Annotated in this window: 42 protein-coding genes and 7 pseudogenes; 22 read left to right on the top strand and 27 right to left on the bottom strand. The window is 50.5% G+C overall.

What is annotated here, in order from left to right; genetic code table 11:
• Positions 1 to 267 precede the first annotated feature (267 nt).
• The 5 genes from ACWKX3_RS23235 (at position 268) to ACWKX3_RS23215 (ending at position 4,843) form a co-directional block, all read left to right on the top strand.
• The gene (locus ACWKX3_RS23235) at positions 268 to 537 is read left to right on the top strand and encodes a hypothetical protein (protein ID WP_454542565.1); all 270 of its coding nucleotides are present in this window, start codon (positions 268 to 270) and stop codon (positions 535 to 537) included.
• Positions 538 to 641: 104 nt separating this feature from the next.
• Positions 642 to 863 carry a hypothetical protein gene (locus ACWKX3_RS23230; RefSeq protein WP_454542564.1) on the top strand — a complete coding sequence of 74 codons (222 nt, stop codon included), beginning with the start codon at positions 642 to 644 and terminating at the stop codon, positions 861 to 863.
• A gap of 242 nt (positions 864 to 1,105) precedes the next feature.
• Positions 1,106 to 1,879, top strand: a complete 774-nt coding sequence (locus ACWKX3_RS23225; RefSeq protein ID WP_454542563.1) for a type IV toxin-antitoxin system AbiEi family antitoxin domain-containing protein — start codon at positions 1,106 to 1,108, stop codon at positions 1,877 to 1,879.
• Positions 1,872 to 2,783 carry a nucleotidyl transferase AbiEii/AbiGii toxin family protein gene (locus ACWKX3_RS23220; protein ID WP_454542562.1) on the top strand — a complete coding sequence of 304 codons (912 nt, stop codon included), beginning with the start codon at positions 1,872 to 1,874 and terminating at the stop codon, positions 2,781 to 2,783. Before ACWKX3_RS23225 ends, ACWKX3_RS23220 begins: the two co-directional genes overlap by 8 nt.
• Positions 2,784 to 3,334: 551 nt before the next feature.
• Positions 3,335 to 4,843 (top strand): DUF4041 domain-containing protein, encoded by a 1,509-nt coding sequence (locus ACWKX3_RS23215; protein WP_454542561.1) that lies wholly within the window; start codon positions 3,335 to 3,337, stop codon positions 4,841 to 4,843.
• An 861-nt stretch (positions 4,844 to 5,704) separates the two neighbouring features.
• Here the strand turns inward: ACWKX3_RS23215 and ACWKX3_RS23210 are convergent.
• Together ACWKX3_RS23210 and ACWKX3_RS23205 are read right to left on the bottom strand one after the other, a co-directional pair.
• Positions 5,705 to 7,042: an ApeA N-terminal domain 1-containing protein gene (locus ACWKX3_RS23210; RefSeq protein ID WP_454542560.1), complete on the bottom strand. Its 1,338-nt coding sequence runs from the start codon at positions 7,040 to 7,042 to the stop codon at positions 5,705 to 5,707.
• A gap of 288 nt (positions 7,043 to 7,330) precedes the next feature.
• Positions 7,331 to 7,735 (bottom strand): cell envelope integrity TolA C-terminal domain-containing protein, encoded by a 405-nt coding sequence (locus ACWKX3_RS23205; RefSeq protein WP_454542559.1) that lies wholly within the window; start codon positions 7,733 to 7,735, stop codon positions 7,331 to 7,333.
• A 465-nt stretch (positions 7,736 to 8,200) separates the two neighbouring features.
• Here ACWKX3_RS23205 and ACWKX3_RS23200 point away from each other — a divergent pair, with 465 nt between their 5' ends.
• Entirely contained in the window at positions 8,201 to 8,377 is a 177-nt protein-coding gene (locus ACWKX3_RS23200) for a hypothetical protein (protein WP_454542558.1), read from the top strand.
• A gap of 74 nt (positions 8,378 to 8,451) precedes the next feature.
• Here the strand turns inward: ACWKX3_RS23200 and ACWKX3_RS23195 are convergent, their stop codons facing one another.
• Positions 8,452 to 9,354 (bottom strand): HNH endonuclease, encoded by a 903-nt coding sequence (locus tag ACWKX3_RS23195; RefSeq protein WP_454542557.1) that lies wholly within the window; start codon positions 9,352 to 9,354, stop codon positions 8,452 to 8,454.
• Between the two features lie 315 nt (positions 9,355 to 9,669).
• On the opposite strand from ACWKX3_RS23195, the gene ACWKX3_RS23190 reads away from it, so the two are divergent.
• Positions 9,670 to 10,569, top strand: coding sequence for a TIR domain-containing protein (locus ACWKX3_RS23190; protein ID WP_454542556.1), 900 nt, complete (start codon positions 9,670 to 9,672; stop codon positions 10,567 to 10,569).
• 46 nt (positions 10,570 to 10,615) lie between these two features.
• On the opposite strand, the gene ACWKX3_RS23185 is transcribed toward ACWKX3_RS23190, so the two are convergent.
• The 5 genes and pseudogenes from ACWKX3_RS23185 to ACWKX3_RS23165 form a co-directional block, all read right to left on the bottom strand.
• On the bottom strand, positions 10,616 to 12,841 hold the full coding sequence (locus tag ACWKX3_RS23185; RefSeq protein ID WP_454542555.1) for a KAP family P-loop NTPase fold protein: 2,226 nt from the start codon (positions 12,839 to 12,841) through the stop codon (positions 10,616 to 10,618).
• A gap of 1 nt (position 12,842) precedes the next feature.
• Positions 12,843 to 13,158 (bottom strand): annotated as a pseudogene (locus tag ACWKX3_RS23180) (transcriptional regulator); the annotation flags it as partial.
• 394 nt (positions 13,159 to 13,552) lie between these two features.
• Complete coding sequence (locus ACWKX3_RS23175; RefSeq protein ID WP_454542554.1) at positions 13,553 to 14,506, bottom strand: HEPN domain-containing protein; 954 nt, start codon at positions 14,504 to 14,506, stop codon at positions 13,553 to 13,555.
• 13 nt (positions 14,507 to 14,519) lie between these two features.
• Entirely contained in the window at positions 14,520 to 15,722 is a 1,203-nt protein-coding gene (locus ACWKX3_RS23170) for a DUF262 domain-containing protein (RefSeq protein WP_454542553.1), read from the bottom strand.
• Positions 15,723 to 16,357: 635 nt separating this feature from the next.
• Positions 16,358 to 16,873, bottom strand: a complete 516-nt coding sequence (locus tag ACWKX3_RS23165; RefSeq protein ID WP_046889183.1) for a helix-turn-helix domain-containing protein — start codon at positions 16,871 to 16,873, stop codon at positions 16,358 to 16,360.
• Between the two features lie 329 nt (positions 16,874 to 17,202).
• Between ACWKX3_RS23165 and ACWKX3_RS23160 the strand changes: the two genes are divergently transcribed.
• From ACWKX3_RS23160 to ACWKX3_RS23140, 5 genes are all read left to right on the top strand, one after another.
• Positions 17,203 to 17,721 carry a PTS glucitol/sorbitol transporter subunit IIC gene (locus tag ACWKX3_RS23160; RefSeq protein WP_454542552.1) on the top strand — a complete coding sequence of 173 codons (519 nt, stop codon included), beginning with the start codon at positions 17,203 to 17,205 and terminating at the stop codon, positions 17,719 to 17,721.
• Positions 17,721 to 18,101, top strand: a complete 381-nt coding sequence (locus ACWKX3_RS23155; protein ID WP_454542551.1) for a PTS glucitol/sorbitol transporter subunit IIA — start codon at positions 17,721 to 17,723, stop codon at positions 18,099 to 18,101. The genes ACWKX3_RS23160 and ACWKX3_RS23155 overlap by 1 nt, the downstream gene beginning before the upstream one ends.
• Positions 18,092 to 19,075, top strand: coding sequence for a PTS glucitol/sorbitol transporter subunit IIB (locus ACWKX3_RS23150; RefSeq protein WP_454542550.1), 984 nt, complete (start codon positions 18,092 to 18,094; stop codon positions 19,073 to 19,075). Before ACWKX3_RS23155 ends, ACWKX3_RS23150 begins: the two co-directional genes overlap by 10 nt.
• Positions 19,076 to 19,358: 283 nt before the next feature.
• Complete coding sequence (locus tag ACWKX3_RS23145; RefSeq protein WP_454542549.1) at positions 19,359 to 20,630, top strand: MFS transporter; 1,272 nt, start codon at positions 19,359 to 19,361, stop codon at positions 20,628 to 20,630.
• Positions 20,631 to 20,650: 20 nt separating this feature from the next.
• Positions 20,651 to 22,648 (top strand): heparinase II/III domain-containing protein, encoded by a 1,998-nt coding sequence (locus ACWKX3_RS23140; protein ID WP_454542548.1) that lies wholly within the window; start codon positions 20,651 to 20,653, stop codon positions 22,646 to 22,648.
• Between the two features lie 639 nt (positions 22,649 to 23,287).
• Here ACWKX3_RS23140 and ACWKX3_RS23135 read toward each other — a convergent pair.
• Together ACWKX3_RS23135 and ACWKX3_RS23130 are read right to left on the bottom strand one after the other, a co-directional pair.
• The gene (locus tag ACWKX3_RS23135; RefSeq protein ID WP_454542547.1) at positions 23,288 to 24,106 is read right to left on the bottom strand and encodes a CPBP family intramembrane glutamic endopeptidase; all 819 of its coding nucleotides are present in this window, start codon (positions 24,104 to 24,106) and stop codon (positions 23,288 to 23,290) included.
• A 626-nt stretch (positions 24,107 to 24,732) separates the two neighbouring features.
• On the bottom strand, positions 24,733 to 25,464 hold the full coding sequence (locus ACWKX3_RS23130; protein WP_454542546.1) for a hypothetical protein: 732 nt from the start codon (positions 25,462 to 25,464) through the stop codon (positions 24,733 to 24,735).
• A gap of 332 nt (positions 25,465 to 25,796) precedes the next feature.
• Between ACWKX3_RS23130 and ACWKX3_RS23125 the strand changes: the two genes are divergently transcribed.
• Positions 25,797 to 26,297 carry an SHOCT domain-containing protein gene (locus tag ACWKX3_RS23125; protein ID WP_454542545.1) on the top strand — a complete coding sequence of 167 codons (501 nt, stop codon included), beginning with the start codon at positions 25,797 to 25,799 and terminating at the stop codon, positions 26,295 to 26,297.
• Between the two features lie 163 nt (positions 26,298 to 26,460).
• On the opposite strand, the gene ACWKX3_RS23120 is transcribed toward ACWKX3_RS23125, so the two are convergent.
• From ACWKX3_RS23120 to sopA, 4 genes are all read right to left on the bottom strand, one after another.
• Positions 26,461 to 26,619 (bottom strand): hypothetical protein, encoded by a 159-nt coding sequence (locus ACWKX3_RS23120; protein ID WP_454542544.1) that lies wholly within the window; start codon positions 26,617 to 26,619, stop codon positions 26,461 to 26,463.
• A gap of 323 nt (positions 26,620 to 26,942) precedes the next feature.
• Positions 26,943 to 27,746 carry a helix-turn-helix domain-containing protein gene (locus tag ACWKX3_RS23115; RefSeq protein ID WP_454542568.1) on the bottom strand — a complete coding sequence of 268 codons (804 nt, stop codon included), beginning with the start codon at positions 27,744 to 27,746 and terminating at the stop codon, positions 26,943 to 26,945.
• A 2,665-nt stretch (positions 27,747 to 30,411) separates the two neighbouring features.
• Entirely contained in the window at positions 30,412 to 31,365 is a 954-nt protein-coding gene (locus ACWKX3_RS23110; RefSeq protein ID WP_454542543.1) for a ParB/RepB/Spo0J family plasmid partition protein, read from the bottom strand.
• Positions 31,365 to 32,531 carry a plasmid-partitioning protein SopA gene (sopA, locus tag ACWKX3_RS23105; RefSeq protein ID WP_046889172.1) on the bottom strand — a complete coding sequence of 389 codons (1,167 nt, stop codon included), beginning with the start codon at positions 32,529 to 32,531 and terminating at the stop codon, positions 31,365 to 31,367. The genes ACWKX3_RS23110 and sopA overlap by 1 nt, the downstream gene beginning before the upstream one ends.
• Before the next feature lie 870 nt (positions 32,532 to 33,401).
• Here sopA and ACWKX3_RS23100 point away from each other — a divergent pair.
• The 3 genes and pseudogenes from ACWKX3_RS23100 to ACWKX3_RS23090 all read left to right on the top strand — a co-directional run bounded on the left by ACWKX3_RS23100 (position 33,402) and on the right by ACWKX3_RS23090 (position 36,805).
• On the top strand, positions 33,402 to 34,418 hold the full coding sequence (locus ACWKX3_RS23100) for a RepB family plasmid replication initiator protein (protein ID WP_454542542.1): 1,017 nt from the start codon (positions 33,402 to 33,404) through the stop codon (positions 34,416 to 34,418).
• Positions 34,419 to 35,202: 784 nt separating this feature from the next.
• Complete coding sequence (locus ACWKX3_RS23095; RefSeq protein WP_454542541.1) at positions 35,203 to 35,946, top strand: DUF1835 domain-containing protein; 744 nt, start codon at positions 35,203 to 35,205, stop codon at positions 35,944 to 35,946.
• 243 nt (positions 35,947 to 36,189) lie between these two features.
• Positions 36,190 to 36,805 (top strand): annotated as a pseudogene (locus tag ACWKX3_RS23090) (histidine phosphatase family protein).
• A gap of 93 nt (positions 36,806 to 36,898) precedes the next feature.
• Here the strand turns inward: ACWKX3_RS23090 and ACWKX3_RS23085 are convergent.
• From ACWKX3_RS23085 to ACWKX3_RS23070, 4 genes are all read right to left on the bottom strand, one after another.
• A complete protein-coding gene (locus ACWKX3_RS23085) occupies positions 36,899 to 37,099 on the bottom strand; it encodes a hypothetical protein (RefSeq protein WP_454542540.1) in 201 nt (66 codons plus the stop codon).
• Positions 37,100 to 37,317: 218 nt separating this feature from the next.
• The gene (locus ACWKX3_RS23080; RefSeq protein ID WP_454542567.1) at positions 37,318 to 38,037 is read right to left on the bottom strand and encodes a DUF554 domain-containing protein; all 720 of its coding nucleotides are present in this window, start codon (positions 38,035 to 38,037) and stop codon (positions 37,318 to 37,320) included.
• Positions 38,015 to 38,647: a UbiX family flavin prenyltransferase gene (locus ACWKX3_RS23075; protein ID WP_153682303.1), complete on the bottom strand. Its 633-nt coding sequence runs from the start codon at positions 38,645 to 38,647 to the stop codon at positions 38,015 to 38,017. The genes ACWKX3_RS23080 and ACWKX3_RS23075 overlap by 23 nt, the downstream gene beginning before the upstream one ends.
• Positions 38,648 to 38,656: 9 nt before the next feature.
• The gene (locus tag ACWKX3_RS23070) at positions 38,657 to 40,141 is read right to left on the bottom strand and encodes a UbiD family decarboxylase (RefSeq protein ID WP_454542539.1); all 1,485 of its coding nucleotides are present in this window, start codon (positions 40,139 to 40,141) and stop codon (positions 38,657 to 38,659) included.
• A gap of 159 nt (positions 40,142 to 40,300) precedes the next feature.
• Here ACWKX3_RS23070 and ACWKX3_RS23065 point away from each other — a divergent pair, with 159 nt between their 5' ends.
• Positions 40,301 to 41,281, top strand: a complete 981-nt coding sequence (locus ACWKX3_RS23065; protein ID WP_454542538.1) for a LysR substrate-binding domain-containing protein — start codon at positions 40,301 to 40,303, stop codon at positions 41,279 to 41,281.
• Here ACWKX3_RS23065 and ACWKX3_RS23060 read toward each other — a convergent pair.
• Entirely contained in the window at positions 41,266 to 41,466 is a 201-nt protein-coding gene (locus ACWKX3_RS23060; RefSeq protein WP_454542537.1) for a hypothetical protein, read from the bottom strand. The two genes, ACWKX3_RS23065 and ACWKX3_RS23060, sit on opposite strands and share 16 nt — an antisense overlap.
• Before the next feature lie 1,372 nt (positions 41,467 to 42,838).
• Between ACWKX3_RS23060 and ACWKX3_RS23055 the strand changes: the two genes are divergently transcribed.
• Both ACWKX3_RS23055 and arfA read left to right on the top strand, forming a co-directional pair.
• Positions 42,839 to 44,239 (top strand): glycoside-pentoside-hexuronide (GPH):cation symporter, encoded by a 1,401-nt coding sequence (locus ACWKX3_RS23055; protein ID WP_454542536.1) that lies wholly within the window; start codon positions 42,839 to 42,841, stop codon positions 44,237 to 44,239.
• Entirely contained in the window at positions 44,236 to 45,759 is a 1,524-nt protein-coding gene (gene arfA / locus ACWKX3_RS23050) for an arabinosylfuranosidase ArfA (RefSeq protein ID WP_454542535.1), read from the top strand. Before ACWKX3_RS23055 ends, arfA begins: the two co-directional genes overlap by 4 nt.
• A 935-nt stretch (positions 45,760 to 46,694) precedes the next feature.
• Here arfA and ACWKX3_RS23045 read toward each other — a convergent pair.
• Positions 46,695 to 46,903, bottom strand: a pseudogene (locus ACWKX3_RS23045) (IS630 family transposase); the annotation flags it as partial.
• Between the two features lie 578 nt (positions 46,904 to 47,481).
• Between ACWKX3_RS23045 and ACWKX3_RS23040 the strand changes: the two are divergent.
• The 3 genes from ACWKX3_RS23040 to ACWKX3_RS23030 all read left to right on the top strand — a co-directional run bounded on the left by ACWKX3_RS23040 (position 47,482) and on the right by ACWKX3_RS23030 (position 51,005).
• Positions 47,482 to 49,383 (top strand): sulfatase-like hydrolase/transferase, encoded by a 1,902-nt coding sequence (locus tag ACWKX3_RS23040; protein ID WP_454542566.1) that lies wholly within the window; start codon positions 47,482 to 47,484, stop codon positions 49,381 to 49,383.
• 22 nt (positions 49,384 to 49,405) lie between these two features.
• The gene (locus ACWKX3_RS23035; RefSeq protein WP_454542534.1) at positions 49,406 to 50,650 is read left to right on the top strand and encodes an anaerobic sulfatase maturase; all 1,245 of its coding nucleotides are present in this window, start codon (positions 49,406 to 49,408) and stop codon (positions 50,648 to 50,650) included.
• Between the two features lie 106 nt (positions 50,651 to 50,756).
• Entirely contained in the window at positions 50,757 to 51,005 is a 249-nt protein-coding gene (locus tag ACWKX3_RS23030; RefSeq protein ID WP_454542533.1) for a hypothetical protein, read from the top strand.
• Between the two features lie 269 nt (positions 51,006 to 51,274).
• Here ACWKX3_RS23030 and ACWKX3_RS23025 read toward each other — a convergent pair.
• The 7 genes and pseudogenes from ACWKX3_RS23025 to ACWKX3_RS22995 all read right to left on the bottom strand — a co-directional run.
• Positions 51,275 to 51,959, bottom strand: a pseudogene (locus ACWKX3_RS23025) (IS66 family transposase); the annotation flags it as partial.
• A gap of 1,905 nt (positions 51,960 to 53,864) precedes the next feature.
• Positions 53,865 to 54,887, bottom strand: a pseudogene (locus tag ACWKX3_RS23020) (ExeA family protein).
• Positions 54,820 to 56,067: pseudogene (locus ACWKX3_RS23015) on the bottom strand (IS481 family transposase); the annotation flags it as partial. The pseudogenes ACWKX3_RS23015 and ACWKX3_RS23020, both read right to left, overlap by 68 nt.
• A gap of 151 nt (positions 56,068 to 56,218) precedes the next feature.
• A complete protein-coding gene (locus ACWKX3_RS23010) occupies positions 56,219 to 56,482 on the bottom strand; it encodes a bacteriocin immunity protein (RefSeq protein ID WP_454542532.1) in 264 nt (87 codons plus the stop codon).
• On the bottom strand, positions 56,482 to 56,889 hold the full coding sequence (locus tag ACWKX3_RS23005) for an HNH endonuclease signature motif containing protein (protein ID WP_454542531.1): 408 nt from the start codon (positions 56,887 to 56,889) through the stop codon (positions 56,482 to 56,484). Before ACWKX3_RS23005 ends, ACWKX3_RS23010 begins: the two co-directional genes overlap by 1 nt.
• Positions 56,890 to 56,958: 69 nt before the next feature.
• Entirely contained in the window at positions 56,959 to 57,222 is a 264-nt protein-coding gene (locus ACWKX3_RS23000) for an immunity protein (protein WP_454542530.1), read from the bottom strand.
• Positions 57,219 to 57,671: pseudogene (locus ACWKX3_RS22995) on the bottom strand (S-type pyocin domain-containing protein); the annotation flags it as partial. The gene ACWKX3_RS23000 and the pseudogene ACWKX3_RS22995, both read right to left, overlap by 4 nt.

The following is a 57,671-nucleotide window of genomic DNA, read 5'->3' as shown; positions in this document are numbered from 1 at the left end:
GAGCAGATCAATCCAGCTGGTTGATCTCAACCAAACGCCGGAGAACATTGTTAGTAACGATACCCACATCTTCATTGCATTTTGTTTTGAGTTCGATGATTCTTTTCGGGATGACAGGTTTACGGTTACGGTACGGTTAGCAGTCTTGCCGCTGTATCCCGCTCGAACATCCAGTCACTTGTGTAGGTTTTAAATCGATGAGGTACTCGCGACTGGAAATTCATTGTTTGTCAGTGATGCCAGTGTTCTTTATACGGAAGGTGATGAGTGGAAGATATAATTTTTGTGATGAACTGGATTAAAGATCATCATGTGGTGTCATTAACTTTTGGAGTTTTATCCGCAATTTTATGGATTAAATCTGCTACAGCAAAAGTTGAGTTAGGCAACAAAATTATTATGGTCACATATGAAAATCCCGAACTTAATGTAAATCTCCATGATTTTTTCGCCACCGCACGACTTCAATCTAAGTATAATTCATTAGCGGCTTTGTCTGCGGCTGCAACAGCGCTATTCCAGATCTTTGGTTTCTAATTCTGACCTGCCCCTATTGATTAATATCCGGTGGGGCTGGCCATGTCCGCTCCAGGCACAAAGCGGACGCACCTTCTCACCTGTGAATATCAATGGCATATCTCATGCGACACGACAACATTGCCCTTCCCTCGCCAGCAACCAAATCGTTTGCCCTGGAGGCAGCGCTGGTGGAAACACGACGCGCTCTGAACCGCTATGATTCTGAAGAGCGCTACAACCTCATCGTCTCCCTCCATGTACCTGAGACCGATGTCGATCTGCTGACACCGGTAAAGAGTAAAGTGGCTGCGCTCATCACCGGTCAGATCGAAATTACGCCCTGAAAAAGTGATGTGTATTAGTCTGGCTCTATCTTACTCAGCCCCTTAAGCCGTGACTTAGCCTTGTCACGAGATTTCTTGCATCTGATCCTGTCAGAGGATTCGGTCATAGATTCCATGCATTGAAACGGGCACACACTTGATCCTGAGTAGTATCATTAGCCTCTCCTTGATTTCTGTAACATTGACATTTCGAACAAGCATGGGTTTACTATTCTTGAGATTGTTAAACCAAAAGTGTATATATGTCATCAAAAATAAACTGGCTTTTGCAAAATACAGCTCCCGGCGATCTCATCCTCCAGTCCTGGCTGAGCGAAAATAACATTTCACCGCCTCTGGCGGCTAAATATGTTAAAAGCCGCTGGCTAACGAAACTGCGGAGTGGTGTATATTTCCGCACAGGGCGGGAACCCGACTGGAGTGACGCGTTATGGTGTCTGCAAAACCAGCTTAAAGCCAAGGTTTTTCTGGCAAGTATCACCAGTTTATTATGGCAAGGGCGCTCACACTATCTGCAGCTGACAGAAAAGGAATGCTGGCTCAGCGCTGAAAGCAAAACCGTGTTACCGAAGTGGTTTAAAGAATTCGTGGGGATTCAATGGCGGATTGTGCCGGGTCAGAAATTATCTGCTATTGAGAACAATTTTCGTACCGAGCTTATTATTAAACAGAAGAAAATTCATGCCAGCGGACCAGAGCTGGCAGCCTATGAACTTTTATGTTCTGTTCCCTTGTCGATCTCTTTCGAGCACGCCGCAGAACTTTTTCAGGGATTAGTGAATCTCAATCCCCGAAAGGTGGAAGCATTGCTTATGCAAAGCCAGTCAGTTCAAGTGAAGCGCCTCTATCTTTTTTTGTCTGATTTCTATGAACATTCATGGCTGAAAAGGGTCGATATAAGCAAAATCGATCTCGGATCTGGTAAGCGACAAATCATCGCTGGCGGAAAACTGGACAGTCGGTACCAGATCACCGTGCCCGAACCATTCAGTGTGAAGAGAATGAGTCATGGATAGAACCCTGCCCTACTATCATCAGGTAGCTCTGCTGGTACGCGTAATACCTTATATCGCGAGTGAAGCCTGTTTCGCCCTGAAGGGAGGCACAGCAATAAACTTGTTTGTTCGAGATTTCCCTCGGTTGTCTGTTGATATCGATCTGGCGTACCTACCCCTTGAACCCCGTGCGGAGGCGCTTCCTAATGTGCGGCATGCACTCACGCGTATCGGTACTACCCTGCAACAGAGAGGAATGAATGCGGTTCTACAGACTAATCAGGCTGACGAGATGCGCCTCATTGTTTCCACTCCAGAAGCGCAGATTAAAATTGAAGTCTCGCCTGTAGCACGCGGAACACTCTATTCTCCGGTGGAGCGTGACGTGGTGGACGCGGTCGCAGATGAATTCGGCTTCGCTACGATGCAGGTGGTATCGCTTCCGGATTTATACGGAGGTAAACTTTGTGCTGCTCTGGATCGGCAGCATCCGAGAGATTTTTATGATGTAAAGATGCTTCTGGAAACACAGGGCATTGACCGGTCCATTTTCAACGGCTTTATGACGTATTTACTTAGCCATAACCGCCCGATATCAGAAGTGCTCAGTCCACGATGGAAGAATATTACCGCGCCCTTCCAGAATGAGTTCAGAGGAATGACTTTCGATGACGTTACTCAGGACGAATTGTCTGAAGTTCCTCAACAAATGCTCGCTGCTCTCAAAGCAAATTTTACGCAACAGGATTATGATTTTTTAATGTCTTTCAAGCGAGGAGAACCTGAATGGGGCCTTGCTCCTGAGGTGCAGATCCAGCATCTGCCTGCGGTCAGGTGGAAACTGCAAAACATTGCGAGTATGACAGAAGCCAAAAGGAATCAGTCACTGGAGAAATTACAAAACGTTTTGCGGGAGTGGTTATAAAGGTTTAAAGAACTACGGATTGTTTAACCAAAAGTTACTAAATAGCTCTCAAGATAAACCTCGCTCTACGCGACAATAAGCTTCATGTACGGGATATCACGCCGAAACGCACACACGGCTGGTTCCACTCAGGATTGGGCTGTTTTCAGATTAGCATGTTGTTCATGGATACCCTGGGCAGAGAAATTCAGTGCCATTCTTCGCATCAGCCACCCTCAGCGTTACTTTGAACGAGTTATTCCTTCCATGAAACACCCTGTACACATTACCGTAAGGGGCGAAGTACAATGTCCGGTGAGAGAGCCAGGGGTTGCCCAACACCGACACCGTCGGTGCTAACTAAATTTAGCCCCCCATCTATCTGATATCTGATAAATCAGCCCTTCCTTATCAGTCAGGCAGACAGGGGCGAGAGCACCTGCACGTACCCTCAGATTTTCTCCTGTTGCGAATCGCTTTTTTGGTAACATTACCCGTAGCTATGTCAGGGCTTTTTATTTTCGGCTACGGGATCTATGCCCTTGCCCCCACCTTTTCAGGGACGATAATTCATGAACATGCTCCATCTGTCCGTCGCGGCGGCTATTGTGGCCGTTATGGCTGTCTTTACCGTTTTCGTTTTACTCTCCAGATTGCGCGCACTGAAACACGCAGACGCCGACAAAGCGGCCCGACTCCAGCGTTACGCGGTAATTATGGATGCTGAAGCCGAAGCCACGCGGCTCATGCAGGAGGCGGAGGAGCAGGCCCGGGCCACCGCCGAAAGTGCCCGGGCGGTAGTCAGCGTCCTGGAAGAGGAAGCCACCGCCTTACTGAGTGAGGCGCAGTCAACCTCTCTCTCGCTGCAGGAACAGATAGCCACATTGCGCACATCGTATTCAGAAAAAAAAGAAATCTATGATGCGCTGGAAAAAGCGATTGCCGTGTACCGCGAGGAAGAAGCGTTTGCAGAAATGGGCATGTTTGAACCCCATTTTGATTTCGATACCTCAGAAGAATTTAAAGACGCCGTAAAAGCTAACCGGGCGGAACAGAAGGCGCTGCTGCGGATCAAAACCCGGGGCGGCGCGATCTGGTGCGGCACGGACTGGACGGTTCACAACTCGCGTGCTGAAGGAAAAAAAATGACGACCCGCGCCATTAATCTGACTGCACGGGCCTTCAACGGCGAGTGTGACGCAGCCATCGCTAACTGTACGTTCCGAAACTGGTCCGTCATGCACGATCGCATTCAGGCCGCGTTTGATAAGATCAACGCCCTGAATGAGGTGAATGATGTTCATATCAGTCAGGATTATCTTGCCCTGAAGCTGAAAGAGCTCGACCTCGTACATGCATACCGGATGAAAAAACAGGCTGAGAAAGATGAGCAGCGAGAAATCCGGGCCCAGATGGCTGAGGAGCGTAAAGCGTCACTGGAGATAGAGCGCGCCATCAGAGAGGCAGAAGCAGAAGAGTTGCGAGCGCAAAAAGCCCTGGATAAAGCCCGTAAGGAAATGGACGCCAAACTCGCGCAGATGACAGCCGAACAGGCGGCACTCTATCAGTCGAAAATTGATACCTTACAGGAAGCATTAACGGAAGCGGAACTTAAGGGCCAGAAAGCACTGAGCATGGCGCAGCAGACCAAGCGTGGCCATGTCTACATCATCTCGAATGTGGGCTCATTCGGTGAAAATGTTTACAAAATTGGCATGACACGCCGCCTGGATCCCCAGGACCGCGTGGATGAACTCGGCAGCGCCTCTGTTCCGTTCCTGTTTGATGTGCATGCCATGATCCACAGCGAGGATGCACCGGCGCTGGAGACGGCACTCCATCAGACTTTTGATGCCAGACGCACGAATCTCGTGAACCGCCGTAAAGAGTTTTTCAGCGTCAGCCTTCAGGACATAAAAAAAGCCGTATTTGAGCTGGCGGGCAACGATGTCTATTTTGTTGAAACGGTCACCGCGCAGCATTACTACGAGACGCTGGCGGTGCGTAAAAAACAAAGTGGTAATACGAGCGCCGAAAAGCCTGTGATTCTCAGCCAGCCACGGTTTGCCGAATCACTTTAAGGCACTGACAGCACTAAGGAACGTGGTTACTTAGCGGCTCAGTAGTAAGCGTATAGCTTCCCTAATACGCTTACTACTGAGCCTTCTTTGTGAATCCACCGCGATGTGTGTTTCTTGTTCTGCAGGTGCGCCGGGAGCGAAACGCTGAAGCGCGTTCTCCCAAACTATTATAAATTCCTGCCTGCTCTCTTCCACCAGGTCAAGCCAGCTAACTTTTTTTAGGCTCCAGGTATTCAATGCAAGGCCATGCTGTGGTTCACACCATATTTGAAAAGTGCCATCCATATAAGAAAATGCTCCGTATAAGGACTCGCCGTTCACGTGGCCACCATCTTGTTACCCTAAATTTGGCTAAGCCATCTTGTCATGCATCGATTTAATATGGCCGTGTTGAGCGAACAGCTGACATTGATTTAACCCGATGGTAGCAGATGCGTTAATGGGCAAACTCCTGTACAACGGGCATCGGGTTGAGCTCAGGGGCGAACCGATGCGAAAACTGGCGCAAACCGTTCAAACTAGTTATAAACTTTAATAAGGAACAATTTTCTCGAGAAGCGTGTTCAAAATTGCCGGAATCAATTGCCTAAATCATCGGAATACACAAGCACAGCCTATAATTTGAATTCTTTAGCATACCAGGATGAAAATGAAGTGACTGGCATAGCTAAATGCATTGCTAAGTGGACTAATAAAAAATTTAGTGAATTCTATTTTCTGATTAAGTTACCAGAACCCTCACATAATAAGCACAGGCTATAAGAGCAAGTCAAAGAAAATGAGGAGGAAGGCCTAGCCTTGGTTATATATTGGGATAAGCCGGAGGACTTGCTTAAGATAAAAGTCCTCCACAGGAATTCGTTAAAAATCTCTATATCTAAATTTATTTATCCTTTGCATTATTGATAAGGTCCATTCTTTATCGTTCGAAGATATGATAAATAAAATATTGGATACTATTATGTTTTCTAGCAACTTAGTGTAATCGTGTAGATCGTTAGATAATTTCTCGTTGAGTATTTTGTCACCTTTATTTGGGTAGTGAGTGAAGATATTTCTGGCTTGAACTATTTTCTTAATATCATCCTCTCTTTCTTTTATTTTTTCGTCAGACCAGCAAACTGATAGCATCAGTTCTAGTCTCTGTCTGAATGAATACTCATACCCATAAGATAGTTTTTCTTTCAAAAAAATTTCATGTTTTTCTCCAGCCTTTTCTATTATATCTTTAACCATTGCGCGATAATCTGATTTCGACATGGGGGTGTCGTTACATGTGCGTCTATGCAGTGCTTCAGCAGCTTGTGCAAGTGATAGGAAGGCAGCTTCTGTATACTGATGTGTTCCTGATTTTAATTGAGTATACAAGGATATTGTTGGTCGTAGTTTTTTCGATAACAAAAACCAGTTTTTTATTATTTCAGTAGATCTGTCTCCAGCACTTCGCATCGTAAAGTAATAATTGACTAAGTTTATTTCTTTTCTTTTTTTTATTTTATTTGCTGTTTGATAAATTACTCTGTTATTATTATTTTCACCGTAATAAGAGTTTTTTATCGTACACACTGAGTCCAATGCGAATGAAACTAAGTTTGACAGGGTGACGCCATTATCTATGAAGAAATCCAAGTCTTTTTCTTCTGCGCTCTCAAATATTGCAAACGCCTTGCTTCTTACTTCCGTCCTTTCATGGAAGTTACCTGTTGAAATAGTCATGCTATGGCTTAGGGTAAGAGATAAACCATCACCTAGCTCTATCCTTTCCATGTCAGGTAAGTCATATGAGTAAATTTTTTTATTATCCTTCCATTCACTGTTTATTATTGGCTTGGCTATCCATTTTTCTAAGTCCTCTATCTCGAATGTCATTTTTGAGGTCTTTATGTCATATCCCTGATGGTTTTTATCAACGCAAACCATTTTATTGCAAAATAATTTCGACCGAGACAAATCACCTGAGAATTTATGTTCTGAAGAAACAGTAAAACTATCAATCAGAAGAATCTTTCCTAATGCTGATGTTTCGCCTGTTAGATTGATCATATCTTTCTGACCTAAATTAGAAGCGCTCATCTTGTGTATGCAATCGAGATAAATCTCCCCAGACTCACTTATTTCTAAAGCACCAGCCAAGTCATATGTATCACCATCATCCAAAGAGAACACACCTTGCATTACGATTTTTTCATCCAACTTCATTGTTATAACCTCTCTCATTTGGCACTAAACAACATATATCAGATAACAACCTTTTTCTAGCAGAGGTTTTTTTTTGCTGTAACTACAAAATCTGTCATATCACTCCCCCTTTAAGCCAGTACATACAGCGTCCCCTCTGGCTAGATGCCTCAGTGACTGGTCAGGAGGCACCCCCCATCAGCCTCCCCCCCGGCATCCACTTGTAGTGGCTCATTAAATTTGGTAATCCGAACAGAGGAGCAACCACGTCCGCTTCTGGCACGAAGTCGACAGTCAGAGTAGATTTTTTCATGGTTGTCCGTGCATATTCCACCGGGCAGAACCCATGTCGTCGTAAACATGCTGGTTAGTAAATGCTGGGAATTTTGCTTGCCTGGAGGCTTCAGCTAAAGCACGGCAGTAATCCTTATCTCCACTCTTTATGATGAAATTCTGCAAGGTGCCGTCCATATTGAAATCCAGATGCACATTACATCTTTTACCACTCCACGCGTGGGGTTTGGTCAGTGCTGCATCGAGTGCTTTTTTTATGCCTGATGCTTGTTCGCCATAAATGTCTTTATCGGTTAATTTTCCTGAACGTTTGTAAGAGCACGAATCAAGAGCGCTTTTCTTCTGGCAATCTTTTGGGGTAAATGGAGTGCAACCAGCAATCGTTGCTACAATTGCTACCAGCATCAAGATTTTTGTCATGTCTAAGTCCGTTTATGATTTTTCCAAAAGTATCGATACGCACCGATGAATCGGCGCATTATGGCACGTAAATAAGAGTGGGGGCCTTATTGGCTCATACCCCCCCAATTTTAAGGGGGGCAGGCTTGAAAATTGCAGGAAAAATCAGCCAGGGCGCAGTAAGATTAACGTTGCAAATAAAAGGACGCGCCAAAAACTGCAATAGTTTATGCATGCAGATGCTGCGATCCAGGCGGCGCAGATTTACGATTGTATTCCGCAGTAGGCTACAACTGCGAAGCGTAATACCTGGCAATAAAAATGTCGCCATTCCACACTTGCGATGAAAATCACGTTTGTTGCAACAAGCTATATATCACTTAAACGTCCGCTACTGGCACAAAGCGGATACTCATTCCCACATGAAAACATCAATGACATATTTACTGCACAAGCTTTTCCCTTCCCTCGCCAGCACTAAACCGCTTGCCCGGGAGGCAGGGCTGGTGGAAAACACGGCGTGCTCTGAACCGCTATGATTCTGAAGCGCGCTACAGCCTCATCGTCTCCCTGCATGTACCGGAGACCGATGGCGATCTGCTGACGCCGGTACAGCTTAAAGTGGATGCGCTCATCGCCAGTCAGATCGAAATTATATCCTGAAAACAGTAGTGCGTTTTCATCCGGCACTAAACGCATGCGCCTCTCTCACCGGGACTGAATCGCCACAGGTTTAATCACCACTGATCCCGGATCACCTTTTTCACCTGGCAGAACACCCGCTGGCAGACGGACCAGAACGTTGACCCTGCGAACGATGAGCGGGATACAGTGTTGCCCTTCAGGATTGGCCTCACATCGCCGAAGATGCTCTCTTGTTCCACCACGGCGGGTACCGCAGTGCTCTCCACTGCGACAGGCGCAATCCCAAGCTCCAGAGAAAGCTGATCCTCAGCAGGGATGTTGTCGCCCTCTGATGCTGTCTCATCCTGAAGTTTGATCCCCTGCGTTTCGAGCCAAGAGATATCCAGTTGCCAGGCATGACGAGAGCGTTCCCGCCACACGTCAAAAGCCTCCTCAACATAGTCAAATGCGCCCAGGAGGGACCAGCCGTTGACGAGCGCCAGATGAGCCACTGCCTCGTCCTTTTTACCCCGGAGCCCACTGAACCCCATGTGTTTGACTTCATGGCAGGATGGACATAATGCGATGAGGCCGGTGAGGGTCTGACACTGCCTGTCATCATCATAATGCCAGATTTCATGGCACTCCACAGGCCATCGGGGCCCCTTTCCGCCGCAAATCTGGCATTTCCACCCTGCTGTTCTGGCCGTTTGTTGCCGTAACCGTTTCCAGTCCGATGAAGAGACCGCACTTCTGACATTATCGAACCAGCATGACCGGGGCACCAGCTCAATGGTGAGTCTTGGCGGGTAAAAGCTCACATCAGGTTCACCCTCCAGAGCCTTCAGCACTCCCCTGTTAAGATACTCCTGGTAGATATCAGAAAGGTTGTTTTTCCTGCATATCTCAGCAAGCCATTTTTCCGACCGGTTATCACGGATTTTACATACCATGTAACGGAGCACTTCTTCATGGGGTAAGGGCACCGCTTGTTCAATATCAGGAAAGAGATCCATGAAGACATCCTTTTGCCGAGGCGCGTCTCAGCTCATTATACGAAAGGCTTTGAGGTGATTAAACGGGGTAAAGCCGCGCACTTCCTACTTGAGTAACAGGCATGTGGTCAGGAGCAGTTAGGTCGTGCATCCATCTAGTTCAGAGGATGAACAGGTTAGACTACGCTTATCACTTCCTTCGCAAAATCTGCGGGGTAAGTCCATCAACGGCTCGGAAGTGTCTAGATTATCCGTGGCGATTCAAAGACATGAAAGAAAATCTGCGTCAGCAGATCCTGGATAGTGCAGAACAACAAAGACAGGAGCGCAAGCAGGATGGCAATTGATATTATCCAGTCACTGAAAAATTGCGTTTTCGACCTTCAGCGAGCTGACGTTCAGAACTACCAGCAACCTCTCAAACAACTGGCACGGCTATTGAAATCGGAGAGCCTAGAGGCAGTTAATGCACGCCTCACCCGTAATATTGTGCTCGATGATTTTCTGGCCAGGAGTGAAGAAACTGAATCCAGCATGGCTGGTTCCGCTGTGCTGCAGTGGCCGGAAGAGACTGCTGAGATTTTAGGCCTGAAACTTGTTTTAATCGACAAAATGGCAGCCGATAACAATTTTTCCTTTAATTTCTGTCATACATTTTTCTATGATCGAAATATTCTTGAATCCATTCGAAAATTTACTTCATCATTAGTTGTCCCATTCGTACGTGATTACCAGATATATGTGGAAAACCAACTCGACCCCGAGCCTGCAGTGTTTCGTCCGGTTTCCCGAAAAATTTTTATTGTTCATGGCCATGATAATGATGCCCTTCAGTCTGTTGCCCGCTTTATATCACGGATAGGGCTGGAGGAAATCATTCTCTCTGAACGTCCTGATGGCTCAAGGACAGTAATTGAGAAATTTGAAGCAGAGTCAGGAGATGTCAGCTTTGCCATCGTGCTAATGACGCCCGACGATAGCGGAAATGCCCTTGCATCTGAAAGCACGCGACTGCGTGCTCGCCAGAATGTTCTGTATGAGCTCGGATATTTCGCGGGAAAGCTTGGACGCGGCAAAGTACTGGTTCTCAGGAAGGGGGATATCGAAATCCCTTCAGATCTTGCCGGCGTACTTTATACCGAGCTTGATGAGCATGGTGGATGGAAACGCAAGCTGCTCAGTGAGCTTTCATACGCCGGTGTTCCTTTTGACAAGGAAAAAGCGTTTAGCGCCTGATTCACTTTGTGTAGTAAGAAAAAGGCCGCTAAGCGGCCTTTTTTGATCACTCGTCATTATCCAACGCACTTTTGAGTTCTTCCTGCTCCGGCATCAGTTCATTACCGGAAAGTATAACCCTCAGCTTATCTTCAACTGCAGGCCAGTTATCAAAAAATGGACTGACCTGGTCACGTGCAATCCGACGATATGCCCCCCTGTCAGAACTGAAGACGCTGGTCTGTAATCGTATTAACAGGTTAACAAGGCCTTCATCGGTGGCAGCCACCTCTCTGACCCATTGCTTAACGGTTTCATTTGAACTCATGTCTCTCCATGCATAGAGATATCCAAGAATTGACTGGCGCACGAGAAGTTGTTGCTGAAGGTCTGGCTGATTCATACGCTCAGCAAATTTGTCACGCAGCCGTTCCGTAATATCACGACTAAACAGAGGCTTAGGGGCAGGAGGCACTGCACTTTGTGCAAGACCGTGTTCCCAGAGAAGATCCCGCATAAAATCGGCTATCCAGAAAGGTGACGTTCCCCTAGTGACAAACATTTCCAAAAGCGTGATTGTTCTGGCCTCATCAATATCCTGCATATGCTTCAGCAGATGCCTTACAACCTGATTAATGCCCGTTTCACGCAGAGAAAACCATGTGTTACGGGTTCTGAAACGAGTGCTGACCTCATCCGTCTGATCGAAGAAAAACTGAACCAGCCCTGCGCACTCTTCAAAATTGCGTTCTCTTATCAGGCCCGGAGTCAACCTGCTCAGTATATGTTCGAACCAGGTTCCGGACAGAATACCCACACTGCTGATTTTTGAGAGGAGAGCCTCAGAGAGCTGTTGCTGCTTTTCCGGTGCGGCGGCCAGCGTAAAAAGCTGGTTGAAAAACTCCGGAGGAAGAACATTCTGGGGTGAGGAAAAGGCAAAATAATACCGCCAGTGCGTCAGGCTGCTGAGTCGCTTGTTGCTTGTATGGATGTGGCGATAATCCTCACTGACGGGCTCAAAAAGACTCAGATATTCATCATTATGTCCGCTGATTCCGGGGATCCAGTCTGCGAGTGTCAGAAATGAGTCTGCATTCGATGCCTTCAACATCTTCATACACTTGATAAGCCCCTCACGGAAGTCTGTCTTTTCTCTGTCAGGAAGCATGCCCTGGCCGTTTTCAATCACGGACCGTTCTGTCAGGTAATGCTCCGTCCAGTCATACAGGGCCGGGTTTGTTACTCGTATAAGCTGAAGCAGGCACAAATCAGGAAAATACACAAAATCCCGCATTCCCGGATAGAGAAAAATCAGGGAATTAATGGCCTGATGGATCTCGCGTGGCGTCGAAAGTGCGGCACCATACGTATCAGTCACAGCGGCGAGATCTTTTGCCATTTCTGCGTCTGCCGGTTGATTATTAATTTGCTGATACAGCGTCTCGGCCCGCTGGCGAAATTCATTGCGTAGATCAAAGGCCTCAGGGCGAGGTATTTTAAAACTGAGCTGAATAATTTTCTGAAGATAACGGCTACCATCTCCGATATTCAGTGCATGCTCAACGGCATGAGTGATAATCTGCCTGTCATAGCAAAGAATGTGGGTAAAGCGCGGTAGGTCGGCTACTGCACGGACCAGCCTGAACACTTCCGCCACCTGGGACGGCTCCAGTCGGTCCAGATCATCCATGACAACAATGAACTTCAGATCCAGTCTAACCAGTTGCCCAGCAATATCTGCACGAAGCTTTGTCGTGGTTTTCTGATCAACAGCCAGACGACTATCTGAAAATACCTTTATTCCGCCAGCTATCCAGTTAACGATTCGGGAAAACTGCCCGATATACTGAAACAGCGGAAGAACGCGCGATGAAGTATCCTGTGCATACTCAATCACTTTCTGAGCTTCCGCTGACAGAAGGTATTTGCGCCAGATTTTTTTTAAACCTGTCGGGGGATACCTTTTATCCGTTTCCTGCTGGATGACAGTGGCAACCGGAAGAAAAAGCGCTTCAACCGGGTCGTTGCCGCTCAGCCAGGGAGAAATATGCAGTACATGTGTGTGTCCATCCTTATACTCGGCAAGGTTTTTCAGGATCAGATTCAGGAGGCTTGTTTTACCTGATCCCCATGCCCCTTCAATTCCGACAACATTTGAAGCTTCCTGTGGTAGGGAAAGAATGGAGCGGGATATATTTTCCGCGATATTACTGAAGCCGTATCGATCCTCAGGTACATTGTCAACTGCCGCATCAAGTCCCTTGGGGTTCCACAGCTGCTTCAGTATTTTCATGTTACAAATCTCCGTACAGGCCGCGCAGCCCGGTCAGGACTTCCGCCCACGTGACTTCAGCGCATCGCATGCTGAGCTCCCGTACCAGTGTATCAAAAGCTTCAGCCTGCAAAAAATCCGCCACCCGTTGATTCCGAAGAATTTCTCTTTTGATACATGCCCTAGCGGGGAGAGCATGACGCGCTCTTCCTGTTGGCCGTGCGCCAGGGATTCCGGATTACGAGTGTAGCCCAGCGGTTTGTAGAACGCAGGCCAGCCGTACGCTACAACGAAATTCTGACCGGGGATAAGCAGAGATGCAGCTGCGGCAGTGTGAACATTTTAACTAAAAGTTGGCTGTCTTCATCAAATCTTGAGGGGGCGATCTCCGAAATTAATATTATTTCAGAGATCAATCAACATTGATTGAAACACTGAGTCTGGCTTCGCTGTTCAAAACAATATCCGCTTCTGACACAAAGCGAACGCCCATTCTCACACGCAACCCTTCATAACATACATCACGCGTAAGCGTTTCCCATCCCTTGCCTACAACCAAACTGCCTGCCTAGAGGCATTGTTGGGGGAAAACAAGGGCTAGAAAAATGACGATCTTTTCTTACTAATGAAAGAATGCACATAAACTATTATAAAAAAACAATCACTTAATCAAAACGTATTTTTCTAATCTTATAGATAGATACTTTAGATATATTTAACGCTATAAAAATGCTAGTTGATAATATCTTCAGAATATATCTTTTTATAGACCAATGGATGTTCACTCTCGATCCATTTTAATAGCACATCTAATTTTTCAACCCTCTCTATGTTTTTTTTCTTAGCTTCATCTTTTTCTTTTTTAACTAGCAGCGCATCTGTCGCTTTTCTTTCTTCTTCTTGGGATTTGATTGCATTTTGAATTTTCAGTTCTTTTTCTTTCTCCAATTTTTTAACACGATCATGATCCTTTATGTTGACAATAAGATCTTTATAATTTCTATTTAACGATTGTTCTGCCCATTCGACAATTTTACACGAAAACTCAAGAACAGACTCTCCTATCTGAGAACATTTTTCAGGATAAAGCGGTTTTTTAGCTTTTGTTCTATCTATATATGATATATCTGCATGCGCATAAGCACCTCGATACTCTGCGATTGATTTCCAATCTTGATATATAACTTCTCTAAAATCAATATGAATACCTAACATCATAATTATATTTTTCAAATATTTTCTTGAAATACCATGATTAGCAGTTAACAATGTATGGATAGCACTTTCAGAAGTAAAACCACTAAATAAAAAGTATTCTACTGGATTTAATGGATATCGTAAATTCTCACTTTTTGTTAATAAATCATCATCAGATATTTCAGAAATACGTTTTTCTAATATGCCTGAGTGATGTAGGGAGTACATAAATGGAATTGTAATTACTCCTTCATCATCAAATAAAGCGTGCGAAGCTTTATAAACATTTAATGCGACACCTTCAATAAAATCTTCAATGGCAGCATGGAGCAAAACGCAAAAGGATTTAACATCAAATTTAAAGTCATCCGGAGAAGCAAGTTGATTACCAATATGTTGATCCAAATATTTGTTTTTTAGACCTTCTTTAGTAGCTGATAGATCTAATACCATTTGCGTCAAAGAATCAAAATATTCTTGATAAGACATTAAAAATCTCCTATCAAATACTTACACTTAGAGGAACTAAATAATTTTTATGGAGCTTTTCATTCATATTTTCAAAGAAAATATTAAATCTATCACAATGCTGTGTAACACCTGCGGTAGTTGACTCGACAGAACTTAAAAACTTTTCATTAGAAAATGATTCCTTTATGCTATGTATAAAGTCATTTGCTACAGATCCATTAATCACAACATTATCTTCTAACATTCGCAATACATAATGCACTTGAACTTCAAAAAGAGAGCGATTAAAACGAGACTCCCAATTACTTTTATCTGTAAGCCATTTTTTTCCAATCGCGCCGTCTTCACCCGCAGTTTCAAATATATGAATTAATGTTTGGCATGACTTATCAAAATCGTCACACTTACTGATTAAGACATTTGCTAATTTGTTCCAGTCAGAATTCATTACATGTGTAAATGTATCTAACTCTTTTCTTAAAGCACCACTATACTTGGTGCTGGAAAACTCGATATATAAAAATTTAAGCAATATTTCAGTATCTTTGAATCTTTTATCAGCAGATTTTAAGTTCAAAATTTTCCTAAGCGGTATATTTTGATCTGTGTGCTTGATGATCAGTCGTGAAAAATCACCTTTGTAAATAGAGTTTCTTAACTCTTGCATTGTTAAAGGCGATGAACCTGTATTTAACCGATAGAAGATATCATATAACGTTGAATAATTTTTGTAACCTGAAAGTAAAGTACAACGTACATCAGCATTTAAGAAGCGGCGTTTTTCTTCAACTGAAAAGTCATCAAATGTTAACCCATCATTATGATTCAGAATAGTTTGGTTTTTTAATTTGGGCACACCATCCCAAATATCTGAATTGACTTTACTAAAGCCGTAAATTGCTAATAATCGTTGTTTCCCATCTATGACAACGTATTTTTTCTTTTCTCCTATAACTTCCGCTAAAACAATTTCAGGTACTGGATAACCGATCATTAAAGATTCAATTAAGCGCGATCTTTTTTGGTTATCCCAAACATTTCTTCGTTGAAAATCAGGATTGAGATCCACATTTCCTTCATCAATTTGTTGGACAATGGTTTGTACTGTCCAATCTCTTGAGTATACAACCAGCTGACTAACATCATTATCAGCTGAAGTACTTAATACTTCCTCTTCATTATTTTGAATGATTTCGTCATTATATGAAGCCTCAGTATCATCATATCTGCCCATTTTTTTGCCCTTAGCATTTCAAGAAATGCTTAGATTATAATTCAATTATTACAAATAGTAAACATTTATATTATTAAAAGGGAGGGGAGTATTTTCCTCGTAAGGAGTAATTTTAACACTCCAGGCAATGATTCTAACACTAAAGATAAGAGACTATCATAAAGGATTATTAAGCTTCCATTAATTTAGTTAGTTTGGCGCTTTATTAAAGAAACTTAATACTCATTAGTATTTAAGAGTTCTGAGTTCTCCATCCAAAATTTTGAGAACTTAAGAAATTGAGCTACACTCGGGGGTGATTCATTTTTTTAATAGCTCCGTAGAGCAGCCTCAGAATTGAGGCGACATTACAAATCTGTAAATGTGAACACATCAGAAGCCCTCCTAAGTACTTGAGGCTATGACCTCTCCCCTTCCCCACTCTCGCTAATCTCTCTTTCCAAGTGAGCAGATAAGCCGTCAAGTACTCGTTTCAAAACTCTTGTTCACTGCCATAAAGTCACCGAGATGGCATGCTGTTAAGTAATTCAAGATTCCTTCTCATTTTTATCGACATGCTGGGAAAGTCCTCCATCATCATCATGAAATATTGGCCGTTCTAGAAGCCATTTTTATAATAGCAATAGTAGTATTATTTAAGATGTTGTATCAATATTAAGATCAATTCCGAGATTTTGTATGAGTTTTTCTTTATCGGCTTGGTTCAGAGTGTTGATCTTTACTGCCATGTCAATAACCGGAGATGTGAGGTTTTCTAAATCTTTCTCACTGACATCGTGATATTGATTTGCTAATGCAGATAACACCAGCTTCAATGTCATATGCCGATGCATTCCTGACAAATGCCTGAACAACATTACCAGCAAAGATACATCTTGTTCTATATCGGGTTTTGACTGAAGATCGTCACCCTCACCTATTAACCAAGAAGCTCTAATACCCAACGCTTTAGATAACTTAAGAAGTTGGGCAATACTCGGAGATGATTCGTTTTTTAAATAACCCCTAATAGCAGCCTCTGAAAGACCAGACTTTCGAGCTAAAGAACTTTTAGTATCACCTGAAAGTTTCATAGCTATTGATAATCTCACTCCGAAAGAGTCCTCACTACCGCCTAGCAGTTCCTGAGTGTTTTTCTTCGTCATATCCATTATCAACAACCTTTTGTTTTTGAATAGATTTCAATAATTGAACGCCCACAAATCGAAAAATGATGCGATTCACAGCTTGAAAACGCATTATTTTTCGATAAACTAAATTGTATAAAATGCAGGCAATAAAGTTCTGCAAATTTAACTCCTGAGAATCGCATAAACAGGGCTGAAATGCCACGCCTGCGCTCGCCCTGAAAAAACTAAGCAGGCGAAGTCTGTACCGCCACTGTTCCCGGGGGCTCTGACTGTTGTAGCCGTCAATGCTCGCTCCTCCCGTCCGGTTAGCCCGGGCACCCCGGATTTTTTTCATCCAGAGAGGACTGAACATGACACTGCTCAGCCTGACCGGGGGCGTGTTTGGCTTTATCCACTGCGCTTACGGCCATTTTATCACCCTGGCGGTGACCGTCCTGCCCGCCTTTGTGCTGCTGCGTATCCTCCTGACGGTCACCCTGCGCCTCGCCGGGACCGCCCGGACCGAAGCGCTGGCCAGAACCTTCGGGCACTCACGCATCCTGACCTACGGGCTATTACCCGTGATCGGCTGGCTGCTGCTCCGGGCCCCCGGCGCGCTGGCGCTCGGGTTCGTGCTGCCCGAGAAGAGCAAACCCGGTTTTGAGGATGCCCTCACCACCCTGGCCCATCCCATGTCCACCGCCTTTCCGGGCGTAGTCACACCGGAGCTGGTCGCCTGGCTCAGCATCTGCGCCGGGCTCAGGGCCCACGGGCTCTCCGTCACCCAGCTGGCCCTGCGCTACGTGCTCACGGCCGTGGTGGTGGGACTTATCCGGGGCATCGTCACCGAGCGGATTTTCCTCCGGCTCGCGGCGCGGAGGAAAGCCTGATGCAGCTCTATCGCGCGCTCATTCGCAAGCCGGGGACATATGTGGAGTACTGGCTCACCCGGGGGGTCCTGATTGCCTGTCCGGACAGCATGACCGGGCGGCTGCGGGCCTACGCCCTGCCGCTGGAGAGTACCTTCCGGGACGCGCGGCAGGCCTTCGGTCCCGGCGACGCGCTGCGCCTCGGCCACCGCCTGTTTCTCATCACCGCCACCGGCTGCCGGGCACGGGAGTCACTCTTCAGCACCGGCCTGCTGGTGATGTGCTTCGACCACGCCCTGACGCCCCTGCATGACGCCGCCCTGCACCTGGGTGGTCCCGCCCCGGACATGCGCGACCTGCGGGGCGACTTCATCATCGAGGAGGGATACCCATGGAACTGATCCACGTCCGCCCAGGCCCCGGCGGAACCGGCACCGGCCTCTGGCTGCCGGTGCGCAGCGGGCGCAATGTGCTCTGCCTCACCGGGGGCGATTTTCACCCTGTGGCCATCGAGCTCGCCGCCCTCACCGAGTCCGAACTGGTCAACGGCTACGCCATCCTGCCCCCGGACGAGCAGGTCCTCTGTGTGGTTCTGGACGATCCGGGGTCGTTCCTCTGCGGCCTGTACCCGCAGAAGCATATCCCGGTCATCAACGTCCGGCCGGGCTGCTACCGGGGCCGCCTCGCCTGCTTTATCGACGACGACACTTACGTCTCCGGCGTCACCCTCACCGAGCTGGCCCAGGCGGACCGGCAGCGGCTTCCCGACCCGGAGCCGCTCCCCCTCCCGGTGAACGACGCGGTGGTGCATCAGGTGCCCGAGCCGCCCCGGGGCGTGCGGCGCGTGGTGGCGACCGAAGTGCGTCTCGCCCTCCTCCTCGGGGAGATGCTGCCCCTTCTGCGCGACGCCGCCCGGGATGCGATCCAGGTGGCCCTCCGGGACATCCTCCCCTTTATGGCCCTCATTGCCCTGCTGATGGCGTTCGCCGAGGACTCCACGGTCGGGACCGCCCTCGCGCACCTGCTCACCCCTCTGGTGAGCTCGGTCTGGGGGCTGATGCTGCTCTCGGTCATCTGCAGCTTTCCCTTTCTCTCGCCGCTCCTCGGCCCCGGCGCGGCCTTTACCCAGGTGGTGGGGGTCATCATCGGAACGCAGATCGGGGCCGGGACGCTGCCCCCCGCCCTGGCCCTGCCCGCGCTGTTCGCCATCAACGTCCAGGTCGGGTGCGACTTCATCCCCGTCGGGCTCGCCACCCAGGGGGCCACCCGGGCCACGATCGCCGCGGGGGTCCCGGCCTTCCTGCTCTCCCGCCAGCTGACCGGCCCCCTGGCGGTAGTCATCGGCTGGGCCTGTGCCACGGGGCTCTTCACCTGATGCCGGGCGGGTGACGGTTCGGGCCTGACGGACCGGACGTCGCCGGAGCGGGTGCCCGCGAGGGCCTGATTGCACGCGTAGACAACATCCTTCACCGGGTGGGGATGAGTGTTGCCTGAATTCAGCTCACCCGATGACGGGGAAAACCCTGGCTATCACGCGTTGCCTGTGTTTTACCGACGCCGGTGTCTGGCGGTCCCCCGGCTGTTTACGGGGTGCCGCTCGCGTCCGGAAATAACAACAAAATCTGTTCCTTACCCCTCAGAAAAGGAGGCGCTACACCATGAAAATCAAAAACCTGCGATGGTACATTATTGTCCTGGTCATGCTGGGCACCGTCACCAACTACCTGTCCCGTAACACGCTCGGGATTGCCGCCCCGACGATGCTGAAGGAGATCGGCTTTACCGAGCAGCAGTACGCCTGGATCACCGCCGCCTTCAACCTGGCCTATCCCGTCGGCGGCGTCTTCGCCGGCTACATCATGGACCGGTTCGGGGTGCGCGCGGTCTTCTCCCTGATGGCCATCCTCTGGTCGGTGTTTAACGCCCTGACCGGGTTCTTCAGCTCGTGGATCCCCATGATGATACTGCGCCTCGGCATCGGCCTGACCGAATCCACCTTCAACCCCGCCGGGATGAAGGTCTCCACCCAGTGGTTCCCCGCCCGGGAACGCGGGCTCGCCTGCGGGATCTACAGTGTCGGTACCTCAGCGGGGGCCATGCTCGCCCCGCCCGTCGTCGCCTGGTCCATCCTGCACTACAACTGGCGGGTCGCCTTCGTCATTGCCAGCATCTTCGGCATCCTCTGGGCCGTCCTCTGGTGCGTGGCCTACCGTGCCCCGGAGAAGCATCCCCTGATGTCGGGCGCTGAGCTCGCCCTGATCGGCCGGGACACGTCACCTGTGGTCCACCGCCGCGTCTCGCTCAAAACCCTGCTGCCCCGCCGCGACCTGTGGGCCATCTCGCTGCCCCGGATGTTTGCCGACCCCACCTGGGCGGCGCTGGGCTTCTGGATGCCGCTCTACCTGGTCACCGTCCGCCATCTTGACCTGAAGCAGATCGCCCTCTTCGCCTGGCTGCCGTTCCTCACCGCCGATGTGGGCTGCCTTTTCGCCGGGTTCTGTGCACAAAGGCTCAACCGCTGCGGGGTGAGCCTGGTCAACGCCAAGCGGATCACCTTCACCGTTGCGGCCCTCCTCATGACCCTGGTCCCGCTCATCAACCACGTCACCAGCGCCGGGATGGCCATCACCCTCTTCTGCGTCGCCGGGTTTGCCCACCAGTGCGCCTCCATCACCGTCATCAGCATGTCCGGGGACTACTTCGACGAGAGCGAGGTCGGGACCGTCACCGGCTTTGCCGGACTCATCGGCGGCGTGGGCGGCTTTACCGGCACGCTGCTCATCGGCGCGGCCGTGGCCAGCATCGGCTACCACCTCGTCTTTGACGTGCTGGGCTTCCTCGATCTCATCGGGGCCGCCCTGCTCTGGACGCTGCTCCGGCAGCCCCGTCCCGCCCCCGCGCGCGACAGCGCGTTTATTCCAGGTCTGTAACCCCACAGGGAGAAACCATCATGAAACAGTTCAGTGAAGCCGATATCCAGCGCCTGAGACAGGCGTATCACGACGATCCCCGCATCGTTACTAAAATACGTGAGGATAATGAAGTGGTGCTAAACAATCCGGTCCTGGTGCCGGAAACCGGCTGCGCCAGCTGGGAGCTCTTCTACTATTGCCCCACCCATGGCGTGCCGCTTATCTGGGACCGGCACGCCTCCGATCATTACCGCTGCCCGGTCGGTGGCGAGGTCCTGACGGGCGAGCCGTTCCGGGGAGGATGGTGGCGTAAACTCAACGATCTGAACGCCCGGGCCTGCTACCAGCTCGGCATCGCCTGGATGCTGACCGGCGACAAAATTTATTTTGACCGGGTGCGGGAGATCCTCATGCAGTACGCCCGGTATTACCCCGGCTACGCCGAGCACGGCGGCATCCCCTACAACGGACCCGGCAAAATGAATGCCCAGACCCTCTGCGATGCGCTGTGTCTGTGCGAGTTTGTGAAAGGGTACGATCTGATATTCGACGAACTGACGGAGAATGAACGGCTGGTCATCGAGCGGGACCTGCTCCGTGCGTGCGCCGATTTTCTCATCAGCAAGCGCTGGGAGCAGCTTCATAACCATGAGGTACGAATTAACGGCGCGCTGGCCATGACCGGGGCGGTCCTGGACGACGCGAACTATCTGGATACTGGGGTGGATGCCGGATGGGGCCTTCGCGACCAGCTCCGCTGCGGCGTGCTGAAGGGCGGCCTGTGGTTCGAAGGCTCCCTGCATTACCACCACTATGCCCTGCAGGGCTTCTTCGAGTTTGAACGCATGATCCGCTACGCCCATCAGGAGTACAGCCTGATGGGCATGCCCCAGTATCGCTGGATGCTCGCCCTGCCCTTACACCTGCTCATGCCCGATGACACCGAACCCGCCTTTAACGACTGTATTCCGCTCAAGGACACGGTGAGATATCCGGACCTGTATGAATTTGCCTACGCCTGTACCGGGGACGAGACCTGCGCCCGGATGCTCTCCATCATCTACGACCGGGAGCCACGCACCAGCCTGGCGGCATTCCTTTACGGCGATCCGCGCCTGCGCCTCACGGAGCCGGTCCGGGAGACCGGGAACTACCACGATCCGGACAACGGTATCACCATCATCCGCCGCCCGGAACACGGCCGCGCCGTGGTACTCAAGCACACCCCGTACGGGGGCGAGCACGACCACTACGACAAGCCCGGGCTCATTATCTATGATGACAATGTGGCTATCCTCCCGGATATGGGTACCACTGGCTACGGTGCCCCTATGCACTACAGCTATTACAAAAACACGCTCACCCACAACGTCCTGTGCGTGGAGGAGTTTAACCAGCCGCCCGTGAACCCGCAGACCCTGAGCTTCGCGGAAACCGACGACTACGCAGAGGTCACGGTCGAAATCGACTGGCGCGAGCCCCCGGCCGACGTACCGAGCCTCACCCGCGTGGAGTGGAACACCCACGCCTACCGGGATATCGTTTACCGGCGGAAGGTCATCGTGTACGAACACCTGGTGATTGATATCTCCCGGGTGACCAACCCTCACCGTCGCCAAGTGGACAATACCCTGCACGTCGACGGGGAACGGCTGCTGACGACCGGGGCCTGGACACCGCTGCGCGACCACGACCCGAGCGATCCGATGTACTACTTCAGCGAGTGCTTTGTCAGCCGGATGGGACGCACGATGAGCGTGCCGTTCCGCACCCTGTCCGGGAGAAAAATCCAGATCCACTGCGCCTGCAGCGATCCGGATGCGGAGCTCCATCAGCTGACCGGCCCGGCCAATCCGCCGATCGGCTCCCTGAGCTACCTGAAAACCCGCTCGCGGGCCCGGACGTTCGTCAGCGTTTATGTGTTTGACCTGCATCCCGAGGACGAGCAGATGCGGAACGTATCCGTCTCCCTGCGCCAGAACACCGTGAATATCGCCTCCGATCTGCAACAGGAAATCCTCACCCATACTGTCTGAGTCTTCCCCCCGACGGTGGCAAACACCGTCGGGTCACAATCCTGACCTTCTGGCGGCTCTCATTCTCAGGTCCGTACTCTGCTGTTGTGCAGGAAGAAATGGATCATGCTTCAGGCCGTGACATTGTCGTTCTGAAGAACCACAACGCCATCCCCCCGCAAGCCGGACGGGGCGGGCATTAACATTGCCGCTGTCAGGGAGGGGGGGGAAGGAAGGATGCCCGATAACACAACAGGACGGCGGGTATTGTCCGGACAGCGTCGCTCATTGTCTGACCTGAAAGCGGGGTGTCAGACAGCGTCATGCTTTCACCGCTGCCAGATATCCGCCAGCCAGCCCTGCAACCCTCAGAGAGAAGCGTCAGCGCGGCAGGACGCTCTGTCGATCTGCGTTGCCATTGCGCCACCTGGCATGGCGGATCCAGCCTTGCATCAGGCAAATCTTTCTTCAGCGTGTGGGGGAAAAGTGGAATAAGGCGGGGTGCCGAATGGAACCCCGCCCGGTTGTTGTCAGCCCAACACCGCCTGGTCACTGGGCCGGTAAACGAGATGCTGGAGAACGGAAATCCCCCGTTCAGAGTCCCTGTGCCGGACCGCAATCAGGGTATCCTGTATCCATCTGTGGTTGAGTGCGGAACTGTTACCCCAGTCGCTGCCATGCGGGATACGTGAAAAACAGCACATGACAGAGATTCAGTCCGGCATGAAACCCTGCGGCTACCCATAACCTTCCGCTCAGCATCCAGGCTAACCCATAAATCAGCGCCGCAAGGGTGGCAAAGACAACCAGCAAAGCGCCGCCAGCATAATGCAGCCCGCCAAACAGTAATGACGCGATAATCAGCGCCAGGACGGGATGCATGACGGACGATAAACGCTGCTGCAGGTAACCCCGGAAAAACGCCTCTTCCGCCAGGGAGACGAAGAAGATATTGGCCAGCATAAACTGGAACAACCATTCGGGATGATGAGGTTCAACTTTTAACCCACCCAGCGCCACGGCAACCATCAGCAGGACCGGGACCGCAGCAATTAAGGCGAGCCATTGCCAGAGCGTGGTCTGCGGCCGGGTATCGGTGGTGAACAGCGAATTCAGACAAATAAGCAGGACAAACGGCACCAGCGCTTTATCAAAGTTGTAATACATCGTAAATAGTGCGCTTTCCGGGCCAGCCCTGACGCCATCAAGCACCCTGAGATTATGGAAACCCGGGATCAGATGGAGCATCAGCCCCACAGATGACAGCAGCAGCAGCAGCTCCAGCACGGTTCGCATTTTCGTGTTACGGATGCCAGGATATGCACCCGCGATAGCTGCTAACCCGGCAATAAAAACCAAAGCTCGCCAGTCAAGAACCGCTGTATATCCCCCGATAGCGGCAGTAATCACGAGCAGAGAGACAGCCAGTTTTTTACTGAACTGAAGTACGAGCAGTGAGACAGCCAGCAGATACCACATAAGGTCCCTTTTGATTATGTGTTAATAACTCAGACAGGCAGTGCCAGTCCATCCGTCACGTTCCCCGAGCCGGCAGGATATGTACACGGGCGAAGGTGTCATGTCTTTTGGTAAATACCCCTCCCGGGATGATGTCCAGATACTCGCTTCGGACTCACAGAACCCCATCCGGTAATGTATGTCTCCGCTTTTGCCATTCACTGAGATACCAGGCGGCAGGATGCTCACCGATGATGAGACGCATGCCTGCCCCCCCTGATATTGCTGCGCTAGCGTGATCAACAGGCGGCAGCGGTGCCTGTTGTGAACAGGCAAGCCTGACACACAGTGTGCACTGTATAGCCCCGTTGCAGCGTTCAGGATAATGTCGGCAGACAAAAAAACGGCAGAGTGACATCATCGCTCTGCCGTTGAAAAGTATGGCTTCGTTTTTCGGCGAGAATACAGATCCATTTCCGTGACGTAAATCACATTTTTTAATGAAGATGGGAAAGGCTGCTTCACTTCAGCGACTTCGCTCGGTGAACACTCATTCTTCGTTAACCGTGACCTTTTGAGTGTTCGCGCCCCCGATTCACAACTGCCCTGTCCTGCTTCTGCCATACGAACGGGAACACGCGCCGACTTTAGATCTCATTGAACGAAACCACGTCCCCGGTTCTCAGATCCACCCGTGCAGAGACCGTCTCTTTGACCACGCCGCCGAAGGCGTTGGTGCCGCGGAAAGTAGTCTCTATCGTGGCATGCGGATCGTCGGTCAGGATCAGGCGATACCGTGTCGAGAGGTGTTTGTAGGAGGAATCATCATGCATGCCGGCTTTGATCAGGGCCTCTAACGGCCGGTAAGCCCCGTTCCAGCCGCTGAAGTTAGCCTGAAACGTATCGAAGTTGATGCGTTTTGCCAGCATCTCCGGACTGGTCCGGTACTCGGTGAAACACCAGTCTGCCACCACGCCAAGCGGTGTCTCACCCTGATTGGTATAACTGCTCTGGCTTACGCAGGCATAAAACGGTTGTGCAGAGGCCTCAGGTATCTGACGGTAGGCCATATAGGCCGCCACTATCTTGTGCCGCGTATCCGTACGCTCCTTACGGTACTCCGTAAGGGTTTTATCCGCATATTTAAAGGGTGGCGGAGAGGCTTCCGCCTTCTGCGGCTGAGCCTGTTTTTTTGCGACGGCCGGACCGGGTTCCGCCGGGTTCAGAATGGCATTGATGACGCAGAGCGCCAGAAAGCCGCCCAGATAAACAGCGCTGACCTGCTTGCGACCGGACATCCTGACCAGCGACGGTTTGATCAGGCCGATAATAAAGGCTGCAAACAGAATAAATGCGATTACAGAGAGAAAGGTGCTCATCATTGTCCTTTTGACGGTTATATCCATTAAAACAATGCCATATTATCAGAATAGTGACCGCATGCGGATGCCTTTCAGGCCATAAGGTGCTCGCATGCTCCGGTAGCGGAAGTGACGCGGCGATCGTTATTCAGCTCTCGGCGGGATCCTCTCTTCGCGTTTTCTCGCGGACCGCACATAGACCAGGGTCGGTCATCACGCAATACCCTGTCCCTGCCACCTTTTCCCGGGTGCAGTACGTCCGGGTATGCAATATGATAGGTCATTCATTCTGCAGTGAATTTACTTCGGTACCGGCCAACGGCACCGGTTTTTCGAAATGGAGTTTTTTGATGAAACACAACAAGCACGTCAGCAAATTTGAAGCAAACCATCTGAACCCCGGTGAAACCGTTCTCCGGTGGGGAGAAGGCTATATCGGCAAAGTCATGGGTCAGGGCAAGGACAAGCAGCATAACGGCGTACTGATTGTCACGGGCCAGCGCGTGGCATTCTACCGTAAAGGCTTTCTCGGTGAAGTGATTGAGACCATCCCGTTAAAATCCATTACGTCAATTGAACGCAAGTCCACGCTGGGTCACCGGGTTATCCGGATCCATACCTCCCATGACGACCTCGAATTTAAGATGTTCAGCAAAGAGGCTGAGCTGGCCCTGATTGAGGCCATTGAAGCCGGGCGCGGGATAAAGGCAGAAGCGCCTGCAGCTGAACCGGCTGTGACTCATCAGGATCCTTATGAGCAGCTCAAAAAGCTCTCCGGGCTAAAAGAGAGCGGCATTATTTCGGAAGAAGAATTCCAGGCGAAAAAAAGCAAATTAATGGAGCTGATTTAACGTCCCTTCCCCGGGTTAACATCGGAGCATAACGGTTTCCGCAGCCGGGAGCATGAGAAGTAATCATTCTAACAGGCCCGCCTGAAACGGGCTTAACATCCTCTCCACTATTAGCGCTGAATGTTATCCTCAGACGGGGTAACATTCAGCGCCAGTTCGCTCCTCAGGGCAGTAACATAGCGGTGCAGCTGCTGGCTGCCTCTGCGAGACGCTCCGCCTTCCCGCCATTTTGAAGGTGGATGCCCTGACGGAGTTCAGCGGTACGTACGGCAATGCGAGCGTGGCTTTCCGGTAAACAGATCACCATCATTTCTTTAAGCATCGCCCTTAACTTTCTCCTCTGGTGCCTTCATATATCTAACCTCCGAAACGTTCGCAAAAATCGCTCACCTTCTGACAAAGACAGTTGTCTGACATGTGGTCGGTTTGGTCTTTAAAACCAGCGACCCGTTGTCGTCGGATGACAGGCTGATTTGAGAGTAATTCTGATCTCTAACAATCACAAAACACAGAGGTGCTTTTGAAGGCTATGATACCATCACGGTATTAATCGGCATTTTCACTAAATTGCGCGGCCTGTCAGAGGGTGGGGTTACTGGGGTGGTACCAGACCTGAAGCCAGGCTGCGCACTTCGCCTTATCCCTTCAGTTATCTTTTCCCTGCCCCCCGGCAGGGTGCTCCTCCCGGACCGCCAGATACATGTCATTTGCCGGGAGTCTGACACGTGAATACTTGTTCCGGTAAACGTAAAAAGGCTGCCTGTAACAAACCGGATCCCCGCGACGCACCGTTTCACACTTGTCAGGTTTGCAGCGGAAGGTCAACCCCGCCCCACTCTGCTGCAGAAGCGCTCTTATTTTCGCATTATCCAGTAATCTCACTTCCCCCTTAAATCCCTGAGACCGTAAATCCTCAAGCGCCTCATGGAATGCCTCAGAATAGAGCAGTTCACTTCCGACAAGCAGATTGAGTTCCGGCCAAAGTCTCTCAGTGGCATTATGGCAGGTCAGATACAGTTCGAGACAACGTACCGACTCCTCAAAACAGGCCGGGCAGGCCACCGGGTTCAGATGAATAAAGAGATCGTCGTCTTCATGAATGTGCTCGGCGTATTTGATGACGGGACATTCGCGGATGTCCGGCACCACGATCTGCAGGATTTCATCAAAAAATGCGGCATGCACCACCGGCGAGGAGATGGTGACAGGTGCACGACTTTTCCGCTTCGAAAGATTCTGCAGTGACAGATAGTGCGGCAGTATCTGTCGGTAAACGTTGATGCCAAACGGGGTGAGCGTCACGCTGTTACGTTCTATAATGACCAGCTTTTCACCGAACCAGTTTTCGGTGTTTTTCAGCATTCTGGAGACTGGTGGCACGGTGAGACACAGCTTCTCTGCGGTCCTCTTGAGACTCTTTTCCTGCGCGACCGTCACGAACGCGGCCATAGCCTTCGATATAAACACAGTTATCCCCTTCACATCGACATCTCAAACTTCACCATAATGACCAACAGGGATAGAAATCCTTAGCCTAATTTTTATTTCTAACGAAACAAAAAACGTCCCAGAGATAGCAAAACGCAGGTAAACCCTTTCTAAACAGTCAGGGTGCATGAGACCGGAAGTTGTAACCGTTCATGATTGTGCTGTGTCATCCCGGGTATCGCGCTCAGTCCCCTTCCCTGTATCCCGCCAGCACGCAGGAGCACCGGCACGGTCACAGACGTGTCCGCGTCGGAGAGGCGGTGTCGTGGCCGTCATCCGGCTAAGGGCAGCAACAGGAAGCTTACGCCCTGCCCCCTGATGAAAAATTGCACATCATTACTATGAAATTCAATAAGATAAGGAACATAACTATCCAGATTTCAGGCGGGAATGGGATAAGACATTACTGACCTGACTCCTGTCCGTACAACATGCAGGTCAAACCCGAAGCCCGTACCGGGTACCCCTCCCTGACAGGTGGCTGGGGTACCCTGCTCTGAAAGCCCCTCGTACTGGACTGCCCTGTTTCGGGCAACACTCCTGATCATGCGCATTCATCGGCTGTGAAGAAGAGAACCCACGAGTGGGACCGTGGTCCCAGCGACATGTTGTCTTTTGAAAAGTTATACTCGGTAACCTGAACTGTAGAAGTCGATATAAAATATATCCTTTATTCAGCAAAGGTGCCTGGTCTCCCCTCACCTTCTTCCACACAAATGAAACTCTACGCTCCCCTTATTCCTGGCATATCCTGCCACGCTCTCCGACAGCAGTTACGGAGGCTTATGCCAGGCAAAAATCGCTGTTCACGTCCCCGCTTTTCAGAAGCGCCCCCTGTTCAATGGATCCGGCTGGCTCGCATAACCTGCATCCGCTTAACAAAACAGCGGTCGATACAGGCAAAAATCAGACGGTCTTCAGAGGTAATGAACGTTTGGTTCTCAGGTGGGACCATGGTCCCAGCCCCTACCCAGAGATCTCGATGAAGGAACGATATATTAGGCAGCTGCACAGTTCGTAATTTAAACCGTACGGGATTGCACCCTGAAAATACCGGATGGGTGCAAGTTTGTGACGTCAAAGACCTGCCCGGTTGTGCTGTAACCTGTTCGTTTTGAAAGAGGCAGGACTATCCCTCGAGTCATCACAGACAGACTCGTCATTGCCGTTAAAGAAAGAGTCAATCCACTCTGAACTCGGTTTTCCGGCCGGGACCGTGGTCCCGGCACCAGACAAACCCGTAGTGGAATTTTCTACAGGAGGTATGGTTATCTCACACCTAATATGTCCTCTGATATCTGATACCTAGTTCAGCTTAGAGCACGGACACGTTAAAAGTTTTTCCTGGAAGGTAAGACCGTTCATCCCGAATGATCATAAGGCATAGTCGTCACCAGAATAGCCGAGCCCAAAGTTGGGACCGTGGTCTCAGTGGAGTCAGACACGCCGTGTTTTTTTGATATGTCACGTTGTGACAGAGAAATCGACGTTGAGGCAGTCCGTGAAAGGATACTGGCTACCGTCAGTCAGTCCCCGGAAAAGTGTGGTGACCCTGGCGTGATAGTACGGCTACCATCTGCACGCCTTGTGAATCCCTGAAAACACTTTTGCTGCAGGTCCACTCAAATCACATCGAGCATCTCCGATGTCAGCGAGAGTACCTGGGACCATGGTCCCAGGTGCCTGACAAAATCATCAGCGTTATTCTTACAAAAATGAGATACCACTGTCAGAGCAAACCGAATTCCGCACAACCCGTAATGATTTCCAGCTTTGGTTCATTTTCATCTGAAGCGGATGACCGACAGCAAGTCCTGCGTTTCTGACGATGAGAAACGTAAAGTTCGTACATCGCCATAAAGACCGAGTGGGACCACGGTCCCAACTGGATGATAAGAATCTGCGTTATTTGGTTCAGCATTCCCGGATGTCGGTGTCGCCTGGCTGGGAAAATGTTAATTAGCCAGTTGCCGTTGCACCGTCAGACAGGATCGTGGACACCGGGCTCTATGACACATGGTCAGCTTCACCGTCGGGGATGAGGCAAAATCGCCTTTGACACCGGTTCGCTGTCCTGACGTTCTGATAATAAAAAAAGGTCATTGGTCAGTGTTAATGGGACCGTGGTCCCAGTGCTATCGAGTGAAAGTCGACTCGCTGTGAACATTGTGAAGAGAAGGGCGTGCGGAACTTTGCCCCCGTTCATTCTCCGGATAACTGAATTCTGTGTAGCTTCAGCCAACGAGAGAGGGGACTCTCGAAACCTCAGAATTTCGGAAAACGAATGTTATCGTCGCACAATCACCGTGAAAGTCACGTGCCCGGAAGACAGTACAGGTTGCCGTTGGGACCGTGGTCCCAACGAGGTGTACTCTCAGCGAGGCCGGACTTGAGACATACAAGTTCATGAAGAGAATGACATTTTTTATACAGGCATTACTCATCGCATAGCCCAGGCGAGTCTGGAGAGGGAATATTCAGTCTCGAACAACGTCAGAGAAGGGGGGAGGGATCATGTGGGACCACGGTCCCAACCTGCCGGGCAACCGGGTGCATCAAGATAAAACAGTCTTTTCAGGGCAAAAAAAGGGCCCCCTGAGGGCCCCTTTACAAAAGTGCTACTGAATCATTTGAGCGTGTTGAGCAGCGTCTCAATCTGCTCTATGACATGCTCCGGCAGAAGTGAACGGTCCAGCTGGAACACGACCTTATTCCCTTTATAGATAGCCGTTGCGCCTTTAGCTATTTCCTGACGGGTCGAGACGGCAGTGCGCTTAACGGGTTCCGCCTTCAGGCTGTTATTCAGAGTCTGGATAACCTCATCGGCTTCAAAAATCACCCCGGCCGTTTTCCGTTCCGCCAGCAGGCGAATCTGCTCCTGGAGCAGGTCCTCTTTCTCACTGAAACTTTTTTGCAGGGCATCCCCGGCACGGGCAGACAGTTCACCCGGATGAGAGAAGAGGGCGATCAGCTCTTTCGGCAGTTTCGCGGTGTTGATACAGCGCGTAATAATTTTACGCGAGATGTTCTCTGCCGCCGCCAGGGATGAAATATTTCCGCCAAACTCGCTGCTCAGACGGGTGGCATAGCGTTTACCGCGTTCGTATGCGCTGGTCGGGCGATAATCATTTCCGAGCTTGCACAGCGCATCCATCTGCTCATCGTCCAGATCGCCGACCAGAACCCGGTAATCGCTGGCGGTCAGGATCGCCGTTTTACGACGGCGGCTGCCGTCCGCGACCTCAATACCTTCCTCAATCCGGCGACCAAAGGCCGGATTTTGCTGGCCGGTCAGCAGAAAGGAGGGGATCAGGTCATCCAGAGATTCTTCGGTAAGCAAATCCTGATCGCGCTCGTTGCCAGCCCAGACGCGGGTGGTACGTTCCACGGCATTGCCAGGTACCGTTTCCAGCGTAAATTTGACGTCACGGCCACAAACAGGGATCACAATGGAGTTTCCACGCGCCATCGCCCCCACGCGGGCAATCAGAGAATCCACCATCGGCGCGGCTGGCGCCTGTTCCGTTTCAACAGGGGTTGCAGGGATGGTTGTTTTACGGATCACCGGTGCACGCTTCATTATCTCATCTCCCAGCGAGGCTTAATCAGACGGTCAAAAATTTCATTGCAGACAGGCTCCCAGATGGCCAGCGCATTTCGCCAGGCCCCGGTCGAAGAACGCTGATCGATGGCCTGCTCAAAGACCGTGCGCATACGGATCTGGCCTTTACCGACTTCATCAGTTTCACGGACAACGTTCTTCAGCACCATGCCACCCCAGGCATCGCGGATCTGCTCTTCCATCCACGGAGACTGAGATCCATTGTTGTTACTGTATTTGGTCAGCAGAATACGGACATCCGGCTCGAACCCTTTCAGATCCACGTTTTTCAGTAGATCGCGCAGCATGTCGAAGAACTGCAGGGCAGAGGTGTAGTCGAAGAGCTCGGCCGGCGTCGGGACGATGAGGACATCCGCGGCGCAGACCACATTGATGGTCCCGATCCCCAGGTTAGGGGCGCTGTCGATCACGATCACATCGTAATCATGGGCCACCGTTTCAATGGCCAGACGCAGCATCAGGTGAGGATCGGTGGGCAGTTTGCCTTCATCGTAGCGGCCCATCAGCTCGGTCTCGATACGGTGGAGCGCCAGGCAGGAAGGAATAATGTCCAGACCAGGCCAGCAGGTTGGTTTCACGGCATAGCTGGCATCATCCCGCTCACCCAGATAAAAAGGCAACAGGGTATCTTCGGCGTGAATATGAAGATCGGGTACCCATCCGTGATACATCGAGGCAGTCCCCTGCGGATCGTTCCCTTCCACCAGCAGAACCCGCAATCCTTTCAGCGCCAGATCCTGGGCAAGATGAACGGAAACCGACGTCTTGTAGACCCCACCTTTATGGGCAGCGACTCCGATGACCGGGGGAAAGGTATCTTCAGAGCGTCGCAGTCGGGTGCCAAATACATCCCGCATGTGGTTGATCTGCTCGATCGTATACCCGACGCGCTGTTCGACGCGGCCGCGGGTTTCCATATCAGGGTGGGGGAGACGCCCGGCTTTTTCTGCATCCCGGATGGCCTGGGAGGAGACGCCCACCAGATCGGCTGCTTCACCGATACGCCAGCGTCGGGTGATTTTTCTGGCTTCCGGGCTGTCATCGTTAAATTGTGCAACAGCAATCGCTTTTGTCATTTCATGTCCAGCCGAAATGCACTGGTTCAGAGTATCCATCAATCCCATAGTGAACATCCTTTAATCATCGCTTTGCACCATTTTATTAAATCTTGGATATTAATGCAAAGCATCAATTTATATGCAAACCATCAATAAAACTGCAAAGTTGATTCAAAGCTGCAAAGTTGATCGCGTTTTATACACTTTACCCTATCTGCCAGAGCGGTACCTCATGCCTGAGTCATCATTTTGCATACTATAGTGAAGAAAAAATGATGTCTCTTTACTGCGAAGTGTGGAGCAGGTCACTTCAGTGACTGCGGTACGGGCTGATCAGGGAGGTAAAAGTCGAATTCTGGCGATTCTTACATCGTGTCGTGACTGTGATATGCAAAATTTAACGTATAGGGAATAGGAATGGTTATGGCTTTCTTGACTGAGGTATGCGTTCCAGGTGCAGGCAGGATGAAATAGCGGAGTTCTTTTACATACCGCAGTCATGATTTGATTTCGTGATATCAGGTAATACAGGAGGTTAGCAAAATGCTGTTGGTTGTATTGACTACGGTATGGAAGAGAGATGACTGCGACGTGCAGTCTGGTCAGAAGCAAGCTTGGTGCGTATCTGTGCGTTTTGCGTTGATCGCCTGAGGATCTTCAGGTGAGAACTGGGTTATGCTCGTTATTCACAGGGACGATCCAATAAGAGATCCCTATAGAGATCCTATAGAGATCCAAAAGAGATCCCCGCTTCGCTGCAGGCCGCGCCACGACTGGTCCAGGATAGGATCGATCTTTACTGAAGTATGTATTATATTGACTGTAGCGTGCGATTACTAATACTGTGATATGCAAACACATTTACTGAGGTATGGATTTCCATTGACTGCGCTATGTAATGGACCCTTCTCATGTGGATAACTCCTGGAATAACAAATGAAGAGTGAAAAGAAGGACTTACCTCTTAACCTTGAGGAAGTTGATAAATCGTCAGGCGAAGTTGTTAACCTGGATGTCAACAGCACCAGCACGGTTCAGCCCGTGGCGCTCATGCGTCTCGGCCTCTTTGTTCCAACCCTGAAGTCCACAGGGAAAAGTAAAGCCAACCGGAAAAACGTCACTGACGCGACCGATGAACTGATACAGCTTTCCGTTGCCCGCAGCGAGGGGTACACCGACGTGAAGATCACCGGATCCCGTCTGGACATGGATACCGATTTCAAGGTCTGGCTCGGGATCATCCGTTCCATGTCCGAGTATGGCGTCAAAAAAGATACCCTTGAGCTTTCCTTTGTTGAGTTCGTCAAGATGTGTGGCTTCGATTCGCGACGCTCGAACAAGAAGATGCGCGATCGTATCAGCAATTCACTTTTCAAACTCGCCTCCGTTACCCTCAAATTTCAGAGTGAGACGAAAGGGTGGACCACCCACCTGGTCCAGTCGGCGTTCTATGATATTAATGAAGACGTCATCGAGATAAAAGCAGAACCTAAGCTCTTTGAGCTCTACCACATGGACAGACGCGTTCTGCTGCGTCTGAAGGCTATAGATGCCCTTCAGCGTAAAGAATCCGCCCAGGCGCTTTATACGTTCATTGAGAGCCTCCCACAGAACCCTGCGCCGATTTCAATGAAGCGCATGCGGGATCGTCTCAACCTCACTTCCAACGTCTATACGCAGAACCATACCGTGCGCAAAGCGATGGAGCAGCTCAAGGACATTGGCTACCTGGACTATACGGAGTTCAAGCGCGGCCGTTCATCCTACTTCAGCGTTCACTACCGTAATCCAAAGCTCATCAGCAGTCCCGCTAAAGTCGTCAAAAAAGAAGAGGTCCCGGCAGGCCTGGAACCCGAGCAGAATTACGAAGACGTCATTAAGGCCCTGCAGGCGGCCGGTATCGATCCGAAGAAGCTCGCGGATGTGCTCGCCAACATGAAACCGGAAGGCTGACTGCAGTATGTGAATCTTTACTGCGGTATGTATGAATTAGCGTATTGACTGTGGTATGCAGAACCTGCTGAAGACTGTGTTCATGATCTCATCTTTGAGGCCCTGTCAGTGCATACCGCAGTCAACATGATCGTATAAGGATCGTCCCTCCCTCCTGTCTGGATCCCTTGAAATAATTGACTGCGGTATGAGATGGGGTCACAAACCGTTCAAATATTGACTGCAGTATGCGCTAAGTGACTGATAAGCAGTTTTACTTGACTGTGGTATGCGAATTTACATGCCGCAGTCAAGACTGTTCAGTGCTGTGAAGCGATCCTTTATCGTGGCGGTAGCTGGTTGAACGTACGGCGTACCGGCCTGAGAGGGGGGTAATTGCAGCAGCGGATATTCCTGGGATGTATGCCTGCCAGCAACCTTATCCTGAGCGCCCTGACGGTGGTTGGGTGACGCCTTTACACCGGTGTACAACCGCTCTTTACTGCGTCATTCAGAGGAGCGTGTGTAACGCAACATGTCATTCTGGATGCGTAAAGGTATTCCCGCTGTAAAATGAACCCGTCTGAACGTCGTCAGGAGAGTTAAGCAAGTGCTCTGCAACGGGCAACGAAGCAGGGGGTTATGACAGGCTGGGTTTCCTCATCCCTGATGTGGTAGCCAGACCGGATGCCATTATGTTGACCTGTGATTTAACGTTGAAACCGGATAATAGCAGGGTATTCTTACCCGGGCGGAGAGCGCTGCGCTGGGCATGCCCGGATGGGTTTAACTGAGGAGTAGAGCGATGAAGCGAATTCGTCATGTCTGTCAGGCCGGAACGGCCGCTGAGCGGGTGCACGCCCTGACGGGAGGGGACGTGCTTGCGATTGCGGACGATGCCTCCGTGGGACCGCTTCAGGATATTGATTTACCCGCTCCCCGGTTGCGGGCCGCTTTCTGGGAGGCCGTCTTTGACGGTGATCCTGATATGGCGGGTATGGACTGGTACCGTGAGCTGGCTGAGATCCGGTTTCAGCTGTCGACCCTGCTCAGGGAGGCTGATGAGATTGTGATCTGGGCCGGACATCATCCGACAGAACATCTCCTTCGTCGACGGATCCACGGATGGCTTCAGGACACCAGTATCCCCGTGTACGAAGTACAGCCCGAAATGGATGAGGCGATCGGCGTTATGCCGATTGCCATGATCCCCCCTGATATTCTTCGTCAGCGCTATCAGGAGCGACGTCTTGTGTCGGCGGGGTTACAACGCCAGCTGGCGAGCGAGTGGGAAGACTGGCGGGAGAACGGGAAAGGCATCCGAACGCTGAAAAATGGCGTCCTCTCCGAATCCGCCATTGACAGCGTCGATCCGGCAATTTTATCCCTGTTCAGCCAGACACTGCTGGCATTGCACCGTGGTATCGGTCATGCGATGGCGATAACCGGTCTGACGGATGCGCTGTGCCGCTGGCGCATAAAAATCTTGCTCTCCGCGGGTTTGCTGAAAATGGAAGAGGGCGTGATCAGCCTGTCTTCACCCGCCTGATCAGGAATGGGCTATGCCCAATGCCTTCTGCTGGCTCGTAAAGGGCCGGGGCGCGCAGCCGGTCAGGCAGGATGATCCAGACAGAAAAAACAGGGATAACCCTTACCCTCGTTATAAGACACGTCATTCTGAGTTATCATTAGCTTATGAGGACAGCTGGTTGTCCATCTGTAATGCCTGGCAAGCCATAACAGCAAAGCCGTGTGTCAATGAGATCCTGCCACCAAAGCCCTTGTCATTCCTGTGAAACTGATTTTTGTGCGGCATGCCGAAACAGAATGGAACCGGCACGGGGTTATCCAGGGTCACAAGGATAGCCCGTTGACGCCCCGTGGCGCGCTGGAGACATCGGCCTTACTGACGGCCTTAACGGATGCCGGTTATCCCGTGGAAGGTGTCTTTACGTCACCCCTTGGGCGTGCGCGGCACATGGGCGGCCATTTTCAGTGCCCGCTGGCGATCGAGGCGGCACTGAAAGAACAGTCATTCGGTCAGTATGACGGCATGAACGCAGGCGCGCCTGGCGCGGGAACACCCCGATCACTTCCTCGCGTTATTTTCACAGGATGCCGCGTTTTGCCCTCCCGGCGGCGAGTCGCTTGCCTGTGCTTCTCAGCGTCTTCTCCGTTTCGTGCAGGAGAAAATGGCACCCGCAATGCATCAGACGTTTTGTGTGGTCACGCACGGGCAGGTCATGCAGGGTATGCTTGCGCTGCTCAGGGAGGAAAACCTGGAGCATTTCAACCGCTACGCGCAACCGAACGCCAGCTATACCGTGCTGGAGGGGGGCGGAGAGCAGGACATCACCCTCCGCTGGACGATCGCCACCCACCTGCTTAAGTTGCCTGAGATGGATTGAGTAAGGGGGAAGACCAGCGCGATGCAACGGTCGCTGCAAGACGGTTAAACGCCCCGGCCCGCGGTTAACAGAAGAGCGTGTGTGACTGTAACATCAGCAACGCACGCTGCCCGGTTGCCTGTCGCATTCTTTTGCACAGCGCGGCGGGCTCCACCAGAACATAACCCCGGTATGGAACCTGTTGAGCACCTGCTCCTGGCTGACGGAGGCGAGATAGCGCAACGGTGCCCGTCTGCGCCAGATACCGGCGCAGACGCCCTTGCCGATCACTTCCTTATACCGTGCCGGGGTCACCTGTCCTCATTGAGAATGACGGTCACGGTGTCATGATGGCAAGCGGATGCCAGGGACGCAGTGCCTGTTGCAGCTGCCTGGCATCGCTTGCCTGCACGCAAAAGCAGGCAAGGATGAGCACCAGAATAAAATGTCTCTTTCCATTGATCATGACGAACAGAACGCCACCTGTCCGGAGCACCCCGCCGGGCCTTTCGTCCCGAGGGGGCCGGCTGCACTCAGAAATACGCGGTCCAGAAGCAGGAAACTGGCATGGCGAGCACCAGGGAAGGCAGCATGCCCGCCACCGGAAAGACCTTGATCCCGGCGATGCGCAGGCCGGTTGCCACCATCAGGACACCGCCCACGGCCGAGAAATCAGCCTGCATTTCCGGGGTCGTCATCGGGAGAATGAACACCGCGCTCCAGGCCAGCACCAGCTGAATAATGAGCTGCGGAACCGCAACCAGCGCCACGGCATAACCGAGGGTGGTCGCGAATATCAGGGCCGTGAGCAAATCCAGAAAGGCTTTGGCGATCAGCACGCTGTTGTCGCCCGTCATGCCTTCATGCATGGCCCCAAAAATCCCGGTGCCGCTGGCGCAGAACAGCACGATGATCTCCACGTATTTTTGCAGAAACTCGGCCCGGGAGGCCTCGTCACCGGGGTCCTCTCTTACCACGAGCGCGACCAGCCCGCGGGCTTTCTCGCCCAGATGGCCGATGCCTTTCTCCAGGTAGCAGAGCTCCCCCAGCAGCGTGCCGAGCAGGACAGACAGCACCATCACCGGCATGTGGCTGACGTGGGTGACCAGCACGATCCCCATGCACAGCGAGGCGGCCCCAAAAATCAGGGGCATGGAGAGGCGCAGCCGCTCGGGCAGGCGGGCGCTGATAATGGCACCGGCCAGTCCGCCGATTACCACGGCGGACCCGTTAATCCAGGGACCTGTGATCATACTCATGTTCTCCTGTTATCAGTTGATGCGTTTCGCCCCAGCGGGGCAGGCCCTGACAGGGCTGGCCCAGCAGGCTGAGCGCCCGCGCCACACTGTGCGCGATGATCGCCTCGCAGCCGGTGGGACGGGCATACCAGGCCGGGACCGGGGGAAAAATAATGCCGCCATTTTCCGTCACCTGAAGCATGTTGCGCAGGTGTCCGGCATGCAGTGGCGTCTCGCGGACCATCAGCACCAGCCTGCGGCGCTCTTTAAGGGTCACGTCTGCCGCCCGCGTCAGCAGGTTACTGCCAAGGCCCGTCGCCACGGCTGCAAGGGTGTGCATGGAGCAGGGGGCGATCAGCATGCCGGCCGCCGGAAATGAACCGCTGGCAATGGCGGCCCCCACATCGCCAATGTCATACGTCACATCCGCGAGCGCCGCGACCGCCTCTTCCGTCAGGGTGGTTTCATGACGGCGGTTCAGCTGCGCGGCGGGGGAGATGACCAGGTGGCTCTCCACCTGAAGCGTCCTGAGCGCCCGCAGGGCCGCCACGCCGTAGCCAAATCCGGATGCACCGCTGATGCCAATGATGATGCGTGCTGGCGGCGATACCGCTGTACTGGACATCGTGCCCCCTTAACGCCGTTCACTGTCGGGCAGAAAACGCCGGATATCCACGTCCATAAACGCACTGCGGCGGAAGGCGTCTTTCATGCTGAAGGGCACCGTGCAGTCAAAAATGGTTTTACAGGCAATGCCGTGGTCGCGAACCGAATAGCTGAAGGCCGGGTCGGAAGACGGATCAAGAGGGTGGCAGCGGACACCCGGAATAAAAACGGTGCTGACATCGCCCTGATAACGTGTCGTCATGGCCCAGGTCACATCACTGAGATCGAAAATGTCCACATCCTCGTCCACCAGCATCACATGTTTGAGCTCGGAAAAGGCTGAGAAGGCGAGCAGGGCGGCCTGGCGCTGACGACCTTCATCGCTGGCCTGACCTTTGTGCACCTGAATGACGGCAAGATATTTACCGGTGCCGGGGGAGGGGCAGTGCACGTTCAGAACAAAGCCGGGAAGGGCGCGTTCAACCAGCTGCAGGATACTGGCTTCGGTAGGGATGCCGGCAAGGTTGGTATGTTCATCGCTGGGACCGATGCATGTCTGCAGGATTGGATGGCGGCGGTGCGTGATGGCTTTCACTTTGATAACAGGGACCATCGGTTGCGCCTTGCCGGTATAGCCCGGGAATTCCGGCATGGCCTTCCCGCTGTTGGTATGCTGATCTTCCCTGACGCGGTAGTTCGGGATTAGCTCACCCTCAATTACCACCTCTGCATTTGCAATAGCCCGGGCCTTCACGGTCAGGCAGTCCACCAGTTCAACAGGTTGCTGGCGCAGACTGCCTGCCACCGACAGCTCATCATAACCGATCGGGGTGGTTGGGGGTTCAAAGCAGGCACCAATTTCAATGGCCGGATCCACACCGATACTGATGGAGATGGGCAGGGGGAGTCCATCATCCTCTGCCTTCTGACGGAACGTATCCAGATGTCGCCCCGGGACAAAGTACATGGAAATCTCATCCCGGCTCTGCACGCAGAGGCGGTGGATGGTGATGTCGTGTTCGCCAGTCTGCGGATCGGCGGCATAACACATCCCCATGGTAAAATAGGGGCCGGCATCCTCGGGGGTGTTGGTCGGAGCCGGAAGAATATTGAGTATGCTGAAATCCGGATCGGACGCCAGATGGACCACCTCCTGACAAACAGCATTTTCGGGGGGAATGACGACGGGGGGGAGGGGATGGCTCACGGCGTCCCTGAGTAAAAAGGCCAGTTTATCCGGTGTGCTGTGCAGCAGTCTGGCCACGCGTTTGCGGGAGGCCAGCAGGCCGATCAGGACACGCATGTCGGTATAGCCTTTAACCGTATTGAATAACATGGCCGGGCCGATACGGGTGGGACGCATGACCGCGCCGTGTGCGCCGATGTAACGATAGACGCCCGAGAGCTCCGCGCTCGGGTCGACTGGTTCATCGGTTTCGATGAGTTCATTTTTATACTGGCTCAGCAGTGCCAGCGCACTGCGCAGATCGGTGACCTTGTGAATGCGGGACATGAAGGATTCCTCTTTGGATGGCCGGAAGACCCGTCTCCCGGCAGGATGATGCGGGGCTTCTGCCATACCGACAGAACATTCCCGTGACACCTGACAGTGTGCGAGGCGACAGAAAGTCTGGTCCAATCACATTTCCCCTTGTTTATATGTGGGATTGTTATGGGAACAACTGTCTGGAGGGAAAAGGTGGACTATCGGTATCTGCACGCGTTCGTGGTGCTGGCCGGAGAACTGCATTTCGGTAACGCCGCACGACGACTCCATATCACACAGCCGGCGTTAAGCCGCCAGATCCGGGTGCTGGAAGCGCACCTCGGTATGCCGCTGTTTATCCGTGACCGGCGTCATGTGACCCTGAGTGCAGAGGGAAGGCGTCTGGCTGAGGCCGCCCGAATTTCTGTCAGCCACTATGAGAAACTGATGGCACGGGCGCGCAGCCTGCGCGAAGGGTTCAGAGGTCAACTTAAGCTGGGGTATGTGGGATCGGCGATCCTCGATCCGGCGCTCACGTGCCTGACAAGTGGTTACCGCAGAACCAAACCAGATGTGGAGATCGTCATTGAAGAGCATAATGTCAGCGATCAACTCACCCTGCTGCTCGATCACGAGCTGGATGCGGGTCTGCTCCGTTCACCTGTACCGCGTTATGCCGGTCTTAACTACCTTGACATTGCCACCCGGCCACTGATCGCGGCCGTGCCTCACACCCATCCACAGGCTGTTGTTGAAAGCATTGCGCTGGCATCACTGGCCGGAGACACCTTCATGATACAACAGGATCCACCTGGCGTGGGTCTCGGCTGGTCTGCATTACACGCCTGCGAGCAGGCCCGTTTTGTTCCGCAAAAAATCCACTATACCCGGGACGTGGCTGTGGCCATCGGTATGGTATCCATGGGGATCGGGGTCACCCTGGTTCCAGAAACAGAGCGCTCGGTCACGCTGCCAAATGTCTGTTATTGTTCGCTTGATGATCCCGGTGCGGTAACGACCCTGACGCTGTGCTGGCCAAAATCCCGCAAAAGTCGCGAGCTGGTGGAGTTTGTTCGCTATATCACCCCCGATGTGCTTGCCGCGATGACGCCTCCACCGGAGGCGGCCCGTTCCGCTTTCGGGGGTTTTTCTCACCCCGCTAAGTGAGAGGGGGTGGCGACATGCGGCTGGATTTTTTCATCGGGCAACTCTGCCGTGTCAGCACTCCGGACCTGAAAATGAGGATGAGTGTTGGCGGCAGGCAGAACGCTGCCCACTGGCACGGTCTGCGCCGCAGTAAACAGTGAGAATGCCAGCAGGAGACCGGCATAAAGGCTACGGTGTATTATCATAACGTTGCTCCTCTCAGTGTGAACCGCCCGGGAGCATAGCCGATCATGTGTTGAGAATGGTTTTCTCACGTTAAACCTTTCAGGGATTTTGTTGGACCCCGGTAAACCGTTTTTCAGCGCGTTTCCGTGAGTATCCGGATGCACGCCGGCATACAGTCCTGCATTGCTCGTCTTCTGGCAACTCCCTTAAATGCGTTTTCAGTATTTCTACACTCATCCGCTCTGCACCCACGTTGAGGGGAAAATGAAAGGAGGCTTCTACTGCATCCAGCATAACGGCGTGGTGCAGGTGGCTTAACGGTACGACTGACGATCTTGTGACGGGACAGACCATTCACGGTGTCTGGCATTTGACGCAGGGGGACGACCTCTGTGACAACGGAGAAGGAGAGATCCTCGCGGGTCCCCTTTCTTCCCCCGTTCCCTGAAAAGAGATATTTCCCTGTATGTCTGACATTTCCACCTTTCTGTGCGAAAGGGCGTCCTGGACCACTGCTCTCTGCAGGTATGCACGCGTCTTTGCTGACTGGGGTAAAGGTACCGTGAGGTTCCCGACACCTTAATACTCGTTTGAAATCCCTTGAGAGCCCGCCCGCAAAAGCGGGCTTTTTTTCTGAATCACGCTGCTCGCCTGCCCTGATTTGGTGGGCTCCCCGGTCTGGTTCATTATTGTTTATAGAAAGCACTGTTGCACATAAAGGGCTCCGAACGCTATTTCGCTCAGGGCGAGTCCCTGCCAGAGTAGCATCACCCACGCGCGTTGCTTTTTTTACGCCGGGTTTGGGCTGTTGATTCAGGATAAGACGAAGGTTTTCAGCACCCAATAGCTGCGAACAATTAACTCTTCGCACGTGTACGAAGAAAACCCTTGCGTGTTCGGTGTACGCAGGATATTGCGTAACAGTATCAGTGTGGACAGTGCAGTAATGCTGTTTAAGCAGGATTTTCCGCACGGCTGTCGCTTCTGCACTATTTGTGATGACGATGGTTAGCCCTGCCTTCAGACAGGATGAAATAGCTCATCTGGTGACCTCAATAAGTGACCTTGCAGAAGAGGGGGGGAATGGGCTGGTTATGATACGAATCAACGGATCTCCTTCTTGTTTTTTAACCTGGCGCTATTTTTAAGATGCCTCATCCCCTGCTTCAGCATGAGAAACTCGTTTACGATCACCCGAATATCACTTTCCAGCGACTCACTCTGCGGCATGCCTGTCTGCCAGGTAGTGGCGCTCTATCCGAAGGGCGTTACGTACAGTCATTTTTATGAACAATATTGCTAAAAAAAAGGTAATGAGATTACAAACACATTCCCCGTTAATTTTATATACACAATTCGCATACGCATTTGAGTTCTAAAAGGGGATGAAAAATGACGAGTACTAAACAAATTATTACAATGGGAAATACGTTTTATAAGCCTGTGTCTTTTTTTGAGAAGTGTGGTTTTGCCGCAGGCGATGCAGCATGCAATATGTTATTTAATCCAATCACAATGTTTTTATCCTTTTTCTATACCGACATATTTGGCCTTGCACCGGGTGCGGTCGCATCAATATTTTTAATTGTCCGAGTGATTGATGCCATATTTGACCCTTTATACGGGACATATATGGATAAGAAAGTAACGAGATATGGGCGATTCCGGCCGTGGATTGTGGGTTGTGCAATCCCGTTCGCCCTGAGCTGTATGTTAATGTTTTACACGCCACACTTTCATTACACGGCTAAGGTAATCTATGCCTTTATGACTTACCTGCTGCTGTCCCTGCTCTATTCCGGGGTTAACATGCCTTACTGCTCACTGGGCGGCGTCATTTCAATAAACTCACAGGAACGGGTGTCCTGTCAGCAATTCCGTTTCGTGGGCGCAGGGATGGCCAGCCTGTTTTGTACCCTTACTCTGCTACCGCTTGTTGCGTATTTCGGTAACGGTAATAAACAGGTTGGCTTTTTCTGGGTGATCACAGTCTTTGCTGTTATTTCAGTGATCATGTTCTTTTTCTGTGCCTTCGCGACAAAAGAACGCATCGTGCCACAGGCTCACGACGACGTAAAAATGTCGGTCATGTTGAAAGAGGCAGTGAAAAATGACCAGTGGATCGTCTGTATGATTGCGATGTTCCTGGACTGCATTCCGTCATTCGTACGGGGCGCAGCACTGATCTACTTCGGTAAATACGTCATGCATATGCCTGATTCACAGAATACGTTCCTGCTGGCGCTGTCTGTCGTGTCCGGTATTGTGGGAGCATATCTGACGCCGTTCCTGACGAAACACTTTGATAAAGTGGACGTGTATAAATTCACAAAATGCGGCGCGATGATGCTCACGCTGGGATTGTATTTTGTCCCCATAGGTAATCTTCCGGTCTTCTTTGTGTACTTCGCTGTGCTGTCAGTGGTCCACCAGCTGGGGTGTCCGGTATTGTGGACGTGGATCGGTGACGTGGATGACTATGGTGCCTGGAAATTTGGCAAACGGTACAGTGGTATCTGTGCCTCCGGCAACCTCTTTATGCTGAAAATCGCGCTGGGCGTGGGCGGCGCGATTGTGGGCGGTGTGCTGGCGGTTTCTGGTTATGTCGCGGATGCCCCGCAGCAGACCGCGTCCGCAATTCAGGGGATTTATGCGCTAATGGTCTGGATCCCTGCCGTGGCCTATGTCCTGACGTTATTTGTCGTTCACAAGTTTTACTCATTAAATGCGGTCCGTCTGGCAAACATTGAAAAAGCGCTTTTCCATACACCGCATAACATGGGGGGATTATGAAGAAAACGTTAAGATTAATAGTCCAGCGCGAAAATAGTATTGCGCAGGTGAACCCGGCACTGTTTGGTTCGTTTGTCGAACATCTGGGACGGGCAGTGTATTCGGGTATCTATGAACCTGGACATACTACCGCTGATGAAAATGGTTTCCGGATGGACGTGGCGAAACTGGTACAGGAACTGGGGGTCACCACCATTCGCTATCCTGGAGGAAATTTCGTCTCCGGTTATAACTGGCAGGACGGGATTGGTCCTAAAGACCAGCGCCCTGTCCGGCTGGATTATGCCTGGCTGACGAAGGAAACCAACGAATTCGGCATTAATGAATTTGCGACGTGGTGTGAAAAACTGAATCTCCGGCCCATGATCGCGGTCAATCTGGGAACCGGAACGCCACAGGATGCGGGTTACTTCATTGAATACTGCAATCTGCCGGGCGGGACTGCATTCAGTGACTTACGCCGTCAGCATGGACGGGAAGCGCTATATGACTTCAAATTATGGTGTCTGGGGAATGAAATGGACGGGGAATGGCAGACCTGTGCCCTGAATGCAGCGGATTACGTGAAAAAGGCACGGGAAACGGCGAAAATCATGCGCTGGGTTGACCCGTCAGTAGAGCTTGTCGCCTGCGGAAGTTCGAATTCCATGCAGAAAACCTTCCCGGAATGGGACCGGATTGTGCTCGAGGGACTGTATGACCAGGTCGATTACCTGTCCTGTCATCACTACTTTGAAAACCGTACAGGCATCACGAGAGATTATCTTGCTTCCTGTGTACAGATGGATAATTTCATTAAGACCATCATTGCCACAGCTGATTACGTGAAGGCCCAGACACGATCCACAAAAGATATGATGCTTTCCTTTGATGAATGGAATATCTGGAGTCTCGACGGCGAGCCGTGGCAAAACTTCTTTTCAGGCGGGAAAAACCGTTTTAACGTTGCACCGCCAATTCTGGAACAATCTTATACACTGCTGGATGCGCTGGTCTTCGGAGGGTTACTGTGTACCCTGCTGAACCACTGTGATCGCGTCAGAATGGCGTCTCTCGCACAACTGGTGAACGTCATCGCGCCGATTTTCACCCTTCCTGGCGGGGATGTCATACGACAGACCATTTTCTGGCCATTCAGAATGGTGAGTCAGCACGCGCATGGAGCCGTGCTTCAACAATTCGCCACAGTACCACAAATTGATACGTGTTACGGCGCGGCAAACATAGTACAGAGTACGATGGTCTATAACGCGGACAAAAAAGAAATCGCTTTCTTTGCGCTCAACATGGAAGAAAAGCTTCCAGTTGAAGTCTGTTTTGAACTGCATGATTTTGGTGCCACAGTATTACAGAAACATATCTCGTTACAGGGTGAAAATCTGATGGCACGTAATTCCTTTGAATCACCGGAAGAAGTTGTTCCAAATAGTGTTCAACTTTCACCGGAACAAGTGGCCAGAAACAAAGTTTTGTTACCACCCTTGAGTTTTAACATGGTGATTATTAGAACAAATGGCTGAAAGGGACGTCAGCCGGGGGGCCATTACATAGTTTAATTCGATCCAGTTTATAATATAGATAATTTGCAAGTTGTGGCACCGAAATCTCATCCTGATATTCATGACGGAGATAATGGAGGTGTTCAAGAATAATATTAATGAATAAAGCGAAGCTGATTTATTTCATCATTGAAAGAAAGCTTTACAAAAAATGTTGCTGAAACAGATGGTCGCCGAGATACTCTTCTAGAGTACTTCGAGAACATCCAGAAGGCATGGGGCTAATTTTGTACGCACCATCGCATGCTGACGCAACCCATGAAGCAATAGCGAAAAGCCAAAGAATGGTGCGTCAAAAACGGCAAGCCAGGTTTCAAAAAGCCTGATCATAATCTCTCACTTTTACAGCCCGGCTCAACGCCGGGCTTTTTTTAGGTCCACTTAAAACGCAAAATTCTGAGCGACAGTTTTTCTGTCTCAACTGCGTCGCTTTTGTCACAGTCTGGTCTCGCGTTTAGATAGTGTCATGCCCGGCTGATCGTCAAGCACCTTAGTACGGCTGCCTAGGGCAGGATGTGTGAAGATAGGGCGCATTTCCCAAAATGCACTTCTCCTGCCGGTAACCCACATGTATGCAAATATCGATAGTTCCCCCTTCCTCAAATCACTATATTTTGATAACAATCGCACATTAAAAGCGTCGTTTATATGATTAGACAGGGATATTTTGAGCCTCACATACTGTCAGTGATGAAACCGCTCGTCCTGTGATTATCGGCAGGAAGATGATAAAAACCTGTGAGGCATACTGTCTCCCGTCGAATGACTGAGAAAAGCATAATGTCTCAATAACAAAAATGACTGACCTGCGCAGTCCATGGGTCATATAGCACAATTCTGATGAGGAGTTTGAAACTGATGAATCCGTTGATCCTGAGTAGTTGTGTTTCATATTGCTACACTTTTGCCAGACCATCTTTACATCCGGGGAATGGATAATCGGTTGACATAAAATACCTTATCTTATTCAGCTACTGCCACATTGAAACGGCATTGTTGATCCGATGTACGTGTCGTGAAACGTCTGCCATAAACGCTTAACGTGATTCACTCACGATGAGTAAACTGGCTGGTAAATGCCACCGAATTTCGGGTTTTGCTTCAGTCAGCATTGTGTTTCGTGGCTCTAAATGGATGTCGATCATTATCGACGATAAACGTCATTTTTCATTCGCGACTGATCAGAACGATCATTCCGGCCTGAGTTCCCTTCAGTGATCTAGCTATTTAGCGCAGAACAGTCAGGGATGTATCCCTATGACACCCCTTGGTTACACCGGGGCATTAGTCGCCTTGTCCCAGTTGATTATCTAACCAGTATTTGCATGGTGCGTGGTATGCAATGCCCCTGATCCCACCCGCCTTGCAGGCAGACTTTTCAGCTGTGGTGACCAATGGCCGTTACTGGCCAGTATATCTTGGGAATCAAGGTCAATCGGAAGGCAGTATGCTTTCCTCGCGTGTACTGGTGATGCCAGGTGCTTTTCTGGGCTACGTACGTTTGAGATAAAAGCGTGATAGTCCATGCTGGTTCCTGACAGGGGCCGTGAGTACCAGACGTTCAAACAGATCAGTGTGTCCAAATTACCATAAAGGACATTCGTCTGTTCCGCACCCGCAACATCTGGATGTTTCGGGCAACCATTATCCGAAGGAAACTGAATGAAGAAACGAGGTTTTGTTATGAAAAAAACGATTAAAGTTTCACGGCGGAACTTTTTATTAGGTTCAGGAGCCATTACTGCAGCATCCCTGATTTCCTCGCCGCAAATTTTAGCTAAAAATCTGACCAAACCAGTGGAAACTACCACCGATGTATCAGGACACGTTCATACTCATAGCCCCCGCTATCATTCTGGCGGATTAATACCTGAAAAAATGCCCGAAGGTTACAATATTTTGCTTATCACATCGGATCAGGAACGTTACTTCAGCCCTTATCCCATGCCCGTTCCTGGCCGGGAACGTTTGATGCAATCTGGCACGACATTTACCAATCACTATATTTGTAGCAGTGTCTGTACTCCTTCGCGCTCGGTGTTATATACCGGTCTACATATGCCCCAAACAAAAATGTTTGATAATCCGGGTTTTCCCTGGTCGCCGGACAGTCTTGATCCTAAGCTAGGTACGCTTGGTCATATCATGGGTGAAATGGGCTATTATCCTGCATATAAAGGGAAATGGCATTTAAGTACTCAAATGGAAGACCCTGTCGCTAAAAATGCCGATGGAAGTACAGATGTCGGCATGGTCCCACGAGTTAAACTTCATGAAATCATGGCGGACTACGGATTTAATGATTATACCGGCATTGGCGATATTATTGGGCACAGCCAGGGGGGGTATTTGTATGATGAGCTAACTGCAGGAGAAGCCATAAACTGGCTGAGAGATAAAGGCACTGAAATGCAAAGTATTAGCAAACCATGGTTTCTGGCAGTGAATCTGGTGAACCCTCACGATACTATGTACATTGATACAGATACTGACACCGATAAAAACCAGTGGCAAGGGGCGTGCATTCTGGGCAGTAACTCCTCAACGCCAAATAAAGCGCCACAACATCGTCTTTATCTGGACACCTGGCCCAGGGTGCCCCTGGCCCCCACCAGACATCAGGCGTTCAGCGCGCAAGGCAGACCACCAGCACACCTTGAGTATCAACTTTGTAATGGGTTGCTGGTTGGCAATATAGCGGATCAGGACAGACGCTGGAGAATCCTTCAGGATTACTACTTTAACTGTATTCGTGATAACGATACCCAACTCGTCAGGATCCTCGATGAGTTAGATGCGTTAGACATAACGAATAATACGATAATTGTTTATACCTCCGATCATGGCGAATTATGTGGGGCACATCAGATGAACGGAAAAGGGACCTGCACTTATGAAGAGCAAGTCCACGTGCCCCTGATAGTTAGCCATCCTGCATTTCCAGGCGGTAGACAATCCAGGGCTCTCACCTCACATGTAGACATCGCGCCCACTTTAGTGGGGTTGACGGGTATAAAAAATCGGGAAAAAAGTCAGACGCTGAAAAACCGCAAGGGGCATGATTTTAGCGGGTTATTATTTAATCCAGATTCATCAACCATCGATGCGGTCAGACCGGGTATTTTATATTGCTACGATATGTTACTTTATTCCGATGCCACCTACGTCGGCAATATGTTTAAAGTCATCAGAGATACCACGCTAAGTAAGGAAGAAAAACAAAAAAAATTTTCCGTATTGTCTCCAGACTTAAATAAAAGAGGGGGCATAAGAATGTTCTGTGACGGTCGATATAAATTTACCCGTTATTTTTCACTGCAGCAGCACCACACTCCCCGGACAGAAAGTGAACTACTGGCTCTTAATGACATTGAGCTCTATGACCTGCAATCCGATCCACATGAAATGATTAATTTAGCAAATGATAAACGACACCTTCCATTGATCATGGCACTAAACGGCAAACTCAATGCTTTATATACAGATGAAATTTCTGAAAAAGACGATGGAAGCTGGATCCCTTCCCTGCATGGTATTCAGTGGGATCTTCACCCGGAACGAGTACATCGTCTGATGAGAGATTAATCTGCTATAAGGATAAAAAAACATGTACCGTCAATGTCACGTCATGGCTAAACCCGGTGGTTCGAAGTGTAACATTTATTGTAAATACTGCTTCTATCGTGAAAAGCAGGCGTTATACCCGCACCGTAAGCAAAACTGGAGAATGTCTGAAGAGACACTTGAAGAGTATGTTAAGCAACATATTGCGGCTCAGCACGATAAGCCGGTGATATTCTCATGGCAAGGGGGAGAGCCCATGCTATTAGGACTTCCCTTTTTTCAGCATGCCATCAGGCTTTGTGACAAGTACGGCAAGGGACGCGAAATACATCATACATTACAAACCAACGGGATTTTGCTAAACGAAAAGTGGGCTGCCTTCCTTTCGCAGCATCGTTTTATGGTGGGTCTCTCCCTCGATGGGCCTGAAACTCTGCATGATCGCTATCGCGTCAGCCGCTCGGGGCAAGGAAGCCATCGCTCTGTTATGCAGGGGCTATCGTTGCTGAGACGCTTTGAGGTTGATTTCAATACGTTGACGGTAGTGGGCCGGCATAACGTCTCATATGCCCGCGAGGTCTATGAATTCTTGCGAGGGTGTGGCTCACGATATATGCAATTTATACCACTGGTTGAGCGAATCACTACCGATTCAGGGGGGCCGCTTAAGCTGGTCACTCCCGATACGCAAAAAGCGCGTCTGACTCCCTGGACCGTCCCTTCTCTCAGGTATGGCGAGTTTCTTAGCCAGATATTTGATATCTGGATCCGCCGCGACATAGACCAGATTGTGGTTCAAATGTTTGATGTCGCTCTTGCCGCCTGGACCAGGCAATCACCCGTATTATGCGTTCATACAGAAAGCTGCGGCCACGCTTTTGCGTTGGAGGCAAATGGCGATCTCTACAATTGCGATCACTATGTATATCCGGAATACCTGCTGGGGAATATCCACCAACATAGTATTGATGCGATGAATAATAGCGAATCGGCGATAGCCTTTGGTCACGCTAAAAAGTTAACCCTCACCGCCGATTGCAAATCCTGTCACTTTCGTTTTGTCTGCCATGGTGGCTGCCCAAAGCATCGTTTCATCCTCTCGCCGTCAGGGTGCAATGGTCACAACTATCTCTGCGCCGGATATCAGCATTTTTTCAAGCACATACAGCCTGTTATGAATCTCTGGGCTTCCTTGTTGGCGCGTGGATGCCCTCCATCGCAGCTGAAGCAACACCTCCGCCATCAGCATAGTCTGATGCAGTACCGATCAGGGACAAGGTTAAACTGAATATTTATCGCCACAATGGCGCTGGGTTTATTTAATCATGCCGTTAAGGCTTCATTGGATCACTCTGGTATATCATCGAACCAGCATAACTTTCACTGGAAAACATATGAATTTACTCACCCGCGCCACCTTACTGTGCCTCTTCGCTCCTCAGGCGTTCGCTTTCCAGAGCACATCGCAAGAGCTGCCCTTTTCCGCCGGGCAAGCCGTGAATTCTGAACAACAAATTCAGGAATTTAGTTACTCAGTTAAACATGAACCAATGCAAAAAACATCTTTTGGAGGCTGTAATGCCAGCCCGATTCCGGGATGCAATTACCCCAGGCATGATGATCCCGATTTTCGCCAGAAGTAGCCTGCCCAGTGTTCATTCACATTAGGGGCTGCCTAACGCATTGTCTTCCTGAAGAAGCCATTTCACGGAGAGCTTCAGACCTTATGTTAACCCCCGGACCCCTCCATGGACTGCCGGTCGGCGCGAAAGTTAACTGGGTCGGACTATCGCCGAAAGAAAGATTGTGCCTTGTAATAAACACATAACAACGCGTCAGTACGGGCATTATGTCCGGAAAAGAAAAACGGTATCTTCTTCGTAAGCGTTTAGTCAGCGGTGAGATCGGCTTTCTATGACAGCAGCGCGCGCAGCTGTTCCACCGGTCCGTCCTGGAAATCACCAGATACGTAACGCTGCCACGCTTCAGGCTGCACGCCGTTCAGCCTGCAGGAGCTGGTCAGTGTGTACAGCACAGCAGCGAGTTCACCGCCATCGTCCGAACCCGCGAACAGGCATTTTTTCGGACCGGAGCAACTCCTCGCAAGTCTTTCTCCGCGATGTTATTGTCGTTTTCCACCCAGCCGTCACCGCTGTACAGGTTCAGGCGTCCCTCTGCTAAAGCAGGTACGCGAACGTTTTCGCCGTGTCCGATTGGTCCGACAGCGCTTTCCCTGGTTTGTATCAAGTTATACAGTGACTGCATCAGTGGAAGGGGGCTCTTTTCGTACCGCCAGCCGTTCCTCAGCCGGGCTGCCAACAAGTATCCCTTGCTCGATGGCGTATATTTCACCGATGCGCTTCAGCGCTTCGGTTGTGATGCCGGTTGGTATGTGTACATACACGTCGTGGATTTTTTCTCCCGGCGTGGCATCATGCAGGCCGCTTCCGTGATGCGGCAGTCTTCACACAGTGCGTTACAACCACTGTAAATCTGTATCCGGTAAGATGTCTTTGGAGATGCGCTCTTTTACGGTCCGGCGAGTATGCGAACCGGAGCGCAGGTAGCATTATCGGGCTCGTATTGCCATCCTCCCTTTAGTAGTCCTTTGGGGGGAGGGAGAGACAAAGCGAGAACGTCGAAGTCAGCTGCAGGTATTCCTCGTAAAGTCGTTAACGTGCAGCAAAACTGACAGGAAAGTAAATCCTGCTGGTAGTAAAGTTGGCCCATGAGGTTTGCTTCATTGCCGGGGCAGAAAAAGGCAGTGTTTACGTGCTGAAAGTCTTGTGAACCGTCTCAAGCGATTTTTTATTGCTGACATAAATTCATATTACCTCCAGAAGAGGGGCGTCGATTCTTATATCGTTCATTGATCTTGGTTACGCGGGATAATTATTCGAGGATGAGTAATAAATCCATATGGGCAGTTTTGTGCTTTACAATCATCTGATAAATCACACTTTTTGCTTGGGTTTATTTTGTTGAAAGGGCAGAGAGTTTTATCCTTAATTTCATACCATAACATTTCACTGTATGGTGAAACATTGTACACTGTAAGAGGCAGGATTTTACCATTCACGGTTATTTCTGATTTTGTCTGATTTAATACATCTCCCGGATAAAGGAATACGTTACTTTCATACCAGATTATGAACTTAAAATATTTTAAATTCACAATACTTGAATAGACAACTCCCGTTTTAGGGCAGATTAACGAACCGTTAACTTTCCATAGCATGGATGTAGCCTCTTACATTTTGGGTTAATGAGAATAATAATTATTATTATTTCTAGCACATGATTTGAGTTACATCAACAGATAAGTGGTTGAAAATGATCGTTTTTTTGTTTGTTTTTAAAAATCTTTAACTTTCAGAAAGATATAACATGCAAGCCATGAATTAGCGCAAATGGCTGAAAAACAAGGATGAAAGGTATGACCGTTTTCTTAAGAGCAAGGTCATTTTTGTTTTTTTACTCTCCCCATACACGTATTAAGATTATGATTATAAACATCTTTTATCTTAATACTGTACAAGAAATGAAGAAGCAATTAATAAATACAATTATTAAATGCAACGTTTGTCCGGGATGTGAGCATTAAGTAATGACAGGGCGTGACATTTTCCCAAATAAAGGCTGTACTCTCTCTAGTATCTTTAAAAATGGTAAGGCTGGTATCCGTATGATTTTGCAAGGTGCATGTAGATCGAATTCTCACGAGGCCTGAAAAGCCCATCGTAAATTTAATGGCACATGAGCAGAGTCACTCGTTTGATCTCCGAACACTTTTCAGAAATTCAGTTCATATATGCAAAAATGACTGATAATGCGTCAGCCAAATTAGATTTGTGTTGATATTGATATGGCAAAAGAGCCTTCCAATATTTGCGCAGGAACCAGCAACATGACAATCCCTGTAGAAAATAGCTAAGTATATTGTTAATGCTCCTGAAGACGCCTCTGTCTCTTTGATTTTGATGGCGGTTAACGCGCAAACTTGAGGCTGGCTTTGCCTGTCAGTTTTAATCTGAGGGCCACGAAATAGCGATAGTGAATCACTGACAACCAGGGATCTCTGCCGGGCAATGGGAAACCTGTCAAAGACCGACTGCAACTATGCTAAAGCTCTCGCGCAGAAGGCAGCACCGCTGACAAGTTGATGCGGTACGGTTTCGCCTGGGTGAACTGTTCCGCTTAGTGGACGGGGCTGAGGTCACAAATGACAGGGCCAGCATGAAGCCGAGAAAAAGAGAATAAAGAATTTCATGAAGCTTCTCCTGATGCGGTGAACCTACACGAAGCTTACTTCGTTCTGCCTGAAGAAATTTTTCGTGCGGTTAGACTTGTCAGGGATTATGTTTATCCTCTGTAAAAATGTTCACATAACATTTCTATGCACGTCATTCTTTGCACTGCTATTTGAAGCGGCTCGCAATCGACATCCCTCCGGCTCGCAATCAGCGTCATTTTCGGCTCACATTCACTGCAAAGAGACATCGTCATAACGGCAGACCGACCGCCGGCATTCTGTCGCGTAGTTCGGCCGTGCGTACAGGGTCTAACTGATTGTTAAATAATGCCCTGATTTCAGCAGGTTTTGCATCGAACTGCTCCACCGTGTCCTTCAGCTGGTAACCATGCCGCGTGAGCGTCGGCTCCAGGTTATCCAGCTGGTGTGACAGCACGGATTCACCAGCGTGGCGGTAATCGGTTTTTCACCTGTCTGGTATCCTGCTTCTGTCGCCAGCGTCAGGTGCAACTGGACCTGCAGCGGTGTACAGAGTTTCATCGCCAGCAGGTCAACCGCTTCAGTTGTCAGAAAATCTTCCGGCTTACCCTTGCCGGTGCTGGTGTTCAGCAGCCACCGGATATATTCGCGCTGGCTGCTGGTGATCCCGTCCAGAGTAAAAATATCGGTACGATAACCGATTTCCTCCATCGTCGGACGACGCAGGTCATTACGCAGTTTTGGGTGACCGGCCAGCACGACAGACAGCCGTCCACCGCCGTCTTCAACCACTTCCATCAGCCGTTTGAGTCCCGTCAGTGTATTACCGTTCAGGTCATGCGCCTCATCAACAAACAGTGCCACCGGGCGCTTACCTTTTTTGACCAGCTCCTGCAGTTCCCGCTCGCGGCGTTCACCCTGTTTGGGGATCTGCACCTGCTTATCCTGCGCCAGGTCATAAAACAGAGCATTAATCAGCGTGGCGAGCCGGACACTCGGTTTATCCACCGACAGGGAGCGGGCGACAATAATTTTGTTTCATCCGTCAGTTGCTGCTGGAGGCGTCGCAGGGTGACCGTTTGCCGCTTCCGACCACGCCACAGACCGCTATCAGTCGTCCTTCGCGTATCGCCCCTTTAATGACTTTCATCAGCTGCTTATGGTGAGCTGTTTTATAATACCCGGCCTGTTCAATAGACTGCGTCAGTCCATAATGTTCCATCACTTCAACCCGCATGGTCTTCTCCTGCTTGTCTGTTACTAAAATAGTCTCTGATGCGGGCGAGTTCTTCACTACGGTTTAGCGTCTCAGTCAGAATACTGCCGTTAAACGCCCGGGCGTCATCCGACATTCTGGCCAGCGGTATGGCCAGATCGTCAGCAATAGCCAGTTTTGCCGCAATAACGGTGGGAAAGTGATATTCTAATTTTCGGGCATCAAAGGGCTGATGTGGCAACTCATTAATGCGCTGATGAGTGTCATCACTGACCACGCGGAGATCGCTGCCGGACAACGCGCTGATGGGGATGTTCAGCTGTCTGGCCAGAGCATAGATACGATCGGCCCGTTAAGCTGCTTTACCGCGCCTGAACGTCCGGTAACAGTGTAGTGGCACAGACCCCGACACCGGATAATAAGACCCCCATGTTTCACCGGTAAACTCCTCATACATCTCTTCGTCAAACAGCCCCCACAGCAGAATGACGGTTTCACCCGCCATATCCGGTTCAACTTCCCATGCGGTGCCGTCTATCGTTACCTGCGCATCAACACCCACCCTGCGGGACTCAGGCTCACGGGCGAACCGGCAGTATTGTTCCCAGCTGCAAATATCTCTCACGCCGTCCCGGGGGATATTTGCCAGCCAGTCCTCAAGTCGGGAGTGTTTCTCGCTGCGGTGACGCTGCACATTGTAACGACTCAGATAGTTCCAGAGCCATTCGTTGGCTTGCAGCTCCGTCTCCGGTTTATGGAAATGGTACAGGGTTTCATGCGCCTCTTTGACGGTCCTGAAAGGACGCTCTACTTTACCTTTGGACCGCGCCGTCGTCCGGGTGCCATCCTTGCCTGCCGGCGTATGCGTCAGCCAGTCAACCTTCAGGGACTGCATCACATTCTGGAATACATGGCTTTTGGCCACCGGCCCGTTATCGAGGTACAGCATTTTCGGGCGGCCCTGGAAAGGAAAATCAGACCTGGCTTTTGTCGCCATGGCGTTAAAGAGAAAACGCAGCGCTGATTCCGCATCCTCACCACACACACACCGGTATTCCTGATAAGCAACACCTGTCCGGTCATCCACCACGCTGAACAGCATCAGCGTGGGCTCGCCCCGGGCAGGGTCAACCCAGACAGGCTGTTCAATATGCTTGAGATCGGACGGTGAAATATCAAACTGCCAGCAGTCATTGCTGTTTTCAGCCTGAAACCGTACCGCCGGTGGCTCCCGTAACAGGCGGGGCTGGTCGAGACGCCTATGATTCTAGATGATGAGAACGTAACTCCGGGATGGGACAAAAACAACCCAAATGAGACAGAAAAACTGTCTCACCGGATTGACTGTTTTGGGTCTACTCAAAAAAGAAGCCCGGCTCAAAGCCGGGCTGAAAAGTGAGAGGTTTTGATCAGGCTTTCCTGAAACAGGGCTTGCCGTTCCTGGTGCGCCAATCTTTGACTCTTTTAGTTATTGCTTCAGGGGTTGCTTCGGCATCCGATGGTGCGTAATAGATCAGATCCGTTCCTTCTGGATGTTCTGTAATCTTCTCGAAGTGTTCAAGAAGAATGTCTAGGCGATCATCTGTTTCAGCAACATTCTCTTTGAAGATTTCTTTCAATAATGAAATAAACTCAGCTTCGCTGTATTCAGTAATATTATTCTTAAGATCCATTATTTGCCTCCTTTATGAATATCAACATGCCGTTTCGGCGTCATAACTCGCAAATTATCTATATTGTAAACATCACCGCCTTTGGATATCTCATTTATATGATGGATTTCAAAAGAAGTTCGCTTACCGGAGGCATCCAATTTACGTGCTTTCGGTGCCTTACCTGCAGCCATACGGCTACGATTAGAAACAGTAAATTGCTTGCTTAATGCTGGATCTTTACTTACTTCCTGCAAGAATGCCTTACGAAACGAATCAAAGTTCGCAAACTTACGGCCACGCAGCTTGTCCGCAATCTGATCCGGAACTGGCGCGCCCAGTTCCTGGTTTAACCAGCCTTCATCTACTTGCTGTCCCTTGCCGCTCACAGCACCTGAAAACCTGTTTGGCCTGGATTTAGCACCCATAGAAAACGCCCGGCAAACTCTCGTTTGCTGGGCGTTGCTTAAAACACACTTACAGCTAAGTGCTGGTAACTACTCAATACCGTACTTTTTCTCGGTCACGAATGCGGGTTCATTCCAGTTCGGGCCTTTGATTGCATGCCCTTTTTCGTTTTTCGCTAATTTGCCTTCTTTAACCAATTTCTGAAAACATAATAGAAGCTCACGGCTTGCGGCAACATCAAAATTATAGCGAACATACATACGATCTATATCAGGATATGATCTGATCGGCGCAAAGTGTAAGAGAACATCTTCAACGCTTTCGCTTTCAATCATTTTTTTAAAATCAATCATGGGTTTTCTCGCTTCTCTTGTTCTTCATAGGCCTTGTCTGCTTCTGGCGTATACAAGGGTTGAGTTTTTTCGTTTACCTTATAGTCTTCAAGCGTGGCAGTATGCGCATCATTCCAGACAGATTCGTCTTCCATACCATCAGGAACTCCTAAAGCTCGATAACGTTCTAACTCTCTAATTTCGTGAGTATAAAACCGTTTGTCGATATCGGTGGGCTGCAGTTCCCCCTTCAGGATTTTCTCCAGACGGTCAATCATCACCTTGTTAGCATCCGACTCAGCAAACCGCCCGGTATGTAGCTTCACCCTGTCCACGCCGGCGCGGTCAATGGTGGCCCCTTTCCAGTCCAGGTTCTGAATTGGCCCGCCGGCCTTCTCCGTGTTGTAATCACGTCCGCTGTATTTCCCTTTAGCGTTGGTTTCACCATAAGGGCCGCTCAACATCACGTA

The sequence above is a fragment of the Enterobacter sp. UPMP2052 genome (assembly GCF_053709675.1).
This window is presented reverse-complemented; position numbering and strand designations above follow the sequence as displayed.

Coding starts and splice junctions, on each gene's coding strand:
- ACWKX3_RS23130 (WP_454542546.1), bottom strand. CDS start 25,464: ATGAGCACCTTTCTCTCTGTAATCGCATTTATTCTGTTTGCAGCCTTT.
- ACWKX3_RS23225 (WP_454542563.1), top strand. CDS start 1,106: ATGTCATCAAAAATAAACTGGCTTTTGCAAAATACAGCTCCCGGCGAT.
- ACWKX3_RS23055 (WP_454542536.1), top strand. CDS start 42,839: ATGACGAGTACTAAACAAATTATTACAATGGGAAATACGTTTTATAAG.
- ACWKX3_RS23115 (WP_454542568.1), bottom strand. CDS start 27,746: ATGGCCGCGTTCGTGACGGTCGCGCAGGAAAAGAGTCTCAAGAGGACC.
- ACWKX3_RS23080 (WP_454542567.1), bottom strand. CDS start 38,037: ATGATCACAGGTCCCTGGATTAACGGGTCCGCCGTGGTAATCGGCGGA.
- ACWKX3_RS23150 (WP_454542550.1), top strand. CDS start 18,092: ATGGAACTGATCCACGTCCGCCCAGGCCCCGGCGGAACCGGCACCGGC.
- ACWKX3_RS23075 (WP_153682303.1), bottom strand. CDS start 38,647: ATGTCCAGTACAGCGGTATCGCCGCCAGCACGCATCATCATTGGCATC.
- ACWKX3_RS23070 (WP_454542539.1), bottom strand. CDS start 40,141: ATGTCCCGCATTCACAAGGTCACCGATCTGCGCAGTGCGCTGGCACTG.
- ACWKX3_RS23010 (WP_454542532.1), bottom strand. CDS start 56,482: ATGGATCTTAAGAATAATATTACTGAATACAGCGAAGCTGAGTTTATT.
- ACWKX3_RS23030 (WP_454542533.1), top strand. CDS start 50,757: ATGAATTTACTCACCCGCGCCACCTTACTGTGCCTCTTCGCTCCTCAG.
- ACWKX3_RS23160 (WP_454542552.1), top strand. CDS start 17,203: ATGACACTGCTCAGCCTGACCGGGGGCGTGTTTGGCTTTATCCACTGC.
- ACWKX3_RS23230 (WP_454542564.1), top strand. CDS start 642: ATGCGACACGACAACATTGCCCTTCCCTCGCCAGCAACCAAATCGTTT.
- ACWKX3_RS23155 (WP_454542551.1), top strand. CDS start 17,721: ATGCAGCTCTATCGCGCGCTCATTCGCAAGCCGGGGACATATGTGGAG.
- ACWKX3_RS23205 (WP_454542559.1), bottom strand. CDS start 7,735: ATGACAAAAATCTTGATGCTGGTAGCAATTGTAGCAACGATTGCTGGT.
- ACWKX3_RS23190 (WP_454542556.1), top strand. CDS start 9,670: ATGGCAATTGATATTATCCAGTCACTGAAAAATTGCGTTTTCGACCTT.
- ACWKX3_RS23100 (WP_454542542.1), top strand. CDS start 33,402: ATGAAGAGTGAAAAGAAGGACTTACCTCTTAACCTTGAGGAAGTTGAT.
- ACWKX3_RS23120 (WP_454542544.1), bottom strand. CDS start 26,619: ATGCTTAAAGAAATGATGGTGATCTGTTTACCGGAAAGCCACGCTCGC.
- ACWKX3_RS23175 (WP_454542554.1), bottom strand. CDS start 14,506: ATGTCTTATCAAGAATATTTTGATTCTTTGACGCAAATGGTATTAGAT.
- ACWKX3_RS23220 (WP_454542562.1), top strand. CDS start 1,872: ATGGATAGAACCCTGCCCTACTATCATCAGGTAGCTCTGCTGGTACGC.
- ACWKX3_RS23195 (WP_454542557.1), bottom strand. CDS start 9,354: ATGGATCTCTTTCCTGATATTGAACAAGCGGTGCCCTTACCCCATGAA.
- ACWKX3_RS23040 (WP_454542566.1), top strand. CDS start 47,482: ATGAAAAAAACGATTAAAGTTTCACGGCGGAACTTTTTATTAGGTTCA.
- ACWKX3_RS23035 (WP_454542534.1), top strand. CDS start 49,406: ATGTACCGTCAATGTCACGTCATGGCTAAACCCGGTGGTTCGAAGTGT.
- ACWKX3_RS23170 (WP_454542553.1), bottom strand. CDS start 15,722: ATGGGCAGATATGATGATACTGAGGCTTCATATAATGACGAAATCATT.
- ACWKX3_RS23095 (WP_454542541.1), top strand. CDS start 35,203: ATGAAGCGAATTCGTCATGTCTGTCAGGCCGGAACGGCCGCTGAGCGG.
- ACWKX3_RS23005 (WP_454542531.1), bottom strand. CDS start 56,889: ATGGGTGCTAAATCCAGGCCAAACAGGTTTTCAGGTGCTGTGAGCGGC.
- ACWKX3_RS23215 (WP_454542561.1), top strand. CDS start 3,335: ATGAACATGCTCCATCTGTCCGTCGCGGCGGCTATTGTGGCCGTTATG.
- sopA (WP_046889172.1), bottom strand. CDS start 32,531: ATGGGATTGATGGATACTCTGAACCAGTGCATTTCGGCTGGACATGAA.
- ACWKX3_RS23145 (WP_454542549.1), top strand. CDS start 19,359: ATGAAAATCAAAAACCTGCGATGGTACATTATTGTCCTGGTCATGCTG.
- arfA (WP_454542535.1), top strand. CDS start 44,236: ATGAAGAAAACGTTAAGATTAATAGTCCAGCGCGAAAATAGTATTGCG.
- ACWKX3_RS23000 (WP_454542530.1), bottom strand. CDS start 57,222: ATGATTGATTTTAAAAAAATGATTGAAAGCGAAAGCGTTGAAGATGTT.
- ACWKX3_RS23210 (WP_454542560.1), bottom strand. CDS start 7,042: ATGAAGTTGGATGAAAAAATCGTAATGCAAGGTGTGTTCTCTTTGGAT.
- ACWKX3_RS23140 (WP_454542548.1), top strand. CDS start 20,651: ATGAAACAGTTCAGTGAAGCCGATATCCAGCGCCTGAGACAGGCGTAT.
- ACWKX3_RS23165 (WP_046889183.1), bottom strand. CDS start 16,873: ATGGATATGACGAAGAAAAACACTCAGGAACTGCTAGGCGGTAGTGAG.
- ACWKX3_RS23110 (WP_454542543.1), bottom strand. CDS start 31,365: ATGAAGCGTGCACCGGTGATCCGTAAAACAACCATCCCTGCAACCCCT.
- ACWKX3_RS23135 (WP_454542547.1), bottom strand. CDS start 24,106: ATGTGGTATCTGCTGGCTGTCTCACTGCTCGTACTTCAGTTCAGTAAA.
- ACWKX3_RS23125 (WP_454542545.1), top strand. CDS start 25,797: ATGAAACACAACAAGCACGTCAGCAAATTTGAAGCAAACCATCTGAAC.
- ACWKX3_RS23060 (WP_454542537.1), bottom strand. CDS start 41,466: ATGATAATACACCGTAGCCTTTATGCCGGTCTCCTGCTGGCATTCTCA.
- ACWKX3_RS23185 (WP_454542555.1), bottom strand. CDS start 12,841: ATGAAAATACTGAAGCAGCTGTGGAACCCCAAGGGACTTGATGCGGCA.
- ACWKX3_RS23065 (WP_454542538.1), top strand. CDS start 40,301: ATGGGAACAACTGTCTGGAGGGAAAAGGTGGACTATCGGTATCTGCAC.